The 56,338-nt window shown below is 73.1% G+C and carries 55 protein-coding genes and 4 tRNA genes (1 of these 59 running past the window's edge); 18 read left to right on the forward strand and 41 right to left on the reverse strand.

Annotated features, from left to right (window positions below; genetic code table 11):
* Positions 1–191: 191 nt before the first annotated feature.
* The 23 genes from rpsQ to B9L22_RS01380 all read right to left on the reverse strand — a co-directional run bounded on the left by rpsQ (position 192) and on the right by B9L22_RS01380 (position 25,917).
* The gene (rpsQ, locus tag B9L22_RS01270) at positions 192–482 is read right to left on the reverse strand and encodes a 30S ribosomal protein S17 (RefSeq protein WP_021480430.1); all 291 of its coding nucleotides are present in this window, start codon (positions 480–482) and stop codon (positions 192–194) included.
* A gap of 11 nt (positions 483–493) precedes the next feature.
* Positions 494–730: a 50S ribosomal protein L29 gene (gene rpmC / locus B9L22_RS01275; RefSeq protein WP_021480429.1), complete on the reverse strand. Its 237-nt coding sequence runs from the start codon at positions 728–730 to the stop codon at positions 494–496.
* The gene (gene rplP, locus B9L22_RS01280; RefSeq protein WP_021480428.1) at positions 730–1,149 is read right to left on the reverse strand and encodes a 50S ribosomal protein L16; all 420 of its coding nucleotides are present in this window, start codon (positions 1,147–1,149) and stop codon (positions 730–732) included. The genes rpmC and rplP overlap by 1 nt, the downstream gene beginning before the upstream one ends.
* Positions 1,150–1,152: 3 nt before the next feature.
* The gene (gene rpsC / locus B9L22_RS01285; RefSeq protein WP_034654910.1) at positions 1,153–1,998 is read right to left on the reverse strand and encodes a 30S ribosomal protein S3; all 846 of its coding nucleotides are present in this window, start codon (positions 1,996–1,998) and stop codon (positions 1,153–1,155) included.
* The gene (rplV, locus tag B9L22_RS01290; RefSeq protein WP_021479879.1) at positions 1,998–2,369 is read right to left on the reverse strand and encodes a 50S ribosomal protein L22; all 372 of its coding nucleotides are present in this window, start codon (positions 2,367–2,369) and stop codon (positions 1,998–2,000) included. The genes rpsC and rplV overlap by 1 nt, the downstream gene beginning before the upstream one ends.
* A 58-nt stretch (positions 2,370–2,427) precedes the next feature.
* On the reverse strand, positions 2,428–2,709 hold the full coding sequence (rpsS, locus tag B9L22_RS01295; RefSeq protein WP_021479878.1) for a 30S ribosomal protein S19: 282 nt from the start codon (positions 2,707–2,709) through the stop codon (positions 2,428–2,430).
* Between the two features lie 15 nt (positions 2,710–2,724).
* Complete coding sequence (rplB, locus tag B9L22_RS01300) at positions 2,725–3,561, reverse strand: 50S ribosomal protein L2 (RefSeq protein WP_021479877.1); 837 nt, start codon at positions 3,559–3,561, stop codon at positions 2,725–2,727.
* A gap of 31 nt (positions 3,562–3,592) precedes the next feature.
* The gene (gene rplW / locus B9L22_RS01305) at positions 3,593–3,883 is read right to left on the reverse strand and encodes a 50S ribosomal protein L23 (RefSeq protein WP_021479876.1); all 291 of its coding nucleotides are present in this window, start codon (positions 3,881–3,883) and stop codon (positions 3,593–3,595) included.
* On the reverse strand, positions 3,880–4,584 hold the full coding sequence (gene rplD / locus B9L22_RS01310) for a 50S ribosomal protein L4 (RefSeq protein WP_021479875.1): 705 nt from the start codon (positions 4,582–4,584) through the stop codon (positions 3,880–3,882). The genes rplW and rplD overlap by 4 nt, the downstream gene beginning before the upstream one ends.
* 5 nt (positions 4,585–4,589) lie before the next feature.
* Positions 4,590–5,252: a 50S ribosomal protein L3 gene (gene rplC / locus B9L22_RS01315; protein ID WP_021479874.1), complete on the reverse strand. Its 663-nt coding sequence runs from the start codon at positions 5,250–5,252 to the stop codon at positions 4,590–4,592.
* 14 nt (positions 5,253–5,266) lie between these two features.
* Entirely contained in the window at positions 5,267–5,575 is a 309-nt protein-coding gene (gene rpsJ, locus B9L22_RS01320; RefSeq protein WP_012867945.1) for a 30S ribosomal protein S10, read from the reverse strand.
* Positions 5,576–6,054: 479 nt separating this feature from the next.
* Complete coding sequence (gene tuf, locus B9L22_RS01325) at positions 6,055–7,251, reverse strand: elongation factor Tu (protein WP_021479872.1); 1,197 nt, start codon at positions 7,249–7,251, stop codon at positions 6,055–6,057.
* 127 nt (positions 7,252–7,378) lie between these two features.
* Entirely contained in the window at positions 7,379–9,481 is a 2,103-nt protein-coding gene (fusA, locus tag B9L22_RS01330; protein ID WP_021479871.1) for an elongation factor G, read from the reverse strand.
* A gap of 117 nt (positions 9,482–9,598) precedes the next feature.
* Complete coding sequence (gene rpsG, locus B9L22_RS01335) at positions 9,599–10,069, reverse strand: 30S ribosomal protein S7 (protein WP_021479870.1); 471 nt, start codon at positions 10,067–10,069, stop codon at positions 9,599–9,601.
* Positions 10,069–10,443: a 30S ribosomal protein S12 gene (gene rpsL, locus B9L22_RS01340; RefSeq protein WP_021479869.1), complete on the reverse strand. Its 375-nt coding sequence runs from the start codon at positions 10,441–10,443 to the stop codon at positions 10,069–10,071. The genes rpsG and rpsL overlap by 1 nt, the downstream gene beginning before the upstream one ends.
* A gap of 456 nt (positions 10,444–10,899) precedes the next feature.
* Positions 10,900–14,781 carry a DNA-directed RNA polymerase subunit beta' gene (locus B9L22_RS01345; RefSeq protein WP_021479868.1) on the reverse strand — a complete coding sequence of 1,294 codons (3,882 nt, stop codon included), beginning with the start codon at positions 14,779–14,781 and terminating at the stop codon, positions 10,900–10,902.
* A 116-nt stretch (positions 14,782–14,897) separates the two neighbouring features.
* Positions 14,898–18,410: a DNA-directed RNA polymerase subunit beta gene (rpoB, locus tag B9L22_RS01350; RefSeq protein WP_021479867.1), complete on the reverse strand. Its 3,513-nt coding sequence runs from the start codon at positions 18,408–18,410 to the stop codon at positions 14,898–14,900.
* 556 nt (positions 18,411–18,966) lie between these two features.
* A complete protein-coding gene (gene rplL, locus B9L22_RS01355; protein ID WP_024840305.1) occupies positions 18,967–19,359 on the reverse strand; it encodes a 50S ribosomal protein L7/L12 in 393 nt (130 codons plus the stop codon).
* Positions 19,360–19,472: 113 nt separating this feature from the next.
* The gene (gene rplJ / locus B9L22_RS01360; RefSeq protein ID WP_024840304.1) at positions 19,473–20,003 is read right to left on the reverse strand and encodes a 50S ribosomal protein L10; all 531 of its coding nucleotides are present in this window, start codon (positions 20,001–20,003) and stop codon (positions 19,473–19,475) included.
* 269 nt (positions 20,004–20,272) lie between these two features.
* A complete protein-coding gene (locus B9L22_RS01365; RefSeq protein ID WP_158097129.1) occupies positions 20,273–22,840 on the reverse strand; it encodes a CHAT domain-containing protein in 2,568 nt (855 codons plus the stop codon).
* Positions 22,841–22,854: 14 nt separating this feature from the next.
* On the reverse strand, positions 22,855–24,642 hold the full coding sequence (locus tag B9L22_RS01370) for a S8/S53 family peptidase (protein ID WP_086148961.1): 1,788 nt from the start codon (positions 24,640–24,642) through the stop codon (positions 22,855–22,857).
* 145 nt (positions 24,643–24,787) lie between these two features.
* The gene (locus B9L22_RS01375) at positions 24,788–25,285 is read right to left on the reverse strand and encodes a hypothetical protein (RefSeq protein WP_034653625.1); all 498 of its coding nucleotides are present in this window, start codon (positions 25,283–25,285) and stop codon (positions 24,788–24,790) included.
* Positions 25,282–25,917 (reverse strand): RNA polymerase sigma factor, encoded by a 636-nt coding sequence (locus B9L22_RS01380; protein ID WP_034653623.1) that lies wholly within the window; start codon positions 25,915–25,917, stop codon positions 25,282–25,284. Before B9L22_RS01380 ends, B9L22_RS01375 begins: the two co-directional genes overlap by 4 nt.
* A 354-nt stretch (positions 25,918–26,271) precedes the next feature.
* Between B9L22_RS01380 and B9L22_RS01390 the strand changes: the two genes are divergently transcribed.
* The 3 genes from B9L22_RS01390 to B9L22_RS01400 all read left to right on the forward strand — a co-directional run bounded on the left by B9L22_RS01390 (position 26,272) and on the right by B9L22_RS01400 (position 28,736).
* On the forward strand, positions 26,272–26,679 hold the full coding sequence (locus B9L22_RS01390; protein WP_021483202.1) for a DUF4383 domain-containing protein: 408 nt from the start codon (positions 26,272–26,274) through the stop codon (positions 26,677–26,679).
* Positions 26,676–27,230 (forward strand): hypothetical protein, encoded by a 555-nt coding sequence (locus tag B9L22_RS01395; RefSeq protein WP_086148963.1) that lies wholly within the window; start codon positions 26,676–26,678, stop codon positions 27,228–27,230. Before B9L22_RS01390 ends, B9L22_RS01395 begins: the two co-directional genes overlap by 4 nt.
* A gap of 210 nt (positions 27,231–27,440) precedes the next feature.
* The gene (locus B9L22_RS01400; RefSeq protein WP_198947175.1) at positions 27,441–28,736 is read left to right on the forward strand and encodes a glycosyl hydrolase family 18 protein; all 1,296 of its coding nucleotides are present in this window, start codon (positions 27,441–27,443) and stop codon (positions 28,734–28,736) included.
* Positions 28,737–28,852: 116 nt separating this feature from the next.
* Here the strand turns inward: B9L22_RS01400 and rplA are convergent, their stop codons facing one another.
* From rplA to B9L22_RS01425, 5 genes are all read right to left on the reverse strand, one after another.
* Entirely contained in the window at positions 28,853–29,569 is a 717-nt protein-coding gene (gene rplA / locus B9L22_RS01405; RefSeq protein ID WP_074808882.1) for a 50S ribosomal protein L1, read from the reverse strand.
* A 119-nt stretch (positions 29,570–29,688) separates the two neighbouring features.
* Complete coding sequence (rplK, locus tag B9L22_RS01410) at positions 29,689–30,120, reverse strand: 50S ribosomal protein L11 (protein WP_021482529.1); 432 nt, start codon at positions 30,118–30,120, stop codon at positions 29,689–29,691.
* 96 nt (positions 30,121–30,216) lie between these two features.
* Positions 30,217–31,074 (reverse strand): transcription termination/antitermination protein NusG, encoded by an 858-nt coding sequence (gene nusG, locus B9L22_RS01415; RefSeq protein ID WP_085388402.1) that lies wholly within the window; start codon positions 31,072–31,074, stop codon positions 30,217–30,219.
* A 114-nt stretch (positions 31,075–31,188) separates the two neighbouring features.
* On the reverse strand, positions 31,189–31,470 hold the full coding sequence (secE, locus tag B9L22_RS01420; RefSeq protein WP_031316181.1) for a preprotein translocase subunit SecE: 282 nt from the start codon (positions 31,468–31,470) through the stop codon (positions 31,189–31,191).
* Positions 31,471–31,576: 106 nt separating this feature from the next.
* Positions 31,577–31,649 (reverse strand) — tRNA-Trp (locus B9L22_RS01425).
* Positions 31,650–31,854: 205 nt separating this feature from the next.
* Here B9L22_RS01425 and B9L22_RS01430 point away from each other — a divergent pair.
* From B9L22_RS01430 to B9L22_RS01450, 5 genes are all read left to right on the forward strand, one after another.
* Positions 31,855–32,865 (forward strand): ABC transporter ATP-binding protein, encoded by a 1,011-nt coding sequence (locus tag B9L22_RS01430; protein WP_086148964.1) that lies wholly within the window; start codon positions 31,855–31,857, stop codon positions 32,863–32,865.
* Positions 32,862–33,719 carry an ABC transporter permease gene (locus B9L22_RS01435; RefSeq protein ID WP_086148965.1) on the forward strand — a complete coding sequence of 286 codons (858 nt, stop codon included), beginning with the start codon at positions 32,862–32,864 and terminating at the stop codon, positions 33,717–33,719. The genes B9L22_RS01430 and B9L22_RS01435 overlap by 4 nt, the downstream gene beginning before the upstream one ends.
* Positions 33,706–35,028 carry a sensor histidine kinase gene (locus tag B9L22_RS01440; RefSeq protein ID WP_086148966.1) on the forward strand — a complete coding sequence of 441 codons (1,323 nt, stop codon included), beginning with the start codon at positions 33,706–33,708 and terminating at the stop codon, positions 35,026–35,028. The genes B9L22_RS01435 and B9L22_RS01440 overlap by 14 nt, the downstream gene beginning before the upstream one ends.
* Positions 35,025–35,690 carry a response regulator transcription factor gene (locus B9L22_RS01445; RefSeq protein WP_255376867.1) on the forward strand — a complete coding sequence of 222 codons (666 nt, stop codon included), beginning with the start codon at positions 35,025–35,027 and terminating at the stop codon, positions 35,688–35,690. The genes B9L22_RS01440 and B9L22_RS01445 overlap by 4 nt, the downstream gene beginning before the upstream one ends.
* 101 nt (positions 35,691–35,791) lie before the next feature.
* Positions 35,792–36,811, forward strand: coding sequence for an adenosine deaminase (locus B9L22_RS01450; RefSeq protein ID WP_086148967.1), 1,020 nt, complete (start codon positions 35,792–35,794; stop codon positions 36,809–36,811).
* Positions 36,812–36,859: 48 nt separating this feature from the next.
* Here B9L22_RS01450 and B9L22_RS01455 read toward each other — a convergent pair whose 3' ends face one another.
* The gene (locus B9L22_RS01455; RefSeq protein ID WP_086148968.1) at positions 36,860–37,630 is read right to left on the reverse strand and encodes a methyltransferase domain-containing protein; all 771 of its coding nucleotides are present in this window, start codon (positions 37,628–37,630) and stop codon (positions 36,860–36,862) included.
* Between the two features lie 122 nt (positions 37,631–37,752).
* Here B9L22_RS01455 and B9L22_RS01460 point away from each other — a divergent pair, with 122 nt between their 5' ends.
* From B9L22_RS01460 to B9L22_RS01470, 3 genes are read left to right on the forward strand one after another with little or no spacing between them, the layout of a single operon-like run.
* Positions 37,753–38,094, forward strand: coding sequence for a hypothetical protein (locus tag B9L22_RS01460; RefSeq protein WP_086148969.1), 342 nt, complete (start codon positions 37,753–37,755; stop codon positions 38,092–38,094).
* Positions 38,095–38,135: 41 nt separating this feature from the next.
* Entirely contained in the window at positions 38,136–39,776 is a 1,641-nt protein-coding gene (locus B9L22_RS01465; RefSeq protein WP_198947176.1) for a cell wall metabolism sensor histidine kinase WalK, read from the forward strand.
* Positions 39,773–40,447 (forward strand): response regulator transcription factor, encoded by a 675-nt coding sequence (locus B9L22_RS01470; protein WP_034654727.1) that lies wholly within the window; start codon positions 39,773–39,775, stop codon positions 40,445–40,447. The genes B9L22_RS01465 and B9L22_RS01470 overlap by 4 nt, the downstream gene beginning before the upstream one ends.
* 72 nt (positions 40,448–40,519) lie before the next feature.
* Here B9L22_RS01470 and B9L22_RS01475 read toward each other — a convergent pair whose 3' ends face one another.
* Positions 40,520–40,912 (reverse strand): hypothetical protein, encoded by a 393-nt coding sequence (locus B9L22_RS01475; protein ID WP_086148970.1) that lies wholly within the window; start codon positions 40,910–40,912, stop codon positions 40,520–40,522.
* 64 nt (positions 40,913–40,976) lie between these two features.
* On the reverse strand, positions 40,977–42,305 hold the full coding sequence (locus B9L22_RS01480) for a hypothetical protein (protein WP_086148971.1): 1,329 nt from the start codon (positions 42,303–42,305) through the stop codon (positions 40,977–40,979).
* Positions 42,306–42,429: 124 nt separating this feature from the next.
* On the opposite strand from B9L22_RS01480, the gene B9L22_RS01485 reads away from it, so the two are divergent.
* The 3 genes from B9L22_RS01485 (at position 42,430) to B9L22_RS01495 (ending at position 44,922) form a co-directional block, all read left to right on the forward strand.
* Entirely contained in the window at positions 42,430–43,398 is a 969-nt protein-coding gene (locus B9L22_RS01485; RefSeq protein WP_143317003.1) for a hypothetical protein, read from the forward strand.
* On the forward strand, positions 43,391–43,786 hold the full coding sequence (locus B9L22_RS01490; protein WP_086148973.1) for a GntR family transcriptional regulator: 396 nt from the start codon (positions 43,391–43,393) through the stop codon (positions 43,784–43,786). The genes B9L22_RS01485 and B9L22_RS01490 overlap by 8 nt, the downstream gene beginning before the upstream one ends.
* Before the next feature lie 155 nt (positions 43,787–43,941).
* The gene (locus B9L22_RS01495) at positions 43,942–44,922 is read left to right on the forward strand and encodes a L,D-transpeptidase family protein (RefSeq protein ID WP_233139576.1); all 981 of its coding nucleotides are present in this window, start codon (positions 43,942–43,944) and stop codon (positions 44,920–44,922) included.
* 19 nt (positions 44,923–44,941) lie between these two features.
* Here the strand turns inward: B9L22_RS01495 and B9L22_RS01500 are convergent, their stop codons facing one another.
* From B9L22_RS01500 to B9L22_RS01510, 3 genes are all read right to left on the reverse strand, one after another.
* Positions 44,942–46,159 carry a UDP-N-acetylmuramate dehydrogenase gene (locus B9L22_RS01500; RefSeq protein WP_369824804.1) on the reverse strand — a complete coding sequence of 406 codons (1,218 nt, stop codon included), beginning with the start codon at positions 46,157–46,159 and terminating at the stop codon, positions 44,942–44,944.
* Positions 46,160–46,221: 62 nt separating this feature from the next.
* A complete protein-coding gene (locus B9L22_RS01505) occupies positions 46,222–47,535 on the reverse strand; it encodes an MFS transporter (protein ID WP_085388844.1) in 1,314 nt (437 codons plus the stop codon).
* The gene (locus B9L22_RS01510; RefSeq protein WP_233139578.1) at positions 47,532–49,016 is read right to left on the reverse strand and encodes an MFS transporter; all 1,485 of its coding nucleotides are present in this window, start codon (positions 49,014–49,016) and stop codon (positions 47,532–47,534) included. Before B9L22_RS01510 ends, B9L22_RS01505 begins: the two co-directional genes overlap by 4 nt.
* Before the next feature lie 192 nt (positions 49,017–49,208).
* Here B9L22_RS01510 and B9L22_RS01515 point away from each other — a divergent pair, with 192 nt between their 5' ends.
* Entirely contained in the window at positions 49,209–50,351 is a 1,143-nt protein-coding gene (locus tag B9L22_RS01515; RefSeq protein ID WP_085388412.1) for a LacI family DNA-binding transcriptional regulator, read from the forward strand.
* A 9-nt stretch (positions 50,352–50,360) separates the two neighbouring features.
* On the opposite strand, the gene B9L22_RS01520 is transcribed toward B9L22_RS01515, so the two are convergent.
* The 7 genes from B9L22_RS01520 to B9L22_RS01550 all read right to left on the reverse strand — a co-directional run bounded on the left by B9L22_RS01520 (position 50,361) and on the right by B9L22_RS01550 (position 53,780).
* On the reverse strand, positions 50,361–51,890 hold the full coding sequence (locus tag B9L22_RS01520; RefSeq protein ID WP_086148974.1) for a Tat pathway signal sequence domain protein: 1,530 nt from the start codon (positions 51,888–51,890) through the stop codon (positions 50,361–50,363).
* Between the two features lie 256 nt (positions 51,891–52,146).
* The gene (locus B9L22_RS01525; protein WP_086148975.1) at positions 52,147–52,581 is read right to left on the reverse strand and encodes a MaoC family dehydratase; all 435 of its coding nucleotides are present in this window, start codon (positions 52,579–52,581) and stop codon (positions 52,147–52,149) included.
* Complete coding sequence (locus B9L22_RS01530) at positions 52,578–53,036, reverse strand: MaoC family dehydratase N-terminal domain-containing protein (RefSeq protein WP_086148976.1); 459 nt, start codon at positions 53,034–53,036, stop codon at positions 52,578–52,580. The genes B9L22_RS01525 and B9L22_RS01530 overlap by 4 nt, the downstream gene beginning before the upstream one ends.
* 28 nt (positions 53,037–53,064) lie before the next feature.
* Positions 53,065–53,235, reverse strand: a complete 171-nt coding sequence (rpmG, locus tag B9L22_RS19880) for a 50S ribosomal protein L33 (protein ID WP_021482899.1) — start codon at positions 53,233–53,235, stop codon at positions 53,065–53,067.
* 86 nt (positions 53,236–53,321) lie between these two features.
* Positions 53,322–53,398, reverse strand: a tRNA-Met gene (locus tag B9L22_RS01540).
* Between the two features lie 61 nt (positions 53,399–53,459).
* Positions 53,460–53,532 (reverse strand) — tRNA-Thr (locus tag B9L22_RS01545).
* 166 nt (positions 53,533–53,698) lie between these two features.
* Positions 53,699–53,780: transfer RNA gene (locus B9L22_RS01550), tRNA-Tyr, on the reverse strand.
* A 130-nt stretch (positions 53,781–53,910) separates the two neighbouring features.
* Here B9L22_RS01550 and rarD point away from each other — a divergent pair.
* The 3 genes in view from rarD to B9L22_RS01565 are tightly spaced (at most 56 nt apart) and all read left to right on the forward strand, a layout consistent with a single transcriptional unit that may run on beyond the window.
* Positions 53,911–54,948, forward strand: a complete 1,038-nt coding sequence (gene rarD, locus B9L22_RS01555; RefSeq protein ID WP_086148977.1) for an EamA family transporter RarD — start codon at positions 53,911–53,913, stop codon at positions 54,946–54,948.
* Between the two features lie 56 nt (positions 54,949–55,004).
* Positions 55,005–55,499 (forward strand): YajQ family cyclic di-GMP-binding protein, encoded by a 495-nt coding sequence (locus tag B9L22_RS01560; protein WP_086148978.1) that lies wholly within the window; start codon positions 55,005–55,007, stop codon positions 55,497–55,499.
* 6 nt (positions 55,500–55,505) lie between these two features.
* A protein-coding gene (locus tag B9L22_RS01565) for an HAD family hydrolase (protein ID WP_086148979.1) crosses the window boundary here: on the forward strand, positions 55,506–56,338 show its 5' portion. Its footprint extends 142 nt past the window's final position; only the first 833 of its 975 coding nucleotides appear in the window; its start codon is at positions 55,506–55,508; its stop codon lies off the right edge, out of view.

Consider the following 56,338-nt stretch of genomic DNA (forward strand, 5'->3'; position numbering starts at 1 on the left):
TCGTCGAGCCGGTTCTCGCCGGGGCGAGCCTTGCCGAACGGATAGCTGTCAGTGCCGGGTCCCTCGCGGGTGAACCGGCCAGGACCGGGCGGTGGACCCGCCCGACCTGTCCTCACTGGTTGCCGCACCGCGGTGCGGCACGAGAGCGGTCGTGACGAGCGAGCCGGGGCCCGCCCGTCACGACCGGTGGATCACTTGGCCTTCTCGAGGATCTCCGCGAGGCGCCACCGCTTGGTCGCGGACAGCGGGCGGGTCTCCATGATGAGCACCAGGTCGCCCACGCCGGCAGAGTTCTGCTCGTCGTGCGCCTTGACCTTGCTCGTGCGGCGGATGACCTTGCCGTAGAGCGGGTGCTTGACCCGGTCCTCGACCTCGACCACCACGGTCTTGTCCATCTTGTCGCTCACGACGTAGCCGCGGCGCGTCTTGCGGTGCGCGCGCTCCTCGGCCGCCTCGGGCGCGTTCGTTGCGTTCTCGCTCATTCCAGCCTCACTCACTCGGCGCTCGGCGCGGTTCGGATGCCGAGCTCGCGCTCACGCAGGATCGTGTAGATCCGCGCGATGTCGCGGCGGACGGCCTTGAGGCGCCCGTGGCTCTCCAGCTGGCCGGTGGCCGACTGGAAGCGGAGGTTGAAGAGCTCCTCCTTGACCTTCTTGAGCTCGGCGACGAGCGTCTCGTCGTCCATGGCGTCGAGGTCGACGGGGGCGAGCCCCTTCGTTCCGATTGCCATCAGTTGCCACCACCCTCGCGCACCACGAAACGGCACTTCATCGGGAGCTTGTGGATCGCGCGGCGCATGGCCTCGCGAGCCAGGTCCTCCGGGACACCCGCCAGCTCGAAGACGATCCGGCCGGGCTTGACATTGGCGACCCACCACTCGGGCGAACCCTTACCGGAACCCATGCGGGTCTCGGCAGGCTTCTTGGTCAGGGGACGGTCCGGGTAGATGTTGATCCAGACCTTGCCGCCACGCTTGATGTGGCGGGTCATCGCGATACGAGCAGCCTCGATCTGGCGGTTCGTCACGTACGCCGGCTCGAGAGCCTGGATGCCGTACTCGCCGAACGAGATCTGGGTGCCACCCTTCGCCGCGCCGGAGCGCGACGGGTGGTGCTGCTTGCGGTGCTTGAGCCTGCGCGGGATCAGCATGACTCAGGCCTCCGTTCCGGTCTCAGGGGCCTTCGCCTCTGCGGCGGGAGCAGCCTGCTCGGGCGCCGCCGGCGACTCGGACGCGGGGGTCCGCTCGGCCGAACGCTCGGGACGACGGCCGCCACCACGACGGTCGCCGCCGCGCTCACCGCGCGGGCCGCCACGGCCCTGGCGCGGAGCGGCCGTGGCCTGCTGCGCGGCGAACTCCTTCTCGGTGACGTCGCCCTTGTAGATCCACACCTTCACGCCGATGCGGCCGAACGTGGTGCGGGCCTCGAAGAAGCCGTAGTCGATGTACGCGCGCAGCGTGTGCAGCGGCACACGACCCTCGCGGTAGAACTCCGACCGGCTCATCTCCGCGCCACCGAGGCGGCCGGAGACCTGCACGCGGATGCCCTTCGCGCCGGCGCGCTGCGCGGACTGGATGCCCTTGCGCATGGCACGACGGAACGAGACGCGGCTCGCGAGCTGCTCGGCGATGCCCTGCGCGACGAGCTGCGCGTCCGTCTCGGCGTTCTTCACCTCGAGGATGTTGAGCTGCACCTGCTTGCCGGTGAGCTTCTCGAGCTCGCCGCGGATGCGGTCCGCCTCGGCGCCGCGGCGACCGATGACGATGCCCGGGCGCGCAGTGTGGATGTCCACGCGGACGCGGTCACGGGTGCGCTCGATCTCGACCTTGGAGATGCCGGCACGCTCGAGACCCGTGCTCATGAGCTTGCGGATCTGGACGTCCTCGCGGACGTAGTCGCGGTACCGCTGGCCGGGCTTGGTGCTGTCGGCGAACCAGCGCGACCGGTGGTCGGTGGTGATGCCGAGGCGGTACCCGTGCGGGTGAACCTTCTGTCCCACTATCGGGCACTTCCCTTCGTGTTCTCACGCGGAGCGACGACCACGGTGATGTGGCTGGTGCGCTTGAGGATGCGGTTCGCACGGCCCTGGGCCCGGGGGCGGAAACGCTTGAGGGTCGGGCCCTCGTCGACGAACGCCTCACGCACGACGAGCTCCTGCTCCTCGAACGCTTCGCTCGCGCGGTCCGCCTTCACCCGGGCGTTGGCGATGGCGCTCTCCACGACCTTGCGGACGGGCTCGCTCGCCGCCTGCGGTGCGAACTTCAGCACCGCGACGGCCTCGGAGGCCTGCTTGCCACGGATGAGGTCCACGACGCGCCGGGCCTTCTGGGGCGTGACACGGACGAACCGCGCCTGCGCCTTGGCTTCCATTGCTGTCCTGCCTTCTTGTCTCTTGACCGTCCAGGTCGTCACCAGACTGACCCGGGGGTCAGCGGCGACGACCCTTCTTGTCGTCCTTCACGTGGCCGCGGAAGGTCCGCGTGGGAGCGAACTCGCCGAGCTTGTGGCCGACCATCGACTCGGTGACGAACACCGGCGTGTGCTTGCGACCGTCGTGCACGGCGAACGTGTGACCGAGGAAGTCGGGCGTGATGACCGACCGACGGGACCAGGTCTTGATGACGTTCTTGGTCCCCTTCTCGTTCTGAGCGTCCACCTTCTTCTGCAGGTGGTCGTCGACGAAGGGGCCCTTCTTCAGGCTACGAGGCATGTCTCCAGGCTCCTATCAGCGCTTCTTGCCGGTACGGCGACGACGCACGATCAGCTTGTCGCTCGGCTTGTTGGGACGGCGGGTACGACCCTCCGGCTGGCCCCACGGGCTCACCGGGTGGCGACCACCGGAGGTCTTGCCCTCACCACCACCGTGCGGGTGGTCGATCGGGTTCATGGCGACACCGCGGACGGTCGGGCGCTTGCCCTTCCAGCGCATGCGGCCGGCCTTGCCCCAGTTGATGTTCGACTGCTCGGCGTTGCCGACCTCGCCGACCGTCGCGCGGCAGCGCAGGTCGACGTTGCGGATCTCGCCGGAGGGCATGCGCAGCTGCGCGTACGGCCCGTCCTTGGCGACGAGCTGCACGGACGCACCGGCCGAGCGGGCGATCTTCGCGCCGCCACCGGGCTTGAGCTCGATGGCGTGGATGACCGTACCGGTCGGGATGTTGCGCAGCGGCAGGTTGTTGCCGGGCTTGATGTCCGCGCCCGCGCCCGCCTCGACGACGTCGCCCTGCTTGAGCTTGGCCGGCGCGACGATGTAGCGCTTCTCGCCGTCCGCGTAGTGCAGGAGCGCGATGCGCGCGGTGCGGTTGGGGTCGTACTCGATGTGCGCGACCTTCGCCGGCACGCCGTCCTTGTCGTGACGACGGAAGTCGATCACGCGGTACGCACGCTTGTGGCCACCACCCTTGTGACGGGTGGTGATACGACCGGAGCTGTTGCGGCCGCCGCTCTTGGAGAGCGGGCGGACCAGAGACTTCTCCGGCTGCGAGCGCGTGATCTCGGCGAAGTCGGCGACGCTCGAGCCGCGGCGGCCGGGCGTCGTCGGCTTGTACTTACGGATTCCCATGGGGATCTGTCCTCAATCTGCTCTCGTCGGCTCAGCCGAAGATGTCGATCGTGCCCTCGCGGAGGGTGACGATCGCACGCTTGGTGTCCTTGCGCTTGCCCAGGCCGAAACGCGTGCGACGCGTCTTGCCCTTGCGGTTGATCGTGTTCACCGAGGCGACCTTGACCGAGAAGATCTGCTCGACGGCGATCTTGATCTCGGTCTTGTTGGCCCGCGGGTCGACGACGAACGTGTACTTGCCCTCGTCGAGCAGGCCGTAGCTCTTCTCGGAGACGACCGGCGCGAGGATCACGTCACGGGGGTCCTTGGTCACGGTGGTCACTTCGCGGCCTCCTCGGCAGCAGTCTCGTCCGCCTCGGTGGAGGTGGCGACGGCCTTCGCGGAGCGACCCGTGGCCGGGCCCGTCAGGAACGCGTCGAGCGCGCCCTGCGTGAAGACGACGTCGTCGGAGACGAGCACGTCGTAGGTGTTGAGCTGGTCGGCCACCAGGAGGTGAACCTGCTCGACGTTCCGCAGCGACTTGATCGTCAGCTCGTCGCCACGCTCGGTGACGACGAGGACGTGCTTGCGCCCGGAGAGCTTGGCGAGCGTCGTGACGGCGGTCTTGGTCGACGGCAGGCCGTCGACGCCGAAGCCGGTCACCACGTGGACGCGGCCGTTGCGGGCGCGGTCCGAGAGGGCACCGCGGAGCGCGGCGGCCTTCATCTTCTTGGGCGTCCGCTGGTCGTACGAGCGCGGCGTCGGGCCGTGGACGACGCCACCGCCGGCGAACTGCGGCGCACGGGTCGAACCCTGGCGGGCGCGGCCGGTGCCCTTCTGCTTGTACGGCTTGCGACCACCACCGCGGACCTCGCCGCGGGACTTGGTGTCGTGGGTGCCCTGGCGTGCGGCAGCACGCTGGGCGACGACGACCTGGTGGATCAGCGGGACGTTGAGCTCGACGTCGAACACCTCGGCGGGGAGCTCGGCGGTGCCGGCCTTCTTGCCCTTGGGGTCCAGCACGTCAACGGTCAGAGCGGACATGGGGTTCACGCTCCCTTCGCGGCGCTGCGCACGAGGACGACGCCGCCCTTGGGGCCGGGAACCGCGCCCTTGACGAGCAGCAGACCCTTCTCGGCGTCGACCGCGTGGACGGTCAGGTTCTGGGTGGTCTGACGGACGTTGCCCATCCGACCGGCCATGCGCAGGCCCTTGAAGACTCGCGACGGGGTCGAGGCCCCACCGATCGAGCCGGGCTTGCGGTGGTTGCGGTGCGAGCCGTGGGAGGCACCCACGCCGGAGAAGCCGTGACGCTTCATGACACCGGCGGTGCCCTTGCCCTTGGTCGTGCCCACGACGTCGACCACGGCGCCGGCCTCGAAGGCCTCCGCGGTGATCTCCTGGCCGAGCGAGTACTCGGTGGCGTCGGTGGTGCGGACCTCGGCGACGTGACGACGCGGCGTGACGCCGGCCTTCTCGAAGTGGCCCTTGAGCGGCTTCGTGACCTTGCGCGGGTCGATCTGGCCGTAGGCGAGCTGCACGGCGGCGTAGCCGTCGGCGTCCGACGTGCGCACCTGCGTCACGACGTTCGTGCCGACCGCGACGACGGTGACGGGCACGAGGCGCCCGGCCTCGTCCCAGAGCTGCGTCATCCCGAGCTTCGTGCCGAGCACCGCGGTGACCGGGCGCGCGTTCTGCTGGGGGGTAGTCATGATGTCCTCCAGCCTCAGAGCTTGATCTCGATGTTCACGTCAGCCGGCAGGTCGAGACGCATGAGCGAGTCGACCGCCTTCGGCGTGGGATCGATGATGTCGATCAGCCGCTTGTGCGTGCGCATCTCGAAGTGCTCGCGGCTGTCCTTGTACTTGTGAGGCGACCGGATGACGCAGAAGACGTTCTTCTCCGTCGGCAGCGGCACCGGACCCACGACCGTTGCACCAGCGCGCGTCACCGTGTCGACGATCTTGCGCGCCGAGCTGTCGATGACCTCGTGGTCGTAGGACTTGAGCCGGATGCGGATCTTCTGTCCCGCCATGGCGTCGTCTGACTCTCTCTCTCGAACCGCTAGCTGTCCGACCCCCGCGCTCGGGCGTGTCGCGTAGTCGCGACGCACCTGGGCGCACACGCCGAGAGGCGCAGGGCCGTTGGATATGTGGACTCCCGCCGGGCTCCGTGCTGACGCACGGCTCCGCGAACCGGACCACAACGTTTGTGCGAGCCTGTCGGAACGTGTGTTCCGCGGGGTACTCGATCCATGGCGACACAGAGAGCTCAACCCGCAGACCCGGGAGAAGTCCCGGGGTCCTGGCCCTCGGCGAGAGGACCGGTTCAACACACTGTTCGACACGTGAAAGAGCGCACCCGTAACAGGCAACCTGAACAGTCTGCCACACGAAGCCGCCGTCGTCCAAGTCGGGACGACGCGACGCCGGTGTGACGGTGACCGCAGGCCGAAGGCCCGGTCCCGCGGACGGGACCGGGCCTTCGACGAGGTGCTGCGGAGGCAGCGTCAGATCACTTGAGGATCTTGGTGACGCGGCCCGAGCCGACGGTCCGGCCACCCTCACGGATGGCGAAGCCGAGGCCCTCCTCCATGGCGATCGGCTGGATCAGCTCGACCGTCATCTCGGTGTTGTCGCCGGGCATGACCATCTCGGTGCCCTCGGGCAGCGTGATGACGCCGGTGACGTCCGTCGTGCGGAAGTAGAACTGCGGACGGTAGTTCGAGTAGAACGGGTTGTGACGGCCGCCCTCGTCCTTGCCCAGGATGTAGACCTGCGCCTCGAACTGCGTGTGCGGGGTGATCGAACCCGGCTTCACGACGACCTGGCCGCGCTCGACGTCCTCGCGCTTGATGCCGCGCAGGAGCAGACCGGTGTTGTCGCCGGCCTGAGCCTGGTCCATCTGCTTGTGGAACGTCTCGATGCCCGTGACCGTGGTCTTCTGGGGCGAGCGGATGCCGACGATCTCGACGTCCGAGTTGAGGTCGAGCGTGCCACGCTCCACCTTGCCGGTGACGACGGTGCCACGACCGGTGATCGTGAAGACGTCCTCGACGGGCATGAGGAACGGCTTGTCGAGCTCGCGGACGGGCTCGGGCACGTTCTCGTCCACGGCCTCCATGAGCTCGAGGATCTTCGCGGTCCACTCGGGGTCGCCCTCGAGCGCCTTGAGACCGGAGACGCGCACGACCGGCGCGTTGTCACCGTCGAACTCCTGCGAGGAGAGGAGCTCGCGCACCTCCATCTCGACGAGCTCGAGGATCTCCTCGTCGTCGACCATGTCGGACTTGTTGAGCGCCACGAGCAGGTACGGCACGCCGACCTGGCGGGCGAGCAGGACGTGCTCGCGCGTCTGGGCCATCGGGCCGTCGGTCGCGGCGACCACCAGGATCGCGCCGTCCATCTGGGCGGCACCGGTGATCATGTTCTTGATGTAGTCGGCGTGACCCGGGGCGTCGACGTGCGCGTAGTGGCGCTTCGGCGTCTCGTACTCGATGTGCGCGATGTTGATCGTGATACCGCGCTGCTTCTCCTCGGGAGCCGCGTCGATCTCGTCGAAGTTGCGCTGCGTGTTCGCCGGCAGGTCCGGGTACGTGTCCGCGAGCGTCTTCGAGATCGCCGCCGTGAGCGTCGTCTTACCGTGGTCGACGTGACCGATGGTGCCGACGTTGACGTGCGGCTTGGTCCGCTCGAACTTGGCCTTAGCCACTGGGGTCCTCCTGGGACTTGGGTAGATGTGCCGAACGTTGCGAATGTCGACCGAGAGATCCTACATCCGCGGGGCGTTGCGGTTTCCTACAGGTTGATGGTTGTGCGGGTCTTCGACCTGTGGGGACTCACTCGCCCCGGGTCTTCTTGATGATCTCTTCGGCAACGTTCCGAGGAACCTCGGCGTAGTTGTCGAACTGCATCGAGTACACCGCACGACCCTGGGTCTTGGACCGGAGGTCACCGATGTACCCGAACATCTCTGACAACGGTACGTGGGCCCGGACGACCTTCACACCCGTCGCGTCCTCCATGGACTGGATCATTCCACGACGTGAGTTCAGGTCACCGATGACGTCGCCCATGTACTCCTCGGGCGTACGCACCTCGACCGCCATCACCGGCTCCAGCAGAACCGGGTCCGCCCGCTTGACGCCCTCCTTGAGGACCATCGAGCCGGCGATCTTGAACGCCATCTCCGAGGAGTCGACCTCGTGGTAGGCGCCGTCGAGCAGGATCGCCTTCACCCCGACCAGCGGGAAGCCGGCGAGCACGCCGAGCTCCATCGCGGACTGGATGCCGGCGTCGACGCTGGGGATGTACTCGCGCGGGATGCGACCACCGGTGACGGCGTTGGAGAACTCGTAGAGCTCGCCCTCGGACGTGTCGAGCGGCTCGAAGGTCACCTGGACCTTCGCGAACTGCCCGGACCCACCGGTCTGCTTCTTGTGCGTGTACTCGATCTTCTCGGCCTTGCGGCGGATCGTCTCGCGGTACGCGACCTGCGGCTTGCCGACGTTCGCCTCGACCTTGAACTCGCGACGCATGCGGTCGACGAGGATGTCGAGGTGGAGCTCGCCCATGCCGCCGATGACGGTCTGGCCGGTCTCGTCGTCCAGCTTCACGCGGAAGGTCGGGTCCTCCTCGGCGAGCTTCTGGATCGCCGTGGAGAGCTTCTCCTGGTCGGCCTTCGTCTTCGGCTCGATCGCCACGTCGATGACGGGCTCGGGGAAGCTCATCGACTCGAGGATGACCGGGTTCGCCATGTCGCTCAGCGTGTCACCGGTCGTGGTGTCCTTGAGGCCGATGACCGCGTAGATGTGACCGGCGCTCGCCTCGTCGACCGGGTTCTCCTTGTTGGAGTGCATCTGGAAGATCTTGCCGACGCGCTCCTTCTTGCCCTTGGTCGAGTTCGCGACCTGCTGGCCGGGCTCGACACGACCGGAGTACACGCGGACGTAGGTGAGCTTGCCGAAGAACGGGTGCGCCGCGACCTTGAAGGCGAGCGCGGAGAACGGCTCCGAGGCGTCGGGGTGACGCTGGATGACCTTCTCCTCGTCCTTCGGGTCGTGACCGTCGATGGCCGGCACGTCGAGGGGCGACGGGAGGTAGTCGATGACCGCGTCGAGCATGGGCTGGACGCCCTTGTTCTTGAACGCGGAGCCGCACAGGACCGGGAACGCCTCGCCCGCGATGACGAGCTTGCGGATGCCGGCCTTGAGCTCGGCGATCGTCAGCTCCTCGCCACCGAGGTACTTCTCGAGCAGCTCCTCGTCGGCCTCCGCGACGGCCTCGACGAGCTCGCTGCGGTACTGCTGGGCCTTCTCGACCAGGTCCGCGGGGATCTCCTCGGTGTCGTACGCCTCGCCGAGCTGGGTCTCCCCGTGCCAGACGAGCGCCTTCATCTCGAGCAGGTCCACGACACCGGTGAAGTCGCTCTCGGCACCGATCGGGAGCTGGATGACCAGCGGCTTCGCCTTGAGGCGGTTGATGATCGTGTCGACGGTGAAGTAGAAGTCCGCGCCGAGCTTGTCCATCTTGTTGACGAAGCAGATGCGCGGGACGTTGTACTTGTCCGCCTGGCGCCACACCGTCTCCGACTGCGGCTCGACACCCTCCTTGCCGTCGAAGACGGCGACGGCGCCGTCGAGCACGCGCAGGGAGCGCTCGACCTCGACCGTGAAGTCGACGTGGCCGGGCGTGTCGATGATGTTGATCTGGTTCTTGTTCCAGTAGCACGAGACGGCGGCGGACGTGATCGTGATGCCGCGCTCCTTCTCCTGCTCCATCCAGTCGGTCGTGGACGCGCCGTCGTGCGTCTCGCCGAGCTTGTAGTTCACACCCGTGTAGAACAGGATGCGCTCGGTGGTCGTGGTCTTCCCGGCATCGATGTGGGCCATGATGCCGATGTTGCGGACCTTGCTCAGGTCGGTCAGCACGTCAAGTGCCACGGTCTGCTTCCCTCGTTAGATGGGTTGAGTCGGGGGCGCTGCTCGGACCGGGGTGACCGGCCTCGACCCGCCGACGGCCCCGGGGACCGCTCCGGTCCCCGGGGCCCGTCGTGCGGACTACCAGCGGTAGTGGGCGAAGGCCTTGTTGGACTCCGCCATCTTGTGCATGTCCTCACGGCGCTTGACCGCGGCGCCGAGGCCGTTGCTCGCGTCGAGGATCTCGTTCATGAGGCGCTCCGTCATGGTCTTCTCGCGACGAGCGCGCGAGTAGTCCGTGAGCCAGCGCAGCGCGAGGGTCGTCGCACGCGCCGGGCGCACCTCGACCGGGACCTGGTAGGTCGCACCACCGACGCGGCGCGAGCGGACCTCGAGCGCCGGGCGGACGTTCTCGAGCGCGCGCTTGAGCACGACGACCGGGTCGCCGTCCGTCTTCGCCCGGACGCCCTCGAGGGCGCCGTAGACGATCGACTCGGCGGTGGACTTCTTGCCGTCGAGCAGCACCTTGTTGATGAGCTGCGTGACGACGGGAGACCCGTAGACCGGGTCGACGATGAGCGGCCGCTTCGGGGCCGGGCCCTTGCGAGGCATCAGCTCTTCTCCTTCTTGGCGCCGTAGCGGCTGCGGGCCTGCTTGCGGTTCTTCACGCCCTGCGTGTCGAGCGCGCCGCGCACGATCTTGTAGCGCACACCCGGGAGGTCCTTCACACGACCGCCGCGCACGAGCACGATGGAGTGCTCCTGGAGGTTGTGGCCGACGCCGGGGATGTAGGCCGTGACCTCGACCTGGGAGGAGAGCTTCACGCGAGCGACCTTGCGCAGCGCGGAGTTCGGCTTCTTCGGGGTGGTGGTGTACACGCGCGTGCACACACCGCGCCGCTGCGGGGAGCCCTTGAGGGCGGGAGTCTTGGACTTCCCCACCTTCGAGGTCCGCCCCTTGCGGACGAGCTGCTGGATCGTAGGCACTACGTCTCCGTGTCTTCTCGAGCTACCGGGGCTATCCCCGATGGTGGTCGTGCGGGCTGCTGGAGCCGATCGCACGAGGCACCCGCAGCGCGAGAGACGCTGCAGCAGCCACCTACCACCGGCTCGATGGTCCGGCTCCGGACCGTGGGCGCGAGGGCGCCACCAGGACCGGGATCCGGAGTGCCCGGGCACTCACATCGACCCGTCCGGAGACCGCCACGCGGCGGTGTGCGACGATCGCTCGCCCGCACCGTCCCGCCAGGGACATCACGGAGGGCCCGACGGCGCGGGCACGGTTTACCAGGCTACCTGCCACCCGGCAAGGAGTCAAAGGAGCAGGTCGCGAGGACGGCCGCTCCCCCGGGCTCGTCGTCGTCCCGCAGGAAGGACGACGACGGGTGCCCGCCGGCCACCGCGCACGAGGCGCGGCAGCCGACGGGCACCCGTCGTGGGACGTCAGCGGTAGTCGCCGAAGTCCAGGTCCTCGAGCGGGATCGCCTCGCCGGAGCCCATGCCGAGCGCCGGGAAGTCGATCTCGTCGTAGCCGAAGCTCGGGTAGAGCTCCGTCTTGGCCTGCTCGGTCGGCTCGACCTGGACCTTGGTGTACCGGGGAAGACCGGTACCGGCCGGGATGAGCTTACCGATGATGACGTTCTCCTTGAGGCCGAGGAGCGGGTCACGACGACCGCTCATCGACGCCTCGGTGAGCACGCGCGTCGTCTCCTGGAACGACGCGGCCGAGAGCCACGAGTCCGTCGCGAGCGACGCCTTCGTGATGCCCATCAGCTCCGGACGGCCGGAGGCCGGCTGGCCACCCTCCGCCACCGCGCGACGGTTCGCGTCCTCGAAGCGGCCGCGCTCGGCGAGCTCGCCCGGCAGGAGGTGCGAGTCGCCCGAGTCGAGCACGGTCACGCGACGCAGCATCTGCCGCACGATGACCTCGATGTGCTTGTCGTGGATGTCCACGCCCTGCGAGCGGTAGACCTCCTGGACCTCGTCCACCAGGTGCTTCTGCGTGGCGCGCGGGCCGAGGATGCGCAGGACCTTCTTCGGGTCCACCGCACCCTGGACGAGCTGCGTGCCGACGTTGACGTGGTCGCCGTCCTGCACGAGCAGGCGGGCACGCTTCGTCACCGGGTAGGCGATCTCCTCCGAGCCGTCGTCCGGCGTGAGCACCAGACGGCGCGAGCGCTCCGAGTCGTCGATCGCGATGCGGCCCGAGAACTCCGCGATGGGCGCCTCACCCTTGGGGGTGCGGGCCTCGAAGAGCTCCGTGACACGCGGCAGACCCTGCGTGATGTCGTCCGCGGAGGCGACACCACCGGTGTGGAAGGTACGCATCGTCAGCTGCGTGCCCGGCTCACCGATCGACTGGGCGGCGATGATGCCGACCGCCTCGCCGATGTCGACGAGCTTGCCCGTGGCGAGCGAGCGCCCGTAGCACTTGGCGCACGTGCCGACGCGCGACTCGCACGTGAGGACCGAGCGGACCTTGGCCTCGCGGACGCCCGCGGTGACCGCGGCGTCGATGAGGACGTCGCCCGCGTCGTCGCCGGCCTTGCCGACGACGTTCCCGTCGGGGTCGACCAGGTCGGCCGCGAGGGTGCGCGAGTAGACGCTCGTCTCCACCTTCGGGTGGCGCACGAGCTTGCCCGCGAGCTCCTCGGCGATCGGCAGGGTCAGGCCGCGCTCGGTGCCGCAGTCCTCCTCGCGGACGATGACGTCCTGCGACACGTCCACGAGACGACGCGTGAGGTAGCCCGAGTCGGCGGTCCGCAGCGCGGTGTCCGCCAGACCCTTGCGGGCACCGTGCGTCGCGATGAAGTACTCGAGGACGGACAGGCCCTCGCGGTAGTTGGACTTGATCGGGCGCGGGATGATCTCGCCCTTCGGGTTCGCCACGAGACCGCGCATACCGGCGATCTGACGGACCTGCATCCAGTTACCACGCGCACCCGAACCGACCATGCGGTACACGGTGTTGCGGTCGTTCGCCTCGAGGTTCTCGCGCATGACCGACGCGACCTTGTCCGTCGCCTGGGTCCAGATCTCGATGAGCTCCTGACGGCGCTCGTCGTCCGTGATGAGACCACGGTCGTACTGCTGCTGGACCTTGAGCGCGCGCTCCTCGTGCTGCTCGAGGATGACGGCCTTCTCCTTGGGCGTCGCCACGTCGGAGATCGCGATCGTGACGCCCGAGCGGGTCGCCCAGCGGAAGCCGGCGGCCTTCAGCGCGTCGAGCGACGCCGCGACCTCGACCTTCGGGTAGCGCTCCGCGAGCTCGTTGACGATCGCCGAGAGGCGCTTCTTGTCGACGACCGAGTTCACGTACGGGTAGTCGACGGGGAGCGTCTCGTTGAACAGCGCGCGACCGAGCGTGGTGTCGAAGAGGATCGGCTGACCCTCCTCCCAGCCCTCGGGAGCCTCGAAGCCGGAGACCGGCGGGACGAGGTCCGTCGTGCGGATCTTCACCCGGGCGTTGAGGTCCAGGGTGCCCTGGTCGAACGCCATGATGGCCTCGGCCACCGAGCCGAACGCACGACCCTCGCCCTCGGCGCCCTCGCGGTCGCTCGTCAGGTGGTACAGACCGATGATCATGTCCTGCGAGGGCATGGTCACCGGACGGCCGTCCGACGGCTTGAGGATGTTGTTGCTCGAGAGCATGAGGATGCGGGCCTCGGCCTGCGCCTCGGCGCTCAGGGGCAGGTGGACGGCCATCTGGTCACCGTCGAAGTCCGCGTTGAACGCGGCGCAGACGAGCGGGTGCAGGTGGATCGCCTTGCCCTCGACGAGCTGCGGCTCGAACGCCTGGATGCCCAGGCGGTGCAGCGTCGGTGCACGGTTGAGCAGCACGGGGTGCTCGGTGATGACCTCTTCGAGCACGTCCCACACGACCGGGCGGGCACGCTCGACCATGCGCTTCGCGCTCTTGATGTTCTGCGCGTGGTTGAGGTCCACGAGGCGCTTCATGACGAACGGCTTGAACAGCTCGAGCGCCATCTGCTTCGGCAGGCCGCACTGGTGCAGCTTGAGCTGCGGGCCGACGACGATGACCGAACGGCCCGAGTAGTCGACGCGCTTGCCGAGCAGGTTCTGACGGAAACGACCCTGCTTGCCCTTGAGCATGTCCGAGATGGACTTGAGCGGGCGGTTGCCCGGGCCGGTGACCGGACGACCACGGCGGCCGTTGTCGAACAGCGAGTCCACGGCCTCCTGGAGCATCCGCTTCTCGTTGTTGACGATGATCTCCGGCGCGCCCAGGTCGAGGAGACGCTTGAGGCGGTTGTTCCGGTTGATCACGCGGCGGTACAGATCGTTGAGGTCGCTCGTCGCGAAGCGGCCACCGTCGAGCTGCACCATCGGGCGCAGGTCCGGCGGGATGACCGGGACGGCGTCGAGCACCATGCCCGTGGGCGAGTTCGTCGTGGTGAGGAACGCGTTGACGACCTTGAGGCGCTTGAGGGCACGCGTCTTGCGCTGGCCCTTGCCCGAGCGGATGGTCTCGCGCAGGGACTCGGCCTCCGCCTCCAGGTCGAAGTCCTGGAGACGCTTCTGGATCGCCGCGGCGCCCATCGAGCCCTCGAAGTAGGTGCCGTAGCGGTCCTGGAGGGCGCGGTACAGCATCTCGTCGCCCTCGAGGTCGGCGACCTTGAGGTTCTTGAAGCGGTCCCACACCTGCTCGAGACGGTCGAGCTGGGCGTCGGCGCGCTTGCGGATCTGCGCCATCTCGCGCTCGGCCGAGTCGCGGACCTTGCGGCGCGCGTCGGCCTTGGCACCCTCGGCCTCGAGCTCGGCCAGGTCGGCCTCGAGCTTCTGGGCGCGGGAGTTGATGTCGTTGTCGCGGGCGTCCGCGATCTCCTTCTTCTCCAGGTCGATCTCGTTCTGGAGGTTCGGGAGGTCCTCCTGGCGACCCTCCTCGTCGACCGAGGTGATCATGTACGCCGCGAAGTAGATGACCTTCTCGAGGTCCTTCGGGGCGAGGTCGAGCAGGTAGCCGAGGCGCGAGGGCACGCCCTTGAAGAACCAGATGTGCGTGACCGGCGCGGCGAGCTCGATGTGGCCCATGCGCTCACGACGCACCTTCGAGCGCGTCACCTCGACGCCGCAGCGCTCGCAGATGATGCCCTTGAAGCGCACGCGCTTGTACTTGCCGCAGTAGCACTCCCAGTCCCGGGTGGGGCCGAAGATCTTCTCGCAGAAGAGTCCGTCCTTCTCGGGCTTGAGGGTGCGGTAGTTGATGGTCTCGGGCTTCTTCACCTCACCGTGCGACCACGCACGGATGTCGTCGGCCGTGGCCAGGCCGATACGCAGCTCGTCGAAGACGTTGACGTCGAGCAAGTTGTCCTACTTCCTTCGCCTGCCGGGACCGGCCGTGGCCGGCCCCGACGCCAAAAAGACGGTTGGTGTGGGGGTCGTCGGTGGGAGCGGGGTGACCCGCTCCCACCTGCCCGAGATCAGATCTCGTCGACGCTGGACGCCGCGTTGGGGCGGCGCGACAGGTCGATGCCGAGCTCTTCGGCTGCGCGGTACACGTCGTCGTCCGACTCCCGCATCTCGATGGACACGCCGTCGCTCGAGAGCACCTCGACGTTCAGGCACAGCGACTGCATCTCCTTGAGGAGGACCTTGAAGGACTCCGGGATGCCCGAGTCGGGGATGTTCTCGCCCTTGACGATCGCCTCGTAGACCTTGACGCGACCGGGCACGTCGTCCGACTTGATCGTGAGGAGCTCCTGGAGCGTGTAGGCCGCGCCGTACGCCTCGAGGGCCCACACCTCCATCTCGCCGAAGCGCTGACCGCCGAACTGCGCCTTACCACCGAGCGGCTGCTGGGTGATCATCGAGTACGGGCCGGTCGAGCGCGCGTGGATCTTGTCGTCGACCAGGTGGTGGAGCTTGAGGATGTACATGTAGCCCACCGACACGGCCTCGGGGAACGGCTCGCCGGAGCGGCCGTCGAAGAGGCGCGCCTTGCCGTCGGCGCCGACCATGCGGTCGCCGTCGCGGTTCGGGATCGTCGTCGAGAGCAGGCCCGTGAGCGCGTCCTCGTGGACGCCGTCGAACACCGGGGTGGCGACGGGACGGCCCGGCTCGGACGTCGCGGCGATCTCCGGGACGTTCTCCCGCCAGGAGAGGTCCTTGCCGTCGGCGAGCGAGATGTCCCAGCCCTGCTTCGCGACCCACCCGAGGTGCGTCTCGAGGACCTGGCCCACGTTCATACGACCGGGGACGCCCAGCGGGTTGAGGACGACGTCGACCGGCGTCCCGTCCTCGAGGAACGGCATGTCCTCGACGGGCAGGATCTTGGAGATGACGCCCTTGTTGCCGTGACGGCCGGCGAGCTTGTCGCCGTCCGTGATCTTGCGGCGCTGCGCGATGTAGACGCGCACGAGCTGGTTCACGCCCGCGGGCAGCTCGTCGCCGTCCTCGCGGTTGAACTCGCGCACACCGATGACCGTGCCGGACTCGCCGTGAGGCACCTTGAGCGACGTGTCGCGCACCTCGCGCGCCTTCTCGCCGAAGATCGCGCGCAGGAGGCGCTCCTCCGGGGTCAGCTCGGTCTCGCCCTTCGGCGTGACCTTGCCGACCAGGACGTCGCCCGCGCCGACCTCGGCACCGATGCGGATGATGCCGCGCTCGTCGAGGTCCGCCAGGACGTCCTCGGAGACGTTCGGGATGTCCCGCGTGATCTCCTCGGGGCCGAGCTTGGTGTCGCGCGCGTCGACCTCGTGCTCCTCGATGTGGATCGAGGAGAGCACGTCGTCCTGCACGAGACGCTGGCTGAGGATGATCGCGTCCTCGTAGTTGTGGCCCTCCCACGACATGAACGCCACGAGGAGGTTGCGGCCGAGCGCGAGCTCGCCCTCGTCGGTCGCCGGGCCGTCCGCGAGGACGGAGCCGGGCTCGACGCGCTGGCCCTCGTCGACGAGCACGCGCTGGTTGTAGCTCGTGCCCTGGTTCGAGCGGCGGAACTTCGCGATCCGGTAGCTGCCGGTCGTGCCGTCGTCGTTCGCGACGAGCACGAGGTCGGCCGAGACCTCGGTGACGACACCGGGCTTCGTCGCGACGACGACGTCGCCCGCGTCGACGGCCGCGCGCCACTCCATGCCGGTCCCGACGAGCGGGGCCTCGGAGCGGACCAGCGGCACGGCCTGGCGCTGCATGTTCGCACCCATGAGGGCGCGGTTCGCGTCGTCGTGCTCGAGGAACGGGATGAGCGCCGTCGCGACCGAGACCATCTGGCGCGGCGAGACGTCCATGTAGTCGACCTGCGCGCCGGGGACGATCTCGACCTCGCCGCCCTTGGTGCGCACGAGCACGCGCTCGTCCGCGAAGGAGCCGTCGGCGTTGAGCGTCTGGTTCGCCTGCGCGATGACGTGGCGGTCCTCGTCGTCGGCCGTGAGGTAGACGACCTCGTCGGTCACCTTGCCCGCCGTCACCTTGCGGTACGGCGTCTCGATGAAGCCGAACGGGTTGATGCGCCCGTACGACGCGAGCGAGCCGATCAGACCGATGTTCGGACCCTCAGGGGTCTCGATCGGGCACATGCGGCCGTAGTGCGACGGGTGGACGTCACGGACCTCCATGCCGGCGCGGTCGCGCGACAGACCACCCGGGCCGAGGGCCGAGAGACGACGCTTGTGCGTCAGGCCCGCGAGCGGGTTGTTCTGGTCCATGAACTGCGAGAGCTGCGACGTGCCGAAGAACTCGCGGATGGACGCCACGACCGGGCGGATGTTGATGAGCGTCTGCGGCGTGATCGCCTCGACGTCCTGCGTCGTCATGCGCTCGCGCACGACGCGCTCCATCCGCGACAGGCCCGTGCGGACCTGGTTCTGGATGAGCTCGCCGACGGCGCGGATGCGGCGGTTGCCGAAGTGGTCGATGTCGTCCGTCTCGACGCGCACCTCGACGGCCTCGCCGTTGCGCGTGCCCGGGATGCTCGCGTGGTCCGCGTGCAGCGCCGCGAGGTACTTGATCGTCGCGACGACGTCCGAGACCGACAGCGTGGAGTCGCTGAGCGGCGCGTCGATGCCGAGCTTCTTGTTCGCCTTGTAGCGGCCGACCTTCGCGAGGTCGTAGCGCTTCGGGTTGAAGTAGAAGTTCTCGAGGAGCGCGCGGCCGGCCTCGACCGTCGGCGGCTCGCCCGGGCGGATCTTGCGGTAGAGGTCGACGAGCGCCTCGTCCTGCGTGTGGACGTGGTCCTTCTCGAGCGTGTCGAGCACGGACGGGAAGTCCGCGAACTGCTCGCGGATCTCGGACTCCGTGAGGCCGAGCGCCTTGAGCAGCACGGTCACGGACTGCTTGCGCTTGCGGTCGACGCGCACGCCGACGGCGTCGCGCTTGTCGATCTCGAACTCGAGCCAGGCACCGCGCGACGGGATGATCTTCGCGGAGAAGATGTCCTTGTCGCTCGTCTTGTCGGCGGCGCGCTCGAAGTAGACACCGGGCGAGCGGACGAGCTGCGAGACGACGACGCGCTCGGTGCCGTTGATGATGAACGTGCCACGCTCGGTCATGAGCGGGAAGTCGCCCATGAAGACCGTCTGGCTCTTGATCTCACCGGTGTTGTAGTTGACGAACTCCGCGGTGACGAACAGCGGCGCGGCGTACGTGAAGTCCTTCTCCTTGCACTCGTCGGCCGTGTACTTCGGCGGCTCGAAGCGGTGGTTGGAGAACGACAGCGACATCGAGGACCCGAAGTCCTCGATCGGGGAGATCTCCTCGAAGATCTCCTCGAGACCCGACGTCGAGGGCACGTCCTGGCGCCCGGCCTCGGCCGCGGCGGCGACGCGCGCCTGCCACGCCTCGTTGCCGAGCAGCCAGTCGAAGCTCTCGGTCTGGAGGCCCAGCAGGTCGGGGACCTCGAGCGGCTCGAAGATCTTGGCGAAGGAGAGGCGACGCGATGCGGTGCGGTTCGCGATGGCGTCGGCGGACGGAGCAGAAGGGGTGCGCGAGGCAGCCAAGAGGGGTCCTTCCCTGCAGATCGAAAGAACGCTGCACCGGCCGGGCTGGACACGATCACCGCCGCCACGACACCTCGCGGACGCGCACGTACGTCGTCGAGGGGGTCGGGGGTATATGAGATCGGGGGCACAGGACAGCGCAAAGCGTGAGCATACCCCAAGAAGGCGTCGCCACACAACCTCGGGGCACACTCCCCCGCCCGGCCCCGGGCGCTGCGCGCCTCGCCGGTACTCGCACGGGCCTCGTCGCCCGTCCTCCGGCCCGCCGTGCGGGCCCTCAACCTGCTGCTGTCGACCTCGCTGTCCTGCGTCGTCGACCCGCACATGGTGGCACACTCGTGGCCGTTCCGTGAAGCCGGTGCGGCGACGCCGTCGGATCCCGGTCGCCCCGGGACGCCGCGCGACGTCGCGCGACGCCGCGCGACGCCGCGGTGCCGCCCCCGGGCCCTCCTGCCCGCCCGGCGCCGCCGCCGGGGAACGACGAGGCCCGCACCCCGGGCGGGGTGCGGGCCTCGTGCGGCGTGCGACCGGTCCCGTCAGGACGGGACCGGTGCGATCACTTGAGGGTGACCGTGGCGCCGGCGCCCTCGAGGGCAGCCTTGGCCTTCTCGGCCGTCTCCTTGTTCGCGCCCTCCAGGACCGGCTTCGGGGCACCGTCCACGAGGTCCTTGGCCTCCTTCAGGCCGAGGGACGTGAGCGCGCGCACCTCCTTGATGACCTGGATCTTCTTGTCGCCGGCAGCCTCGAGGATGACGTCGAACTCGTCCTTCTCCTCCTCGGCCGGGGCGTCGCCACCGGCGCCACCCGCGGGGGCGGCGACCGCGACGGCGGCGGGGGCGGCGGCGGTGACCTCGAAGGTCTCCTCGAAGGCCTTCACGAACTCGTTGAGCTCGATGAGGGTGAGGCCCTTGAACTGCTCGATGAGCTCGTCGGTGCTGAGCTTCGCCATGATGGCGTTCCTTTCGGTCGGTGCTCGGCAGCGGCCCGGGGCGGGCCTGCCAGAAGCGGGGTGTTGTGCTTGCGCTGCGTCGATCGCGGGACCGGGCGAGCCCGGTCACGGGATCAGGCGGCAGCGCCCTCCGATTCCTGCTTCTGACGCAGGGCATCGATGACGCGGGCGGCCTGGGCGGTGTTCGCGGTGAAGACGTAGGCAGCCTGGAAGAGCTTGGCCTTCATCGCGCCGGCCGCCTTGGCCAGCAGGACCTCGCGGGACTCGAGGTCCGCGAGCTTCGTGACCTCCGCGGCGGTCAGGGGGCGCCCGTCGAGGACACCGCCCTTGATGACCAGCGCGGGGTTCGCCTTGGCGAAGTCACGCAGACCCTTGGCTGCCTCGACCGGGTCCCCGGTGACGAAGGCGATGGCCGAAGGACCCTGCAGGTCGGCGTCGAGTCCCTCGACACCGGCCTCCTTGGCCGCGATGGCGGTCAGCGTGTTCTTCACCACGGCGTAGGTTGCGTTGCCGCTGAGCGACCGACGCAGCTGCTTGAGCTGCGCGACGGTGAGCCCGCGGTACTCGGTCAGCACGGCAGCGTTCGAGTCGCGGAACTTCTCCGAGATCTCGGCGACTGCGGCTGCCTTGTCCGGCCTCGCCATGGCAATCCTTCCGGTGGTGGTACCACCGGCGTCCGTCCCCGGAACGAGAAAGAGCCCCGCGCAGGCGCGGGGCTCGCAGTCGCACGCGCGGCGGGGCCGGGCGGACGTCGTCGATTCGCTACCTGCGCTGGCCTCCACCTCGTGGGCGGGACTTCGGTCCGTCACGTCCTGCAGACGGAGTCTGCGGGCAGCGTCGGACGACCGGCGGTCTTGGGTACACGTTCATCGTACGGGACGACGGCGCGTGCTCCAAACCGCGGCCCGTGCCGTCAGAGCACCAGCGGGCCGAAGCAGACCAGCGGTACCGGCTCGGGCTCGTCGGCGACCGCCCGGGCGAGCGCCGTCCCCGGCATGGCGCCGTCGCGCAGCTCGGCGTGGAGCGACGGCATGACGCGCGCCGCGACGTCGTCGCGCAGCGGGGCCACGCTCGCGATCACCGCGCGGGCGCCGAGCCGCAGCAGGACGCTCGTCAGGCCGAGCGACTCGCCGCCGATGCGCGGCGTCGAGAGCCCCACCTCGCACGCCGACAGCACGACGACCACGCCGTGCAGGTCGGTCCCGTCGAGCTCGTGCGCGAACAGCGGCCCGTCGGCGAGCCGCAGCGACGAGAACAACGGGTTGTCGGTCTCGTGCGTGCCGTGCGCGGCCAGGTGCACGACCCCCGCGGTGCGCAGCCCGTCGACGACGGCCTCGCACGTCGCCGCCTCCCCCGCGAGCGCCTCGGCTCCTTCCCAGACGGACGCGACGAGCTTCGCCTCGGCGCCCGAGAAGCGCAGGCCCGGTCCGGCGACGACGAGCGCCTCGTCCGCCCGGCGCACCGGCTCGCCGACGCGCAGGTCCACCCACGAGTTCGCCCACGTGCGCAGCCCGCGCCGGGACGGCAGCGAGGCCCACGGCAGCGCGAGCAGCAGGTCGCGCGCGGCGACGTGGAGGTCGCCGTCCGCCTCGAGCGGGACGACGAGCGCGTCGTCGAGCGCGGCCAGCGTCCGGGACAGCGAGCCGACGGCGGCCTCGCGCATGGGGACCGGGATGAGCACGTTCGACAGGACCGCGAAGTCCGCGCGCGCACGGCGCACCTGCTCGGCGACCGCCGCGCGCGACGCGAGGCGCACGAGCCGGGAGCCCCGGGCGCTGACGCGGACGGCGAGCACGTCGTCGCCGTCCAGCATGAGGTCGGCCACGACCGCGTCGGACCCGGCGTCGGCCAGCGTGGCGCGCAGCCGCCGCTCCGACGCGGGGACCGGGGCCGCGGCCCCTCCCCCGTGCTGCCAGGAGCGTCGTCGTGCGTCGTCCTGGAGGCGCCGCGCCGCCTGGAGGTGGTCCTGCCGCCGCGCGAGGCTGGCCGCGTCCGAGGGCGCCCCCAGCGCGCGGGCCGCCTCGACCTCGCGCCGGGCGGCGGCGAGGAGGTCCGCGAGGACCGGGTCCGCGGGCGGGCGCACGCGGCCCGTCCCGGCGAACGCCGCCCGGCCACGCTCGACGGCGTCGAAGATCGTCCCGGGGCGCCGGGTGCGCAGCGCCGCCTCGACGTCGACGTTGCCGAGCCGCACGCCGTGCACCGCGGACGCCGTCACCGCGTCCACGGACCCCAGCCGCGCGCGGTGGTCCGCGAGCGCCGCCTGGCCGCGCCGCACGGCGCGGACGCCGGCACGCCGGTCGCCCGCCACGAACGCGAGCTGCGCGAGGACCGCCTCGTGCTGGAGCCGGACGGGGAGCGGCGCGCGGCCGAGCCGCGGAGGCACGGCCCGCAGGACCTCCTGCGCCCCGCGCACGTCGCCCGCGGACACGAGCCACTCGACGGCGAGGAGCTGCGCGGGGACCTTGATCCCGAGACCCGAGACGCTGCCCAGGGTCTCGCCGTCGTGCGCGAGGTCGAGCGCCCACGTCGCGTGCCGGCGGGCACGCGCCGGGCCCACGGGTGTCGCGCGGTGCTCGGTGAGCGCCGCCTGGAGCTCCGCGACACGGGCGCGCAGCATCCACGGCCTGTTGCCGAGGCGGTCGAACCGGCGCGACGCCGAGCGGGCGAGCCGCCGCGCCTCGGCGTACCGCCGCAGGCCGAGCACGACGCGCGACCGGACCAGCTCGACCTCCGCGAGGTCGCGCAGCATGCGGTAGCGGGAGAGGTGCTCGCGCGCCTCGCTCAGCGCCTCGTCCGCCTCCGTGAGCAGTCCGGCGTCGAGCAGCACCTGCGCGCGGTCGATGAGCCCGACGGCGGCGTGCCGGTCCGGCGCCTGTGCCGCGGCCTCGTCCATGGCGCGCAGGGCGACCGGCAGGTCGCCGCGCAGGTACTCCGCGTACCCGAGGTTGTGCCGGGCCTTGGACACCAGGAGCTCGTCCCCGAGCGCGGTGGCCCGGTGGACGGCGTCGTCCAGGTCGCGGCTCGCCCCCTCGGCGTCTCCGAGCTCGAGGCGCAGGGAGCCGAGGTTGAGCAGCAGGACGGCCGCGTCGAGGGGGCGCGCGTCGTCGATGACCTCGGCCGCCGTCTCCATCTCGTCCAGCGCGGCGGAGACGTCGCCGGTCCGCAGCCGCAGGAGCCCGCGCTGCGACCGTACGACGAGAGCCAGGTCGCGCCTGGCCAGCGCGGCGCCGCGCGCCTCGACCTCGGCGAGCCGTTCGTAGGCGCCGTCGACGTCGCCCGTCAGCTCGAACTCGGCGAGCGCGAGCCCCAGCAGGGCGCGCGCGGCCAGGTAGGCGTCGTCCCGGCTCGCGCCCTCGCCCGCGGCGTCGACGTCCTGGACGATCTGCGCGAACGCGCGGCTCGCGCGCCGGTGCTGGCCGCGCGCGTTCACGGCCTGCGCAGCGGCCAGCCGGACCTCGAGCACCTCCCGGCCGCTGCGCACCACCGCTCATCACCTCATGCGTCGTCACCCGGGGTCGGGACCAGACCCGTCGCCAGGGTAATGGACGGCCACAGCCAGGCGCAGCGGTCCGGCGCGCCCTGGCCGGGCTCCAGGACGCCCGGGTCCGTCGGGTCGTCGGCGATCCGCTCGAGCAGGGACGCCGCGAGCTCGCCCGCGAGGACGGGCGCCGCGAACGACGTTCCGCTCCACGTCGCGAACCCGCCCTGGAACCCCTCGGGGTCGATCGTGGCGCGGAACCCCGGGCCCCAGAGCTCGGGGACGTGGCGCGAGGGCGCGACGGCGCCGTCGATCGTGCGCGGGATCGTGGACACGAGGGCCGCGCCCGGGCGGGTGCACGTGATCCAGGGGCCGTCGTTGCTGAAGAGCGAGACCGTCCCGTCGGGGTTCTCCGCGCCGACCGTGAGGACCGGCGGCTCGTCGAGGAGCAGCGTCACCCCCTCGAGCGGCACGGGCGGCTCCGCCTTCCGGTTGATCCGCGGGGCGAACGCCGCGGGGTAGGTCGGGCGGGTCTGGCCGTCGTTGCCCGACGACACCACGACGACGACGCCGTACCGGCGCAGCGCGCGGATGAGCGCCCCGAACGGGGCGTCGAAGTCCGCGTCCTCCGGGCGCTCGTGGTAGTACCCGAGCGAGAGCACGAGGACGTCGATCGGCGCGTAGCCGTCGTGACCGGACAGGCCGAGCACGTGCCACAGGAGCACGCGGCGCAGCGTCCGCAGCAGGTCACGCTCCGGCACGATGCCCGACCCGCCGTAGAGGCGCGGGGCGAGGATGACGGCGTCCGGGCAGAGCTGGTGCACGAGGCCCGCGATGAAGGTCCCGTGGCCTGCGACCGGGTCGAGCGGACCGGTCAGGGGCGAGACGGACACGCCGCCGATCTCCGGGTCCTCGTACGGGTACTCCGTCGGCGGCAGGGTCGACAGCGGCTGACCGAGCAGCTCGGGGTCGCGCACGACGATCGTGCCGCGCGTCTCGAGGTCGTCGTCGAACCACGGGTGCTTGCCGACGCCGGTGTCGAGCACGGCGACGACAGGACGGCGGACGCCGTCGCCCGCGACCCACGGCGTGTCGCCCGCGGGCAGCGCGCGGCGCGGCACGGGCCCGATCCAGCTCACGGGCGTACGGCCGCCCGAGCCCGGCAGGGAGTACTCCGCGGTGCCCGCGAAGGGGTGCGGCTGCGTGTAGGGGTGGGGCTGGGTGTACGGGTGCGGCTGCGTGTAGGGGTGGGGCTGGGTGTACGGGTGCGGCTGCGTGTACGGGAACGGCTGGGTGTACGGCTGGCCGCCGATGAACGGGGTCGGCGCGACCATGTGGTCGAGCGCGAGCCGCGGGCTGTGCCGGTCGTCGGGGCACAGCCGTCCGCGCAGCTCCTCGACGAGGTGCCAGGCGTCCGGGAGCTGTCCCTGGGCGTCGTCGCGGTAGCGCAGGCGCACGGAGTAGCCGAACGTGCGGAGCAGGTCGGTCGTCGTCTCCGGGTCGAGGCCCGCCTCACGGACGAGCTCGGCGTCGTCGATGCTCTCCTGCTGCACCTCCACGCGGAGGCCGAGCCGCTCGGCCGCGCGCTCGAGCCACCGCAGCGAGCGGTTCCCCTCGCGGTCGAACGGCGACTCGGGGATGAGGATGCGGTCGCCCACGTACCAGGTCGGGTGCGGGGACTGCTGCCCGGCGCGACGCTGCGCGGCGACCGGGTCGATCGTGCGGGTGCGCCACTGGAGCCGGCTCGGCCGGTCGCCGAAGAAGCCGGGGTCCGCCGCGGCGGGGGGTTCAGGGGTCTCGCTCACGTGCTCCTCCTCGGGAGATGACGTTCGTCCGGTGCCGCGCGCGTCGTCGTCGACGGGCGGCCGCCCGCGCACCGCTGCGCGGGGAAGGGTTGCTGGTGGTGGTGCGGTCGGTGGGCCGCGGGCGTCGCCCGCGGCCCACCGGGTGCTAGAGCTCGACGACCGGCGTGCTCACGGCACCGCCGGCGCCGTCGGCGCGGCGGACCACGAGGCTCGCCGGGCCGCGGTCGACGGCCTCGAAGACGAAGCGGCCGTCGTCGTCGCTCGTCGTCTCGCTCACCACGCCGGGGCGGTGCAGCTCGACGCGCAGCGCCGTCGCGGGGGCGGCCCAGCCGTCGATGCGGATGCGGCCGTCGTCCGTCGGGGACAGCGAGATCATCACCGTGACGGACTCGGACGTGAACGTGATCGTGCGCGCCTCGACGGGCGGCGCGTCGCCGCGCACGGACGTCGCGGGGGCCTGGACGTACTCCAGCTCCATGACCTCGGCCTCGAGCCCGGCGAGCGTGATCGCGAAGAGCGACCGCTCGACGAGGCCGTCCGGGACGGGGTCGATCTCCTCGGCGATCCGCGCGAGGTCGGCCAGGAGGGCGAGGTCGACGGCGTCGAGCGGCTCGTCGGGGCTGTGCGTCGGCTCGGTGCTCATGATGCTTCCCACGGTTCCCCCTGGTCGTCGATGATGTCGCGCAGCTTGGCGAGGCAGCGGCCCCGCGTGGAGCCGATGCTCCCGACGGGCATGCCGATGGCGGCCGAGATGGCCTTGTAGTCCGGACGGTCGGCGAGCGACACGAGGTGCAGGAGCTGGCGGCAGCGTTCCGGCAGCCGGTCGAGCGCGGCCCAGAGGGAGCGGTCGCGCTCGTTGCGGAGCACCTCGACGTCCGGCGTCGGGTCGCCCGACGGGAGCTCGGGGACGCCCTCGTCGGTGTCGTCCGGGAGCTCGGTGCGCCGTCGGGCCTCGTCGCGGTGCTTGCGCACGGCCTCCCAGGCCGCGCGCTTGGCCGTGATGAGCAGCCACTTGAGGACGGCGTGCGGCTCCTTGATGGTCATCGCGTTGCGCACGAGCGCGACCCACACCGTCTGGACGAGGTCGTCGGCCTGCTCGCGCTCGACTCCCTGCGCGCGCACCGTGTGCCACAGGAGGGGGGACGCCTCGCGGACGAAGTCCCCGAGCGCCTCCGGGCGGCCGTCGCGGTACTCCAGGAGCGCGAACGCGCCCCGGTCGCCCAGGCTGAGGCCCGGTTCGCCGGTGTCGGCCACCTCGTCGGTCGTTCTGGTCATGGGGCGCACTGTCCTCGGCACGCTCGTCCGGTCAGGCATCAGCGGGGGGTCCCCGGAAGCGCCTGATTCTACGGCCGGGCCGGTGGGGTCGACAACCATCGTCACTGGTCACACCCCTCCCGGCTCGTGCGGTTGCGTCGCATCTCGTCCCTCCGGCACACGGGCGGGAGCGTCTGGTCGGCGCTCCTCCACCCGGACGAGAGGGGCGGACCGCCCGTCTGATACATCGCGGTCGGTTCCGTCCGGAGCGATCCCGGTCCGAGACCCGCACCGGCGGACCCGTCCGGATCGCGCACCGCTCCGAACCCGGGGCGACGCGCGGAGAGGCCGCGCGACCACCGAGCGGAGACCACCATGACCTCGTCCCCGAACCGCCTGCTCGCAGCCGTCTTCGGCACCGTCTACCTGCTGGTCGGCCTCGCCGGCTTCGTCGTGACGTCGGGGGTCGGCTTCGCCGCCACCGAGGGCCGCAACCTCCTGCTGTTCGAGGTGAACCCCCTGCACAACATCGTCCACCTCGGCATCGGGGCGGCGCTGCTGCTCGCGTCGCGCAGCGTCCGGGCCGCGCGCGGCACGAACGTCGCGATCGGCGCGGTGTACCTCCTCGTCGGCGTGGTGGGGCTGTTCCTCGTCGACACCGGCGCCAACATCATCGCGCTCAACGGCGCCGACAACGTGCTGCACCTCGCCAGCGCGCTGCTGCTCCTCGGCGTCGGGCTCGCCGCGGACCGCGAGGACGCGGGCCGCGCCGTCACGGCATGACGACGCCCGTCCCGACCCGCCGCGTCGGCGCCGCGCTCGCGCTGCTCGGCGCCGGGATCGTCGACCTCGGGCTCGTCCGGGGCGCGTTCCCGGCGCCGTCCGGCCTGCTCGCGCTGGCCACCGGGGCCGGGGAGCTCGTCGTCGCGCTCGTGCTCCTCGCCCGCGGACCGCGGCCCGGGCGCCCGACGGCGGTCCCGCGCGCCGGGATCGCCCTGCTCCTCGTCGCGACCGTCGCCGGGGTGGCCGTGCCCGTCGCGTCCGGCGTGCCGCTCTCCGCGGGTGCGGCCGCCGCGGCCGCCCTGCGGGTCGCGACGGCGTGCGTCCTCGCCCGCCCGGCGCGCGTCCCCGCCGACGGCCCGCCGCCGCGCGCCGGGGCGCGGCTCGTCGCGCTGTTCTCGGTGTCCGTCGTGGTCGCCGCCGTCGCGACGTTCGGTCTCGGCGGGACCGACGCCGCGCGGCACGCCGTCCCGCACGGGTCCCACCTGCCCGCCCTGGGGCACCTGCCGGGGCACGGCGCGGGCCACGACGGCGGGCCCGGCACCGCGCCGTGAGGGCGCGACGGCGGCTGCGCCCGGAGCGGCGCCACGCCTCCCGGAGGGTACGAGTTCTCCCGTAACCGCGGGGCCCGAAGTTCGGGGGAATCCCTCATGCCGCGCGGCGGGCACCGGGCCTAGCGTCGGGAGCGACCCCTGCACCCACACCGCGGGTGCGGACCGGCGAGGCGCGACGACGCGCCCCGCCCGAGCACGAGGAGCACCTCCGTGAGAACAGTCCTCCCCGGCCGCACGCGCGGCCTCACCGGGCGCGCGCTGCGCGCCCTCGCCTCCGTCGTCGCCGCGGCGACCGTCGTCGCGGGCGGCGCGCTCGCCGCCGCGCCCGCGACCGCCGCGGCGCCGTCCGCCGCCCCCGCCGCTCCCGTGAGCGCCGCCGCGCCGTCGGGCAGCACGCAGTGGCTCACCGGCTACTGGCACAACTTCGACAACGGCTCCGTGACGATGCGCCTGTCCGAGGTCCCCCAGGCGTACAACCTCGTGGCGATCGCGTTCGCGGACAACCTCGCCGGGACCCCCGGCGGCATCACCTTCAACCTCGCGAGCGCGGAGCTCGGCGGCTACACCGAGGCCCAGTTCAAGGCCGACGTCGCGGCCATCCGGGCGCAGGGCCGCAAGGTCGTGATCTCCGTGGGCGGCGAGAAGGGGAACGTCATCGTCTCGAACGCGACCGAGGCGAAGAACTTCGCCGACACCACGTACGCGCTCATGCAGAAGTACGGGTTCGACGGCGTCGACATCGACCTCGAGCACGGCATCAACGCCACGTACATGTCGAGCGCCCTCCACCAGCTCGCGGCGAAGGTCGGTCCGAGCCTGATCCTCACCATGGCGCCGCAGACGATCGACTACCAGGCGACGAGCATGGGGTACTACCAGCTCACGCTCGCGATCAAGGACATCCTCACGATCGTCAACACCCAGTACTACAACTCCGGCTCGATGATGGGCTGCAACCAGCAGGTCTACTCGCAGGGCACGGTCGACTTCCTCACCGCGCTCACCTGCATCCAGCTCGAGATGGGCCTGCGCCCCGACCAGGTGGGCATCGGCGTCCCGGCCGTGCCGCGCGCCGCGGGCGGCGGCTACCAGCCGCTCGCGAACGTCGTCAAGGCCGTCGACTGCCTCGAGGTCGGCACCGGCTGCGGCACCTTCAAGCCCGCGAAGCCGTACGGCAAGATCGGCGGCGTCATGACCTGGTCGATCAACTGGGACAAGACCAACGGCTACCAGGTCGCGTCCGTGATCGGCGGCCGCCTCGCGAGCGGTCCGACCACGCCCACGGAGCCGACCAACCCCACCGAGCCGACCAACCCCACCAACCCGACGAACCCCACCAACCCCGGAACGTGCACCGCGACCGCGTGGTCGGCCTCCGCCGTCTACACCGGGGGCGCCCGCGTCTCCCACCAGGGCCGCACCTACGAGGCCAAGTGGTGGACCACCAACGAGAACCCCGCGCAGAGCGGGCAGTGGGGCGTCTGGAAGGACCTCGGCGCCTGCTGACCCGGCCGGCACGCCCTCGGGCGACCTGCTGAGACGACGACGGCGCGGCACCCTGGTCGGGTGCCGCGCCGTCGTGCGTGGTGCGGACGGAGGACCGTCCGCGGGGAGGACTGCCGTCAGGCGGCGTCGTCCTCGAGCAGCTTCGTCGTCTTGGACTGGTCCAGCGGGATGCCGGGGCCCATCGTCGTCGCCAGCGTGGCCTTGGTGATGTACCGGCCCTTCGAGGACGACGGCTTGAGACGCAGGACCTCTTCGAGGGCCGCCGCGTAGTTCTCCACGAGCGCCTTCTCGTCGAACGAGACCTTGCCGATGATGAAGTGCAGGTTGCCGTGCTTGTCGACACGGAACTCGATCTTGCCGCCCTTGATGTCCGACACAGCCTTCGCCACGTCCATCGTCACGGTGCCGGTCTTCGGGTTCGGCATGAGACCACGGGGGCCCAGCACCTTGCCCAGACGACCGACCTTGCCCATGAGGTCCGGCGTCGCCACGGCGGCGTCGAAGTCGGTGTACCCACCGGCGACCTTCTCGATCAGGTCGTCGCCGCCGACCTCGTCGGCACCGGCCGCACGGGCCTCCTCCGCCTTCGCCGCGTTCGCGAAGACGATGACGCGGGCGGTCTTGCCCGTGCCGTGGGGGAGGTTGACCGTGCCACGGACCATCTGGTCCGCCTTGCGCGGGTCGACACCGAGGCGGAACGCGACCTCGACGGTCGCGTCGTACTTCACGGTCGACGTCTCCTTGGCGAGACGGATCGCCTCGAGCGGCGCGTAGAGACGCTCGCGGTCGATCTTCTCCTCGGCGTTGCGGTACGCCTTGCTGCGCGTTGCCATCTGCTTCTCCTTCTGCAGTCGTGGTCAGCGGGTCCGCGCGGACCCTGCCACCGTCGCCCGCGGGGTGCGGAGCGACGTCGTGCACGAGGCCGGCACACAGGTCCGGCCTCGGTCCTTCGTCAGCCCTCGACCGTGATACCCATCGAGCGGGCCGTGCCGGCGATGATCTTCGACGCGGCGTCGAGGTCGTTCGCGTTGAGGTCCTCGAGCTTGGTCTGGGCGATCTCGCGCACCTGGTCCGCGGTGATCTTCGCGACCTTGGTGGTGTGCGGCGTCGCCGAGCCCTTCTGCACGCCCGCGGCCTTCTTGATGAGCTCCGCCGCCGGCGGGGTCTTCGTCACGAAGGTGAACGAGCGGTCCTCGTAGACCGTGATCTCGACGGGGATGACGTTGCCGCGCTGCGACTCGGTCGCCGCGTTGTAGGCCTTGCAGAACTCCATGATGTTCACACCGTGCTGACCGAGCGCGGGGCCGATCGGCGGCGCGGGCGTCGCCGCACCGGCCTGGATCTGGAGCTTGATGAGGCCGGAGACCTTCTTCTTGGGAGGCATGACTCTTCCCTGGCTTTCTTCTCGTGGGCCGACGCCGTGGGCGATGACCCGGTTGCAGTACTGCGCTCACGCGGGGCGGCTCGGGCCGCCCGCGCGTCAGATCTTGGCGACCTGGTTGAACGACAGCTCGACCGGGGTCTCCCGGCCGAAGATGGAGACGAGGACCTTGAGCTTCTGGTTCTCGACGTTGATCTCGGAGATCGTGGCGGGCAGCGTGTCGAACGGGCCGTCCGTGACGGTGACCGACTCGCCGACCGTGAAGTCGACCTCGACGGGAGCCTTCGCCGCGGCCTGCGCGGGCTTGCCGGCCTCCGGGGCGGGGGTGAGCATCGGCGCGAGCATCGAGAAGACCTCGTCGAGCGTCAGCGGCACCGGCTGGTGGGTGTGGCCGACGAAGCCGGTGACACCGGGCGTGTGGCGCACGGCGCCCCACGACTCGTCGGTGAGGTCCATGCGGACGAGGACGTAGCCGGGGATGCGCACGCGTCGGACGATCTTCTTCTGCGCGTTCTTGATCTCGGCCACCTCCTCCATGGGGACCTCGATCTGGAAGATGTAGTCCTCCATGTTCAGGCTCTGGATGCGGTTCTCCAGGTTGGCCTTCACACGGTTCTCGTAGCCCGCGTAGGAGTGGATGACGTACCAGTCGCCCGGCTGCGAGCGCAGCGTGCGCTTGAACTCCGCGACCGGGTCCTCGATGACGTCGCCGTCCTCGTCGGCCGGGCGGACCTCGTCGGCCTCGTCGTCGTCCGACGGCTCGTCGTCGTCCGACGCGTCGTCGGTCTCGTCAGCGGCGTCGTCCGTCGCGTCGTCGTCGGCCTCGTCAGCGGCGTCGAGGGCCTCGTCGGCTCCGTCGACCGCCGGGACGTCCGTGGTCTCGTCGACGTCGTCCTGGGCACCCTCGGGCTGCGTCGGGTCGACGTTCTCCGTCTGGTCCAGCGACTCCTGGGACACGAACGAACCTGCTTTCTCAACGAACTGCTCGAAGACTTCTTCTGGAAGCGCCGACGGCGCCCCGAGAGGCGCCGGCTGCCGTGCTGACCCGGCCTGGCCGGGGAAGGTCGTGCGCTAGCCGAAGACCCACCGGACGGCCTGGCCGATCCCCAGGTCGAGGACGGTCACGAACGCCATGACCACGACCACGAAGACGAGGACCACCGTCGTGTAGGTGATGAGCTCGGACCGCGTCGGCGTGACGACCTTGCGGAGCTCGGCGACCACCTGGCGCACGAACAGGGCGATGCGCGCGAAGACGTTGGGCTTCTTGTCCGCGGACGGACCGCCCTTCTTCTTCACCTCGTCGGCGCGTGCACCGCCTGCGCCCACGGCCTCTGACGGCGATTCGCTCACTCGATCTTCCCCATCGCTCACGTACGGGACCTGCTCGAACCCTCGGTGCGACCCGGTGCCGGGCCGCGCGCGGATCCCGGGAAGGTCCCGCGAGAGCCACGCCGTGCAGGGTAGACAGGACTCGAACCTGCAACCTGCGGTTTTGGAGACCGCTGCGCTACCAATTGCGCCACTACCCTTCGTGCCGACGGCGCCTCGCACGGCCTCGCTCCCCGGACGAAAGTCGTCTCACGGGCGCGGACCAGCGTGGCGGGCGTCAACCACCGAGGGATCACTGTACGCGACGCGGCGCCCCTGGTCGAACCACCGTCCACCGATCGGTGGACGCGAGGTCCGGACGAACGGGCGTCGCGGGCCGGGGCCCCGCGCCGACACGCTGGTCCCATGACGACGACACCCCTCCCCACCGGCCCCCGCGGCGCCGGCTCCGGCCCCGGCGCCGGGCAGAGCGGACCGGCCGTGGACGTGCGCGGCCTGCGCAAGCGCTACGGCCCCAAGCAGGCCGTGGACGGCATCGACCTGCGCGTCGAGCGCGGCGAGATCTTCGCGGTCCTCGGCCCCAACGGGGCCGGGAAGACCACCACGGTCGAGATCCTCGAGGGCTTCCGCCGCCGGGACGCGGGCGAGGTCCACGTGCTCGGCGAGGACCCCCAGACCGCGGGCCGCACCTGGCGCTCGCGCCTCGGCGTCGTCCTCCAGGACTCGCGCGACCAGGCCGAGCTCACGGTCGCCGAGCTCGTCCGGCACTTCGCGACGTTCTACCCGACGCCGCGGGACCCCGACGAGGTGATCGACGCCGTCGGGCTGCGGGAGAAGGCCCGCACGCGCACGCGCCAGCTCTCCGGCGGGCAGCGCCGACGGCTCGACGTCGCGCTGGGGATCGTCGGCCGGCCGGAGCTGCTGTTCCTCGACGAGCCCACGACGGGGTTCGACCCTCAGGCCCGCCGCGCGTTCTGGGCGCTCGTCCGGTCGTTGCGCGAGGACGGCACGACGATCCTGCTCACCACGCACTACCTCGACGAGGCGGCCTACCTGGCCGACCGCGCGGCCGTCGTGCGGTCGGGGCGGGTCGTCGCGCTCGACGCGCCCGACCGCCTCGGGGGCGCGGAGGCGCGCCGTCCCGTCGTGCGGTGGCTCGACGGCGGCACCCGGCGCTCCGAGCGCACGGACTCCCCCACCGCGGTCGTCGCGGCGCTCGCCGCGCGGTACCCCGACGGCGAGGTCCCCGGGCTCGAGGTGACGCGCCCGAGCCTCGAGGACGTCTACCTCGAGCTCATCGGCGAGCCGGCCGCGCCGAGCGACCCGGCGCCCGCCCCCGACCGGCCCGGCGCACCCGCCGCGGCCCGCACGCCCGACGACGCGACCGTCGTCGTCCCCGAGGAGGCCCGACCGTGACCGTCGCCCCGACCACGCGCGCCCTGCGCGCCGCCCTGCCCGGGGCCGCCCGCCTCGGCATCGAGCGCACGCGCGCCGAGCTGCGCGGGTTCTTCCGCGAGCGCGACGCGGTCGTCTTCATCTTCACGTACCCGCTCATCATGCTCGCGATCTTCGCGACCGTGTTCGACGGCCAGGACCAGGGCGACGCGGGCTACTCCGTGCCCTTCGCGCAGTACTTCCTGCCGGGCATGATCGCGACGGGCGTCATGCTCACGAGCTTCCAGTCGCTCGCGATCTCGATCGCGGTCGAGCGCGACGACGGCGCGCTCAAGCGCCTGCGCGCGACCCCGCTGCCCGCGTCGGCGTACTTCTACGGCAAGGTGGGCCTGGTCCTCGCGACCTCGATCGTGCAGACGGCGCTCCTGCTGCTCCTCGCCGCCGTCGTGTACGACGTCCCGATGCCCTGGGACATGCCCGACGCCGCGACCCGGCTCACGACGTTCGCGTGGGTGTTCGTGCTCGGGTGCGCCGCGGGCGCCGTGTGCGGGGTCGCGTTCTCGTCGCTGCCGCGCTCGGGCCGGTCCGCGACGGCGGTCGTCACGCCCGTCGTGCTCGTGCTGCAGTTCATCTCCGGGGTGTTCTTCGCGTTCTTCGCGCTGCCCACGTGGATGCAGACCGTCGCCTCGGTGTTCCCGCTCAAGTGGATGGCGCAGGGCATGCGCTCGGTCTTCCTCCCCGAGCAGGCCGCGGCGCTCGAGCCGTCCGGGTCGTGGCAGCACGGCGCGACCGCTGCTGTACTGGTCGCATGGCTGGTCCTGGGGCTTGTGGTGGGCGCGCGGTCGTTCCGGTGGCGGCGCCGTGACGACGGCTGACCCGCCGTCGCCCGCGGGCGGGCTCCCGGCGGCCGGGGACCGGGCCGGGGGCGAGGACGGGGCCGGGGGCGGTGCGGCCACGGCCCAGCTCGACGGCACGTGGGCGCGCGACGTGCGCTGGTGGGACGTGGCGTTCTACGTCATCGTCGTGCTCAGCGCGCTCGCGCTGCTCACCGCGGGCGTCGCCGGCACGGCCCTGCTCGTGTCGCTCGCCGCGCTCGGGACGATCCTCCTGGCCTACCTCGCGTGGGGGCGGCGCGCGGCCCGCACGCGCGCCCAGGTGCCGGCGCACCTGTACCTCGTCGTCGCGATCGCGGGCACGCTCGTCGTCGTCGGGCAGGACGCGCTCGGCACGCTGCTGCTGTTCGCCGTCTTCACGCAGATCTGGATGCTCTCGGAGCACCTCTGGGCGCAGGTCGTGCTGTGCGTCGCGCTCGCGGCCGGCACCGCGCTCGCGCTCGCGTTCGACCCGGCGACGGGGCGCGTCGAGCCCGACGAGCTCGCGAGCGCCGCGCCGCAGATGGGCGTCGCGCTCGCGTTCGCGCTGAGCCTCGGGCTGTGGACGGCGCACACGATGCGGCAGTCGGAGCGGCACGCGCGCCTCGTCGACGCGCTGCGCGCGACGCAGGCCGAGCTCGCGCGCTCGCACCACGAGGCGGGCGTGCTCGCGGAGCGCGAGCGGGTCGCCCAGGAGATCCACGACACGCTCGCCCAGGGGTTCACGAGCGTCGTCATGCTGGCGCAGGCCGCGGGCGCCGACCTGGACCGGGGCGCCCCGGACGCGGCGCGCGAGCGCCTCGCGCTCGTCGAGTCGACGGCGCGCGACAACCTCGCCGAGGCCCGCGCGCTGGTCGCGGCCTCCGCGCCGGCCCCGCTGCAGGGCAGCACGCTCGGGGAGGCGCTGCGCCGTCTCGCGACGCGGTTCACCGAGGAGACGGGGACGCGCGCGGAGCTCGCGGCCGACGACGTCCCCGGGCTGTCGAGCGCCGAGGAGGTGGTCCTGCTGCGCTCGGCCCAGGAGGCGCTGACGAACGTGCGCCGCCACGCCGGGGCGGGCGCGGTGCGGGTCGTGCTGCGCCACGACGCCGACGGGACCCTCCTGGAGGTGCGCGACGACGGTCGCGGGCTGCCCGACGACGCGGCCGAGGGCTACGGTCTGCGAGGCATGCGCGAGCGCGTCGCCGCGGAGGGCGGCAGCCTCGAGGTCGGGCCCGCGCCGGGCGGGGGCACGCGCGTCGCGGTGCGGCTGCCCGCGACGGGCGTGGGCACGGGCCGGACGGCCCCGACGAGGCGAGGAGCGGTGCGGTGACGAGGACGACGGGCCGGGACGGCGCGGTGCGGGTGCTCGTGGTCGACGACCACCCGGTCGTGCGCTCGGGCATCGTGGGGATGCTGGCCGCCGAGCCCGACCTCGCGGTGGTCGGGGAGGCGGGCGACGGCGCGCAGGCGGTGGAGCTCGCGCGCGAGCTGGCGCCCGACGTCGTGCTCATGGACCTGCGGATGCCCGTGCTCGACGGCGTGGGCGCGACCGCGGCGATCGTCGGCGCACCGGTCCGCGGGCGCGGGGCGGCGGGGCCGCGCGTCGTCGTGCTCACGACGTACGAGACGGATGCCGACATCCTGCGGGCCGTCGAGGCGGGCGCCACCGGCTACCTGCTCAAGGACACGCCACGCGAGGAGCTCGTCGCAGGCGTGCGCGCCGCTGCGCGGGGACAGACGGTGCTAGCACCGAGCGTCGCGACGCGGCTCGTGACGTCGGTGCGCGGGACGGAGCGGCTCACGGACCGGGAGGTCGAGGTGCTGCGGCTCGTGGCCCGCGGGCTGTCGAACGCGGCCGTCGGTCGCGAGCTGTTCATCGCCGAGGCGACCGTGAAGACGCACCTGCTGCGGGCCTTCGCCAAGCTCGGCGTGGACGACCGCACGGCCGCCGTGACGGTCGCCATGCAGCGCGGGTTCCTCCCCGGGGCGTGACGCGCGCGGGCGGCGTCGGCACCTCGACCTGCGGCGGGACCTGCGCCGCGGTCGGCCGGCGCCCGACGGCGGGCGCCGGGCGCCCGTGACAGACTCCCGCTGTGCGAGACCTGGCGACGCTCCCGAAGGCCCACCTGCACCTGCACTTCACGGGGTCCATGCGGCCCGACACGTTGCGCGACCTCGCCGCGCAGTACGGCGTGCGGCTCCCCCACGCGCTCGTCGACGGCGACCCGCTGCGCCTGCCGCCCACCGAGCGCGGCTGGTTCCGGTTCCAGCGCCTGTACGACGCGGCGCGCGCGTGCGTGCGGTCCGAGGCCGACATGCGGCGCATCGTGCTCGAGGCGGCGCAGGACGACGCCGCGGAGGGGTCGGGTCGGCTCGAGATCCAGGTGGACCCGACGTCGTACGCGCCGTTCGTCGGGGGCATCACCCCGGCCGTGGAGATCGTGCTCGACGCCGCCCGGTCCGCGAGCGCCGCGACGGGGACGGAGGTCGCGGTGGTCGTCGCGGCGTCGCGCACGCGGCACCCGCTCGACGCGCGGACCCTCGCGCGGCTCGCGGCGCAGTACGCGGGCGAGGGCGCGGGCGAGGTCGTGGGGTTCGGCCTGAGCAACGACGAGCGGCGCGGCGACACGGCCGAGTTCGCGCGCGCGTTCGCGATCGCGCGACGGGCGGGGCTCGCGTCGGTGCCCCACGGCGGCGAGCTCCTGGGCCCGGGCCACGTGCACGAGGTCGTGCGCGAGCTGGTCCCGGACCGCCTGGGCCACGGGGTGCGGTCGGCGGAGGATCGGCGCGTCCTCGACGACGTCGTGGACCGGGGGATCGCGCTCGAGGTGTGCCCGGCGTCGAACGTCTCGCTCGGCGTCTACGAGGAGGCGGGGCAGGTCCCGCTCGGCGCGCTCGTCGACGCGGGCGCGCAGGTCGCGCTCGGCGCGGACGACCCGCTGCTGTTCGGGTCCCGGCTCGTCGGGCAGTACGAGACGGCGCGGCGCGAGCACGGGTTCTCCGACGCGGAGCTCGCCGACCTCGCGCGGTCGTCGATCCGGGCGAGCCGCGCGTCGTCGGGCACCAAGCGACGGCTGCTCGCGGGCGTGGACGACTGGCTCGCGGCGGGCTGACGCCCGCGTGCGCGCGGGCCGCCGGGATCGGCGGGCTGACGCGAGCGGTCACGCGCGCGTCGCGACGACGAAGACGCGGCGGAACGGCAGGAGCGTGCCCGCGCCGCGCTCCGGGTACGCGTCCCGCAGCGCGGCGGCGTACTGCGCGACGAACGCGTCGCGCAGGTCGTCGGGGAGGGCCTGGAGAACGGGACGGGCGCCCGTCGCGGAGACCCAGCGCAGCACGGGGTCCGGGCCGTGGAGCACGTGGACGTACGTCGTCTCCCAGGCGTCGACGGTCCAGCCGAGGGTGGTGAGCGCGTCGAGGTACACCTCGGGGTCGTGCGCCGCGGGGCGCTCGACGCCCGCGGCGTGCGCCGCGTACGGGGGTCGGGCGGCGAGCTCGCGCAGGAGCCGGTGGCTCGGCGCGTCGTGGTTGCCGGGGACGGAGAACGCGAGCGCGCCGTCCAGGGCGACATGGTCGGCGAGCCGGGGAAGCAGGTCGAGGTGACCGGGCACCCACTGGAGCGTCGCGTTGCTCACGACGACGTCGGCGGGCGCGGGCGGCGCCCACGAGCGCACGTCCGCGAGCTCGTACCGCGCCCAGGGGGCGGACGCGTCGCGCCGGGCGGTGGCCACCATGGCCGGCGACGCGTCGATGCCGGTGATCGCGGCGTCGGGCCAGCGCGCGTGCAGGAGCGGGGTCAGGTGGCCGGGGCCGGACCCGAGGTCGACGACCGTGCGCGCGTCGACGGGGACGCGTGCCACGAGGTCGGCCATCGGGCGCGTGCGCTCGTCGGCGTGGCGGAGGTAGAGGGCAGGGTCCCAGTCGCGTGGCATGACGGCTCCGTCCTGTCGCAGTATCTAGACGTCAACAATCTTGACATCAAGATACACACGTCCTCCCGGCTCGTCGCGCGGACTCTCATGTGCGTCTCATCCGGCTCTCCGATACTGGGTCCATGACTCGCCGGACCGTCGCGTGGCTCGTGGGGGCGCTCGTGCTCGTCCTCGCCGGCGCCGCCGCGGCGGGCGCGCTCGCCGCGCGGCCGCAGGACCGCGACGTCGGCGTGGCCGTCGTCGTGACGCCCGCTCCCCCGGCCGCGACCCCGACGACCCCGGCCCCCACGCCCAGCCCGTCCGACGACGACGGCGACGACGACGACACGGACGACGACCGCGTCACGCCCGCCCCACCGTCGAGCGACGACGACCAGGACGACGACTCGGGGGACGACTCGGACGACGACGCGACCGACGACCAGGACGACGACCGCGACGGCCCCGACCGGGGCGACGGGTGAGGCGCCGGGCGCGTGGCGCGGGGCTCACGGTCCGCACCCGGATGCTCGCGGCGTTCCTCGGCCTGTCCGCCCTCGCGCTCCTCCTCGCGGGCGGCGCGGCGTGGTTCCTGCAGCGCGGCCAGCTCGACGCGCGCATCGACGAGAGCCTCGTGCGGAGCGCGAACGAGCTCCGGCGGATCGCGGGCTCCGGCGTGAACCCCGTGACGGGCGAGCCGTTCCGGTCCGCCGAGGACGTCGTCGTCGCGTCGATCCAGCTCACCGTGCCCGCCCAGAACGAGGGCGTGCTCGGGCTCCGCGAGGGCCGCACGCCGCTCGTGTCGCAGCAGGACGTGCGCCTGCGCCTCGAGGAGGACGCCGAGCTCGTCGCCGCGCTGTCGCCGCTCGTGGCGGGCGACCACGTGGTGCTGCGCTCGGTCCGGACGGCGACCGCGGACTACCGCGCGCTCGTCGCACCTGTGCGCGCGACCGGGGCGGACGGCGCCGGGCCGCCCGCGGCGCTCGTCCTCGCCTACGACCGCTCGGCGGAGCACGCCGAGTTCGCCCAGGTCTTCCGCACGTACGCCGTCGTCGCGCTCGGCGCGCTCGTGCTCATCGGCGTCGTCGGCTGGGTCGTGGCCGGCCGGCTCCTGCTCCCGATCCGCACGCTCTCGCGCACCGCGCAGCGCATCGGCGAGACCGACCTCTCCGCACGGATCCCGGTCACCGGCAACGACGACCTCTCCGACCTGTCCCGCACCGTGAACGGCATGCTCGACCGGCTCGAGGGCGCGTTCGACTCGCAGCGTCGGCTCATCGACGACGTCGGGCACGAGCTGCGCACGCCCCTCACCGTGGTGCGGGGTCACCTCGAGCTCATGGACCCGCACGACGCGACCGACGCGACCGAGACGCGCGACCTCGCGCTCGACGAGCTCGACCGCATGAACCGCCTCGTGGACGACCTCGTGACGCTCGCGACCGCCGGACGACCGGACTTCGTGCGCCCCCTCGACACGGACCTCGGGCGCCTGCTCGACGACGTCCACGACAAGGTCCGCACGCTCGGCGACCGGCGGTGGCTCGTCGACGCGCGCGCGGACGTCGCGGTGCGGGCCGACGCGCAGCGCCTCACGCAGGCGCTCCTCCAGCTCGCGGCCAACGCGGTGAAGTTCTCGGCGCCCGGGTCGGCCGTCGCGCTCGGCTCGGCCGTGTCCGACGACGGCGCGCGCGTGCGCGTCTGGGTCCGCGACGAGGGCGTCGGGATCGCCCCCGAGCAGCAAGAACGGGTCTTCGAGCGGTTCGCGCAGGCCACCACGCCCGGCGCGGCGCACCCCGAGGGCGCCGGGCTGGGGCTCGCGATCGTCGCCGCGATCGCCGACGGCCACGGCGGCCACGTGCACGTCGCCTCGACGCCCGGCGTCGGGTCGACCTTCACGCTCGACCTGCCGCTCGTGCCGGTCCCAGGGGCCGCCCCCGCGACGGCCGACGCCGCGACCCCGTACGGGGCGACCGCGCCGACCGCACCCACGGCGCCGTCCGCCGCGACCCCCGAGCTGCCTCCGGACACCCCGGGCGCGCCGCCGACCAGCCCGGGTGCGGGCTCCGCGGCCGGCACCCCGACCGACACCCGGACCGGCACCGACAACGGCGCCCAGAGCAGCACCGAGACCGGCACCGACCCCGACGGAAGGACCACCCGGTGAGCCAGATCCTCGTCGCCGAGGACGAGACCCGCATCGCGTCGTTCGTGGCCAAGGGGCTGCGCGCCGCGGGCTACGCGAGCACCACGGTCGCGACGGGCCGCGAGGCGTTCGACCTCGCGAGCAGCGGCGACTTCGCGCTCCTCGTGCTCGACCTCGGCCTGCCGGACCAGGACGGCTTCACCGTGCTGCGCCGGCTGCGGGAGACCGGGAACGCGATCCCCGTCATCATCCTCACGGCGCGCACGTCGGTCACGGACACCGTCGCCGGGCTCGAGGGCGGCGCCGACGACTACATGGCCAAGCCGTTCCGCTTCGAGGAGCTCCTCGCGCGCATCCGGCTCCGGCTGCGCAGCGAGCCCGCGGGCGAGGTCACGGTGCTCACGCACGGCGCGCTGAGCCTGGACCTGCGCACGCGGCGGGCCCGGACGTCCGACCGCGAGGTCGACCTCTCCGCGCGCGAGTTCGCGCTCGCCGAGGCGTTCCTGCGCAACCCCGGGCAGGTGCTCTCCCGCGAGCAGCTCCTGTCGCGCGTGTGGGGGTACGACTTCGACCCCGGCTCCAACGTCGTCGACGTGTACGTGCGGTACCTGCGCAACAAGCTCGGCGCGGAGCACTTCGTCACCGTGCGCGGGATGGGCTACCGCCTCGCGGACGCGCCGCGGCGCTCCTGAGCCGACGACGACGCCCGCCCCGGAGGCCGGGGCGGGCGTCGTGCGAGCGCGGGCGGCGAGGCCCGGGCCCGGTCAGGTCGCGGACTGCGGCGACGGCGGGGTCACCGGGCTGGCCGGCGAGCTCGCCGTCTGCGCGGTGCCCGCGGTGTCGGCCGTCGGGGCGGTGCTCGCGGTGTTCGCCGTCTGGCTCGTCACGGCGGAGGCCGCCGTCGTGGGCGACGCGGACGTGTTCGCCGAGCCCGCGGTGACCGTCGTGATCGACGTCCCGTTCTGGACGTCCGTCGGGCTCCGGGTGGCCGACGCGGTCGCCACGGCCGTCGCGGCGTCGGACGTCGTCACCTCGACCGACGGGGAGACGACCGCCTCGTCGGGGGCGTCGAGCGCGCCCTGGGCGGCGGCCATCGTGGCCCCGAGACCGACCGCGCCGAGCGCCCCGGTGACGATCCATGCGCTGCGTGCCTTCATGGTGCTTCTCCTTCGTCCGATGGTGCGCACGACCCCTCGGCCGTGCAGGTCTCGAGCCTCCCGCTCACGCGTGAGAGGCCGAGGAGGTCGTCATGAGAGTGCTCTCAGGAACCGGCAGCAGCCCGTCGGCGACGGCGAGCCAGGCCTCCGCGAGCTCGCGCGAACCCGCGCCCGGGACGAGGGACAACACGACGCCCGCGGCTCGGGCACGCAGACCCACCGGGTCGACGGCGGTCCCGAACACCGCGAGGCACCGCTCGACGAGCCCGCCCACGCCCCCGTAAACGGTCGGCGCGAGCGCGGGCAGGACGGCGAGGTGCCCGACGAGGCACGCGAGGTCGTCCACGCGGTGGCCCGGCCCGAGCGTGTCCACGTCGAGCAGCGCGGCCACGCGCGGCCGGGCCGTCGCCCCCGGGAGGTCGTCGGCGTCCGGGCCCGGGGCGAGCAGGACGTTCGCCTCGTAGAAGTCGCCGTGCGTCGCGACCACGGGGCCCGGGTCGCGCGTCGCGACCGCGTCCCCGACCGCGCGCGCCACGCGCCGCACCCGCCCGGCGTCGAGCCCGTGGACCGCGAGCGCCGACGTCGCGTAGTGCTCCACGCGCTCCGCCCACGCGGGTCGACGGCGCAGCGTCGTCGCGCGCTCCGGCAGCGCGTCGAGCGCACGGAGCAGCTCGTGCGGGTCGATCGCGTCGGGCTGCGCGGCCGGCCCCGACGCCGCGAGGTGCTGCGCGAGCGACGGGCCGCGCGCCTCCTCGAGGACCACGAGGCCGTCGTCGTCCCGGGCGAGGCACCGCGGGGCGCGCACGGCCCCGTCCTGGAGGAGGTCGTGGCGGCGCGCGAGCGCGCGCGCCCGGCCGGGCCGGACGACCTTGACGTAGAGCGTGCGGGAGGGCGTCCGGGCGCGGAGCACCGCGCGCCGCAGCGGCCGGTAGGCGACCATCGCCACGGACTCGACGGCCTCGCCCGGGGCGAGCACGCCCGCGTCGTCCAGGCGGCGCGTGAGCCCGGGCGCGTCGCACGCCGCGGCGAGCGCGGGCAGCGCAGGGTCGGCCGGGTGCCGCCACACGTGCACGACGCGCGGCCCGTCCTCCAGGCGCGCGACGCCCGGCCCGACGGCGTCGGGCGGCAGGAGCGCCGTCGTGGCGAGCAGGTACGCGGCCGCGTCGACGGTCGCGACCGCCCCGCCGGGCCGCGCCGGGAGCGTGCGGCGCGCGACGACGTCGTACCCGACGGTGACCTCCGCGCCGGGGCGCGCGTGCACCTGGTGCACGCGCCACGTGCCGAGCGCGGCGCCGTCGGCCCCGAGCGCCGCGTCGAGGAGGCCGCCCGCGTCGGGACCGGTGAGCAGGTCGAGCCAGGCGCGCTGGTCGGGGACGGCGGGGGCGATCGTCATGCGCCCAGGGCACCGTGCGCGCGTGGAACGGGGGTGAGAGCGCGATGAGAGTCCTCTCATCGAGTCCGCACCAGGCCGCCCGGCCACCCTTGACCCGCGGGCGGGTCCGTGGGAATGTATCGATGTGTTGATACAAAGTGTCTCCGAGGAGCCGGGCGGGGTCGAGCTGTTCCTCCCCGCCGGGTACGACCTGCTGTGGAGCGTCGTCGCCCTCGCCGTGCTCGCGGGCGTCGGCGCCCTCGTGGTGCTCGTCGTGCGCGCGCTGACGCGCGAGCCGGCTCCCGCCCTGCACGGGCTCGCGGACGGGGACCCGGTGCGCCGCGCCGCCCGACGGCACGCGACGACCGTCAGCGTCGCCGCGGCGACCGCCGCCGCGCTCGTGGGCGCCGTCCTCGTGCAGGCCGTGACGACCGCCGTCGGCGGCCTCGCGGAGGGCGTGCTCGTGGGGCTCTCCCCCGCGCTCGTCGGCCTGGCGTTCCTCGGGGCGCACGCCGTCGGAGAGCGCACCTGGCCGCGCCAGCGCACGGCGGTCCGGGCGGCCACGCTGCGCCCGCGCACGGTATCCGACGTCGCGCCGCGCGGCCTGCGCCGCCTCACCTGGGCCCTCGGCGCCCTCGTGCTCGTGCTCACCGTCGTCGGTGGCCTCACCGCCGGGGCGGACGGGCGGTCCGTGACGCGCGTGCTGGGCGACGTCACGTCCACAGCCGGCCCCTACCCCGGGTGGTTCTACGGCGCGTGGCTCGCCGCCGGCGGGGTGCTGCTCGTGGCCGGCGCGGAAGGCGTGCTCCGGCTGGTCGCGCGCCGGCCCGCCGTCCCGCGCGTCGAGCCCGGGTGGGACCTCGCGCTGCGTCGCGCGTCCGCGCACCGCGTCCTGCGCGGCACCCAGCTCGCGCTCGGGCTCACCGCGGCCGGCACGCTCGCCTACGGTGCGAACGCCGCCGCCCGAGCGGGCTACCCCGGGGCGGTCGTGCTCGTGGTCGTCGCCGTCGGGATCGCCCTCGTGGCGGTGGCTGTCGGCGTACGTCCCGCCCCCGACCCCGACGCGGAGGTCGCCGCCCCGGCGTCCGCGTTGCACGGGCGTCGCGGTGGGTGAGCTGCGCGTCGAGATCGACCTGCGCACCGGCCTCGCCCCGTACGAGCAGATCCGGAGCCAGGTCGTCGCGCACGTCGCGGCCGGGCGGCTGCGCGTCGGGGACCGCCTCCCCACGATCCGCGCGCTCGCGACCGACCTGGGTCTCGCCCCCGGGACGGTGGCCCGCGCGTACCGGGAGCTCGAGGCGGCCGGGGTCGTCACGACGCGTCGTCGGGCCGGGACGGTCGTCGCCGACGGCGTCTCCCCCACGGACGTCGCCGCGCGCCACGCCGCGCACGAGCTCGTGCGCACCGGCCGCGAGGCCGGGCTGTCGGACGACGCGATCGTCGACGTCCTGCGCGGCGCGCTGCTCGACGCGCACCGCCCGGACCGGGGCGCGCCGCGCTGACCACCGGCACCGGCCGGGCACGGACCACCGGCACAGACCGTGCGTCACGACCGGGTCACGATCCGCCGAGAACCGGCGCCGTCGTCCGACCGGGCGCGGCGGACGGCGCATGATGGACCATCGCGGCGTCGCCGCGGCAGACGAAGGGGGACCAGGTGGAGCAGGGAACCGTCCGCTCGACCGTGACCGCACCCGCGCGAGGCGCGCGACCGACGGCGGCACCGCGCCGCCACGGGCCCGTCCGGCGGGCGGTCGCGCGCGCCGTCGTGCCCGCGCTCGCCGCCGCGCTGGCGCTCGCGGGCTGCCAGGCGGGCCTGCCGGACATGGAGCCCGGGCGGACGCCGTCGGCCTCCGAGAGCCCGGCCTCGCCGGAGCCGACGAGCCCGAGCCCGTCCGCGCCCACCACGGCCCCGGAGCCCACCCCCACCGAGACGCCCGAGCCCGAGCCGACGCCCACCGAGACGCCTGAGCCCAGCACGCCGCCGCCCGCCGCCGAGCCCACGCCGGAGCCGACGCCCGAGGCCCCGCCCGAGCCGGTCGAGCTCGCGCGCGGGGCGACCGGCGAGCGGGTGGTCGCCCTCCAGCAGCGCCTCGCCGACCTCGGCTACTTCATCGGCGCTCCCGACGGCGACTTCGGCGGCGGAACGCAGCAGGCCGTGTGGGCCCTGCAGAAGGCGGCGGGCCTCTCGCGCGACGGCGTCGTCGGGCCCGCGACCCAGGCCGCGCTCGACGAGGGCGTCACGCCGCAGCCGCGCAGCGGGTCGGGCAAGGTCGTCGAGATCGACCTGGACCGTCAGCTCCTGCTCGCCGTCGAGGACGGTCGCGTCGTCACGGTGGTCAACGCGTCGTCCGGGAACGGCGAGTCGTACGAGGCGAAGGGGCGCACCTACCGCGCGAGCACGCCGCGCGGCACGTTCCAGGTGGGCCGGCAGGTCGACGGGAACCACTCGTCCAGCCTCGAGCTCGGCGACATGTGGCGCCCCAAGTTCTTCACCGGCGGGATCGCGGTGCACGGCTCGGGGTCGATCCCGCCGTGGCCCGCGTCGCACGGGTGCGTCCGTGTCGCGAACTCGGCGATGAACTGGCTCTGGGACACCTGGCGCGCCGACCCCGGCACCACCGTCCTCGTCTACTGAGCCCCGCGCGTCGGACGGGTCAGAGCGCGACGCCGACGAGCACCGGCTCCGGCACGAGCTCGACGCCGAACGCCTCGACGACGCCGTCGCGCACCGCGCGGGCGAGCTCGACGACGTCCTCCGCGCTCGCCCCGCCGCGGTTCGTCAGCGCGAGCGTGTGCTTCGTCGACAGCCGCGCGAGGCTCGACGGGCCGTGCACGCCGAACCCCTTGGTGAAGCCCGCGTGCTCGATGAGCCACGCGGCCGACGTCTTCACGAGCGTCGGGTCGATCCCGCCGAGGCTCGGGCCGGTGGTCCGGGTCGGGGTCGCCGTGCGGACCGGGTACCGCGGGGCCTCGGCCGGGAGCAGGTCCGCCTGCTCCGCCGGGACGACGGGGTTCGTGAAGAACGACCCGGCGCTCCAACGGTCGTGGTCGGGCCCCGCCGCGGGGTCGACGTCGGGGCCGGCGCCGTCGAGCAGCATGCCCTTGCGCGCGCGCAGGGCGAGCACGGCGGCGCGCACGTCCGCGCTCGGCGCGCGGTCCCCGACCTGGACGCCGAGCGTGCGTGCCAGCTCGGGGTACGCGACCGGCGCCGACAACGACCCGAGCCGCGCCTGGAAGCCCACGTCGAGCACGACGTAGCGGGGCGACGGGTACCAGGGACCGTCGTCGTCGGACCCGGCGCCGGCGTCCACGTGCATGCTGCGCTTGAGCAGCGACGTCCGGTAGCCGAACGCGAGCTCGCCCAGGGCGAGCGTGCGCACGCGCGAGCGCTCGCGGTCCCAGACCCGCACGGTCGAGACCACGCCCGCGACGTCCTGCCCGTACGCGCCGATGTTCTGGACCGGCGCCGCGCCCACGGTGCCCGGGATGCCCGACAGCGCCTCGACCCCGACCCACTCCTCCGCGACCGCGCGCGCCACGAGCTCGTCCCAGTCCTGGCCCGCCGGGGCGTGGAAGCTCGCGCCCCCGCACGAGTCCTCCGCGTCGACGGTGATCCCGCGCCGCAGGTCGCGCACGACGACGCCGCCGAAACCCTCGTCGCCCACGAGCAGGTTGGAGCCTCCGCCGATCACGAGGAGCGGCTCCCCCGCCTCGTCGGCGGCCCGGACGATCTCCAGCAGCTCGGCCTCGCTGTGCGCCTCGACGTACCGGTCCGCCGGCCCGCCCACGCGCAGCGTCGTCAGCTCGGCGAGCGACGGCGTCCCGACGGCCTCGGGACGCAGCCCCGGGGCGGTCCCGACGATCTCGGGCAGGTCACGGTCCACGGGGGCGGCAGGTTCGCAGGTCACCCGTCCAGCGTAGTTCGGGTTCCCCGTCAGTCGGCGCGCCCCGCGCGGTCCGCGCCCTGGGCGGCCTGCTGGCCCGCGGCACCAGCGGCCGTGGGGAGCGGGCGCGTCGCGCCGACGACCAGCAGGCCGACGACGACGGGCACGGCGATCACGAGGAGCGCCCCGCGGTAGCCGACGTGCTCGGCGAGGAAGCCGATGAGCGGCGGCCCCATGAAGAACGCGGAGTACCCGATCGTCGCGACGACGCTCACGCGCACGGCGGCGCGCGCCGGGTCGTCGGACGCGGCGCTCATCCCCACGGGGAACCCGAGCGCCGCACCCATGCCCCACGCGACGACCCCGACGAGCGCGACCCAGAGGTTCGGGGAGAGCGTGAACACGAGCAGGCCGAGCAGCGCGAGCGCGGCGCCCAGGCGCAGGACGGCGACGCGGCCGTAGCGGTCGAGCAGGCCCGTCCCGAGCAGGCGCATCCCGGTCATGGCGGTGAGGAACACGGCGAGGCCGACGGCGCCCATCGCGTCGGACGTGCCGAACCCGTCGACGACGGCGAGGCTCACCCAGTCGTTCGCGGCGCCCTCGGTGAGCGCGGCCGCGAGCACGACGAGGCCGATGAGGAGGGTGCGCGGCTCGGTCCACGCGCTGAGGGCCCCGCGCGCGTCCTTGCCCGTCCCGTGCGACGCGCCGCTCCCGGCTGCGGCGGCGGGGTCGGCACCCGCGGCGTCCTCGACGGCGTCGGCGACCGCGTGGTCCACCTGGCCCGCGGGGAGGAAGAACCGCACGGACCACAGGACGCCGACGAGGCTCAGCACGACGGCGGCCGTGAGGTGCGCCTGGACCGGCACGTGGAGCGCGGCCATGAGCGCACCGACGCCGGCGCCGGCCATGGTGCCGAACGAGAACCCGGCGTGGAAGCGCGGCATGATCGCCTTGCCGAGCCGCTGCTCGACGGCGGCGCCCTCGAGGTTCATCGCGGCGTCCCACACGCCGGTGCCGATCCCGGCGAGGAACAGCCCGACGCGCACGACGACGTCCTCCCCCGTCGCGACGCCCGTGACCGCGGTGACGAGCCCGACGACGTTGGTCACGGCGAAGACCGTCACGGCCTTCGACGCACCGAGCCGCTGGACGACCATCCCGGACAGCGGCAGCGCGAGGAGCGACCCCACCGCCATGAAGAGCAGCAGGAGGCCCATCTGCGCCTCGGTGAAGCCGAGCGAGTCCCGCACCGCGGGCAGGCGCGAGGCCCACGTCGCGAAGTTGAACCCGTTGAGGAAGAAGACCGCGAAGACGGACCAGGTAGCGAGGGCGACGACGCGGCGGTCGGGACGGGCGGTGGTCATGCGGAGGTCTCCTCGCGGCGGTGCGACGGGCGGGTGCGGGGGCGGCGGGACGCAGCCCGGTGGGCGGTGGCGGAAGCCCCCGCGCGGACGCTGCGCCACGGGCGGCGACGACGGGCGCCGTCGGCCGGGGCGGGGCCGCCCACGGCGTCCGGGGCGTGCGCGCCGGAGGTCAGGACGTCCACCGGACCATCCTGCACCGCGACGGGTGCGGCGTCGTCGGTGCCGCGCGCCGGGCGCGCCGCACGGGCGGCGGCGGTGCCCAGGGGCGCGACCTGGCGCGCGAGGAGGACGCTGAGGACCATCGCGGCGACGATGAGGACGAGCGCGTGGCGCGCGCCCATCGCCTCGGCGGCGAGGCCGAGGAGCGGCGGTGCGGCGAGCGACGCCATCGAGGAGAACGCCGACACGACCGAGACGCGGCTCGCGGCCCGCAGGGGCTCGTCGGACGCCGCGGCGATCCCGACGGGCACCGCGAGCGCGGCGCCGAAGCCCCACAGGACGACCCCGACGGCCGCGAGCGGGAGCGTCGGCGCGAACCCGAACAGCACGAGACCGGCGATCGACGCCACGCCCGACGCGCGGAGCACGGTGACGCGGCCGAACCGGTCGATGAGGCGGGTGCCCGCGAGGCGCATGACGGTCATGGCGGCGACGAACGTGCCGAACACGACCGCGCCGACGGCCTCGGTCTGCGCGAACCCGTCCACGACGGCGAGGGACAGCCAGTCGTTGGCGGAGCCCTCGGAGAGCGCGGCCGAGAGGATGACGAGCCCGATGAGCAGCGTGCGGGGCTCGCGCCATGCCGACAGCGCGGCGCCGAGCCGGGCACCGCGCCGGGCGAGGCGCGCGCGCAGGCCCGCCGTCTCGACGTCGACGACGGCGTCGCCGAGCGCGTCGACCGGGGCCGGCGACGTGGTGCCGGGCGCGGGGGTCCGCGTCGGGAGGGTGTCGTGCACCGTGGCGGGGATCGCGGCGAGCCGCCACACCGTGGCGACGACCCCGGTCGCGACGAACTGCACGACGACGGGCACCTCGGCGTGCGCGCACGCCGCGCCGACCAGCGAGCCCACGACGGCGCCGACGGAGAACGCGGCGTGGAACTGGGGCAGGATGGTGCGCCCAACGCGCCGCTCGATGCCCGCGCTCTCCACGTTCATCGGCACGTTGCCGAGCGAGAACGCCATGCCGTTGACGAAGATGCCCGCGGCGAGGAGCGCGACCGACCCGGTCGCAGGGCCGAGCCCGAGCAGGAGGAACGCGACGCCGAACAGGCCCGCCGAGACGGCGAACGCGACCCGGCCGCCGAACCGCGTGACGAAGGGTCCGGCCGCGGTGACCGTGAGGAGCGCCCCGACGGCGCCCGCGAGGAGCACGACGCCCAGGTCTGCGGGGCCGAGGCCGAGCGCGTCGCGCACGGAGGGGAGGCGCGCGAGCCAGCTCGACATCATGACGCCGTTGAGCGCGAACACCCCGAGGAGCACCCAGCGGGCCCTGGCCAGGGCGCGGGCGTCGGACTCGGGGCCGGACGGGAACTGCGCAGCACCTCCTCGAATCGATTCGATCCGACGGAGGAGAGTGCGCTTCGAATCGATTCGAGGCATGGTCACCAGTGTGCGGGTACGCTGGCCGCGCGTCAATCGAGAATCCCGCGCCCGCGGGAGGCAGGGAGCGTGATGAGCGACACCCCCGGGAACCGGGAGCCCGCGGCGCCCGCCGCGCCGGCTCACCGGCCCACGCTCGCCAAGGTCGCCGAGCTCGCGGGGGTCTCCGTCTCGACGGCCTCCCTCGCGTTCTCCGGCGCCGGGCCGATCACCCCGGAGACCCGCGCGCGCGTGCTCGACGCCGCGAAGGAGCTCGGGTACACCGGACCGAACCCGTTGGGCCGCCAGCTCCGCTCGGGCCGGTCGGGCGTCGTGGGGGTCGTCGTCGGCGACCAGCTCCGCCGCGCGTTCCGCGACCCGGTCGCCGTCCAGGTGCTCGACGGCCTCGTCTCGACGCTGGGCGAGAACGGCCTCGGCGTGCTGCTCATCCCCGGCATCCCGTCCGACGACCCCGCGCGCGCCGTCGACCCGCTCGTCGAGAGCGCGGCCATGGACGTCGCGGTGCTCGTGTGGGGCGTCGGCACGGACGACGCGACGCTCGCCGCGCTCCAGCGGCGCGGCGTGCCCGTCGTCGTCGGCGAGGGCCGCCCCGTCGAGGGCGCCCCGCTCGTCCTCATCCACGACCGCGCGGGCACCGCGGACGCCGTGCGGCACCTGGTCGAGCTCGGGCACACGCGCATCGCCGAGGTCTCGCTCCCCCTCGACACGTCCGACCGCAGCGGACCGCTCGACGCCGCGCGGCTCGCGCAGGTGGACCGCACCCCGACGGCCAACCGCCTCGCGGGCGTGCGCGACGTCGTCGAGCCGGTCGCGAGCTGGGAGACCGAGGCCTCGCTCGTCGAGCACGGCCGCTCCGCCACGCTCGCCCTGCTCGGCCGCACCGCGGCCGACGGGACGACCGAGCCGGCCGACCCCGCGACCCGGCCGACCGCCGTCATCGCCCACTCCGATCTCCTCGCGGCGGGCGCGCTGCTCGCCGCGCGCGAGCTCGGGCTGCGCGTGCCCGACGACGTCTCGGTCGCGGGGTTCGACGGGCTCGACCTCCCGTGGCTGGCCCCCGACGTGCTGACGAGCGTGCACCAGCCGCTCGCGCGCAAGGGCGCCGAGCTCGGGCTGGCCGTCATCCGCCAGCTCGCGGGCGAGGCGCCCACCACGGTCGAGCTCGACGTCGAGCTCGTGGTGGGGACGACGACGGGCGCCGCCCCCACCACTTGAGCGCCCGCGTCAGCCCAGCCGGCCCGGCTGGAGCGGGTTCGCGCGCGCCGCGGCGAGCAGGTACCACGACGTCGCGCCGACGTGCTGGACCTGGAAGTACCCGAACCCGAACCCCGAGTCGAGCAGGCTCGACGCCGCGACGACGCCCGCGCGCTCGGGCAGCGGCGCGCCCCCGATCGTCTGACCGGCGCCGACGCCCTCCTGCACGCCCTGGACCTCGCGCAGCAGGCCCTCGGCGCGGACCCGGTCGTCGTGCCGCTCGCAGCCCCGGCGTCCTCGCCGCCGGTCGTGGCGACTCCCCCGCCCGCGCGCCCCGCGGTCCGCCAGCGCCGACGCGAGCTGCGCCGCCCCCTCCAGCCACACGCCCTGCGGGTGCACCGGCAGGTCGTTGTACGAGGCCGTCGACGTGAGGCTCGCGCTCGAGAACGTCACGCCCTCGACGACCGTGCCCGCAGGGAGCTGCGACGCGCCCTCGCCCGCGACGTCGCGCGCCGCCAGCGCGTCGTCCGCCCAGTCCAGGGCACGGGCGTAGCGCCGCTCGCGCAGCGCGAGCCACCCCCACGTCTGCGGGTCGAGCGGGAGCGGGTCCCGGTTGATCTCGGTGCCGTCGTTCGTGCCGGTGTAGAGGTAGCCGCCGTCGGGCTCCCACATGCGGTCGACGAACGCGCGCGCGTGCTCGGCGGCACGGCTCCAGCGCCGGTCGCGCGTCACGGACCCGAGCTGGCGGAAGAAGGCGACGCAGTCGACGTTGTGCTCGGTCGAGCCGTTGGGGATCGGGGCGTTGCCGCCGTCCACGCCGAACGAGAACCCGCCGAGGGGCGCCTGCGACCACGTGTTCGCGACGATCCACTCGCCGATCCGCCGGGCGGCGTCGAGGTGGCGCCGCTCGCGCGTCACGGCGTGCAGGTGCAGCAGGGCGATGCCCGGCCAGGCCATGTCCCCGACCGCCGTCCCGAGGAAGCCGAACTGCCACCCGACGTTCGCCGTCCCGTCGGGGAGCACGAGCCCGTGCTCCTGCGGCGTGCCGTCGTAGAACGTGTAGGGCCCGACGTTGTACGCCTGCCGGAGCCGGCCGTCGTCGTGGTCGGGGTCGTGCTCGAGCGCGAAGACGAGCCCGTCGCCGAGCGCCCGCGCGCGGTCGAGGTGGCGTCGCCCCGCGGTGAGCGTCGCGAGGATCGCGAGAGCGTTGTCGTAGACGAACGCCGTGGAGAACAGCCCGAGCTGGTCCGCGTAGGACTGCGCGAGCCGCGGGCCGGGGTTCACCTCCGGGTAGGCGTCGGTCGCCGCGGCGAGGAAGCCGTGGGCGCGCTGGACCGACGCCGCGCGGCCCCGCGCCGGGACGCCGGCCGTCTGCCCGACGGCGCCCGTCGCCGCAGGCAGGGTCGCACCCGAGCGGGCCGCCGCCGGGGTCGCGGTCAGCCCCGCGAGCGCGAGCGCGCCGCCGAGGGCGAGGACGGTGCGTCGGTCGACGCCGCGAGCGGGACCGCGGTCGTGCACAGGGAGGTCGGGCCGTGCGGAGCGGCCGTCGAGCTGGGTCATGAGCGTCTCCTTCGACGTCGTGAGTGGCGCGACCCACCATAGTGGGAGCGCTCTCACGGCGAAAGGGGTCGCGCGCGAGTCGGGAGCGGGCGCCAGTCCTGCGTCCCTGGCTGCGGTTCATGCCGGGACGAGAGGTGGTCGATGTGGTTCGCCCGGTGCAGGTGGGGACGCGGAACGACGACGAGGGCGCCGCACCCGGCCGGGTGCGGCGCCCTCGTGGCGTCAGGGGCGCGTGGTCGCCCAGGGCGACCGCGCGTTAGAGGCGGACGACGGCCTGCGTCTTGCCGAGCACGCGCGCACCCTCGAACGTCACCGTGAGGTCGACACGGACGGTGCCCGCCTCGGCGTCGATCGCGCCGACGGTGCCCGTCACCTCGAGCGTCGCGACGCCCGGGTTCGGCACGGGCACGGGGCGCGTGAACCGGGTCTGGTAGTCGACGACCGCGCCCGGGTCGCCGGCCCAGTCCTCCACCAGCGCGACGGCGGCACCCATGGTGAACATGCCGTGCGCGATGACGCCCGGCAGGCCGACCTCGGCCGCGAACGCGTCGTTCCAGTGGATGGGGTTGAAGTCGCCGCTCGCGCCGGCGTACCGCACGAGGCGGGCGCGGTCGACCTCGACCGTGCGCGTGCCGATCACGTCGCCGACGGAGAGGTCGGCGAGGACGGGGCGGGTGACGTCGGTGCTCATGCGCCCTCCCCGCGGACGGCGAGGGTCGAGGTGACGGTCGCGACCGGCTCGGTGCCGCCGTCGGACAGGGCCGCGATCTCGCAGCGCGTGGTGACCATCGCGAGGCCGGCTCGCTCGACGATCGAGTCCACGTGCAGCACGGTCACGAGCTCGTCGCCCGCGACGATCGGCCGGTGGTGCGTGAAGCGCTCGTCCGCGTGGACGACGCGCGAGAAGTCGATGCCCGCCTCCGGGTCCTCGACGAGCTGCCCCTCCGCCCGCTGGGCGACGACGACCGCGAAGGTCGGAGGTGCGACGAGGTCCGGATAGCCAGCACCCCGCGCCGCCACGAGGTCGTGGTGCACGGGGTGGGTGGCGCCGACGGCGCCCGCGAACTCGCGCAGCTTCTCGCGCCCCACCGAGTACGGCGCGTTGGCGGGGTACGCGCGGCCGACGTAGGCCAGGTTGACGCTCACTGCGGGTCGCGGGTGCGGAGCCGGAGGCTCAGCGGGTCTCGCGGTGCGCGGTGTGCTTGCCGCAGCGCGGGCAGAACTTCGCGAGCTCCAGGCGGTCCGGGTCGTTGCGACGGTTCTTCTTCGTGATGTAGTTGCGCTCCTTGCAGTCCACGCAGGCCAGCGTGATCTTGGGGCGAACGTCAGCGCTCTTGCTTGCCACGGTAGTGAGCCACCTCTCGCGCCTCCGGAGGGCGCATGTGCTGTGCAGGTCGCACGACGCCGGCCGCCGTACGAGGTTGTCGAAAGTGGTAGCGGAGGCGGGGATCGAACCCGCGACCTCACGATTATGAGTCGTGCGCTCTAACCATCTGAGCTACCCCGCCGCGTGACTGAACGCGAGGTCGCCTTGCAGTATTCCAGCAAGACGACCCCGCGTCACCACAGAGCCCCGAAAGGGAATCGAACCCTTGACCTTCTCCTTACCATGGAGACGCTCTGCCGACTGAGCTATCGGGGCAGCGCGGAAAACTCTACACGGAACATGGCGCCGAGAGAAATCGGCGTCGTTCCGCCGTTTCCGGGCCGTCGGACCGTGCCCGGCGACGCGCTCGCGGGGCACGCCCCACGCACCGGACCGGCACGACGACGGGGCGCCACCCGTGGGTGACGCCCCGTCGCTCCGGTGGCAGGTGAGGGATTCGAACCCCCGAAGGCTGAGCCGTCTGATTTACAGTCAGATCCCTTTGGCCGCTCGGGCAACCTGCCGTGTGGAGTTGTCGCTCGCCGGTGGTCGCTGCACCAGGTGCAGCCCCTGCCGTGCGGGCGAGCCAACGATACAGCCCGAGCGGACCAGGTGCGAAATCCGCGTGTGGGCGCCCCTCCGTACAGTGGTGCGGTGACCCACCCCTCCCCCGCGCCGGACCACCTCCCCGGCACCGGGACGCCCGCGCCCCCCGACGCCCCGTCCGTCCCCGCCGCACCGTCCGACGCCGCGGCACCCGCGCCGTCGGGCACGGGCCGCGGCGCACCCGCCCCGACGGACCGCTGGGGCTTGCTGCTCGGTGCCGGCGCGTTCTTCCTCTGGGGCGCGATGCCCCTGTACTTCCCGCTCCTGGAGCCGGCCGCACCGCTCGAGATCATCGCCCACCGCGTCGTGTGGAGCCTGCTCTTCTGCCTCGTGCTGCTCGCCGCGACGCGCCAGCTCGGGGGCTTCGTCACCGCCCTCCGGTCGCCCCGCACGCTCGGGACGCTCGCCGTCGCCGCCGTCCTCATCGTGACGAACTGGACGGTCTACGTGTACGGCGTCCTCTCCGGCCACGTGCTGGACGCCGCGCTCGGGTACTTCATCAACCCGCTCGTCACCGTGCTCCTCGCCGTGGCCGTCCTGCGCGAGCGGCTGCGGCCGGCGCAGTGGGTCGCGGTCGGCGTCGGCGCGGCCGCCGTCGTCGTCATCAGCACCGGTGCCGGCGGCCTGCCGTGGATCGCGCTCGTCCTCGCCGGCTCGTTCGGCCTCTACGGCCTGGTGAAGAACCGTGTGGGCCGCACCGTCGAGGCGCTCCCGGGGCTCGCCGTCGAGACGGCGGTGCTCACGCCCGTCGCGCTCGTCTACCTCGGGTGGCTGGGCGCCACGGGCGCCGGCACGTTCGGCACCGAGGGCGTCGGGCACGCGCTGCTGCTCGCCTCCGCGGGGATCGTCACGGCCCTGCCGCTGCTGCTGTTCAGCGCGGCAGCCCGGCGGCTGCCGCTGAGCGTCGTCGGCCTCCTGCAGTACCTGGGCCCGGCGCTGCAGTTCCTGTTCGGCCTGCTCGTGTTCCACGAGCCCATGTCGCCGACCCGGTGGGCGGGCTTCGGGCTCGTCTGGCTCGCGCTCGTCGTGCTGTCGGTCGACGGTCTGCGCACCGCCCGGGCGACGCGCCTCGCGGCCCGTCGCTGAGCACGCTCGACTACGGTGGGACCCAGCACCGTTCCCGGCCCGAGAGAGGACCACCCATGGCCGACTCGTCGTTCGACATCGTCAGCAAGGTCGACCGCCAGGAGGTCGACAACGCGCTGAACCAGGCCGCCAAGGAGGTCTCGCAGCGCTACGACTTCCGCAACATCGGCGCGTCGATCGCCTGGAGCGGCGAGACCATCGTCATGGTCGCCAACTCGGCCGAGCGCGTGCTCGCGATCCTCGACGTGTTCGAGACCAAGCTCATCAAGCGCGGCATCTCGCTCAAGTCCCTCGACACGGGCGACAAGGAGCCCAAGGCGTCGGGCAAGGAGTACCGCCTCGTCGCGACCCTCAAGGAGGGCCTGTCGAGCGAGAACGCGAAGAAGATCACCAAGATCATCCGCGACGAGGGCCCCAAGGCCGTGAAGACCCAGATCACGGGCGACGAGGTGCGCGTGACGAGCAAGTCGCGCGACGACCTCCAGACCGTCATCGCGCTGCTCAAGGGCGCCGACCTCGACGTCGCGCTGCAGTTCGTCAACTACCGGTAGCTCGCCATGACCCTGCCCGACGGCGGCCCGCGCCCGGTCGCGCCGGGCCGTCCCGACGCGTCGTCGAGCGGGCTCCCGCGCGTCGTCGCGACGGACCTCGACGGCACGCTCCTGCGCTCCGACGGCACCGTCTCGGAGCGCACCCGCTCCGCCCTGCGCGCGGCCGAGCACGCGGGCGTCGAGGTGGTGTTCGTCACCGCCCGGCCGCCGCGCTGGCTCGGCGCGCTGGCCGACGTCGTGGGCGGGCACGGGCACGTCATCTGCCTCGGCGGGGCCGCCGTCTGGGACCTCGCGACCGCGAGCCCGCTCGACGTGGTCGGGTTCGCGGACGACGACGCGGCAGCGCTCGTCGCGGACCTGCGCACCGCCGTCCCGGGTATCGCCCTCGCGTTCGAGCGCGTCGACGGCCCCACGTTCGACCCGGGCTTCCGCTCCACGCCGGACGACGACGCCGACGTCGTCGCCGTGGTCGAGACGACGCTCGACCACGGCGCCGCGCCGGGCGGCGCGACGCGGCAGCCCGTCGGCAAGATCCTCGCGCGCGACCCCGCCGTGCCCGTCGAGGACTCCCCCGCGACGCAGCCGGTCGTCGTCGCGGACGGCCAGACGACGGCGCAGGAGACGTTCTTCGCGCGCGTGCGCGCCGCCGTCGGGGACCGCGCCCACCTCGCCTACTCCGGCGCGGCGGGGCTCGCCGAGCTGCTCGCCCCCACGGTCACCAAGGACGCCGCGCTCGCGCGCTGGTGCGCGCGCCTCGGCGTCGAGCCGCGCGACGTCTGGGCGTGCGGCGACATGCCGAACGACCTGCCGATGCTGCGCTGGGCGGGGCGCTCGTTCGC

It is taken from the genome of Cellulosimicrobium sp. KWT-B, from assembly GCF_002127155.1.
Lineage (GTDB): Bacteria > Actinomycetota > Actinomycetes > Actinomycetales > Cellulomonadaceae > Cellulosimicrobium > Cellulosimicrobium funkei.

Coding starts and splice junctions, on each gene's coding strand:
- B9L22_RS01395 (WP_086148963.1), top strand. CDS start 26,676: ATGACGACGCCCGTCCCGACCCGCCGCGTCGGCGCCGCGCTCGCGCTG.
- B9L22_RS01515 (WP_085388412.1), top strand. CDS start 49,209: ATGAGCGACACCCCCGGGAACCGGGAGCCCGCGGCGCCCGCCGCGCCG.
- B9L22_RS01390 (WP_021483202.1), top strand. CDS start 26,272: ATGACCTCGTCCCCGAACCGCCTGCTCGCAGCCGTCTTCGGCACCGTC.
- rplK (WP_021482529.1), bottom strand. CDS start 30,120: ATGCCTCCCAAGAAGAAGGTCTCCGGCCTCATCAAGCTCCAGATCCAG.
- B9L22_RS01560 (WP_086148978.1), top strand. CDS start 55,005: ATGGCCGACTCGTCGTTCGACATCGTCAGCAAGGTCGACCGCCAGGAG.
- rpsS (WP_021479878.1), bottom strand. CDS start 2,709: ATGCCTCGTAGCCTGAAGAAGGGCCCCTTCGTCGACGACCACCTGCAG.
- B9L22_RS01505 (WP_085388844.1), bottom strand. CDS start 47,535: ATGACCACCGCCCGTCCCGACCGCCGCGTCGTCGCCCTCGCTACCTGG.
- B9L22_RS01380 (WP_034653623.1), bottom strand. CDS start 25,917: ATGACCAGAACGACCGACGAGGTGGCCGACACCGGCGAACCGGGCCTC.
- rpsQ (WP_021480430.1), bottom strand. CDS start 482: ATGAGCGAGAACGCAACGAACGCGCCCGAGGCGGCCGAGGAGCGCGCG.
- rpsG (WP_021479870.1), bottom strand. CDS start 10,069: ATGCCTCGCAAGGGCCCGGCCCCGAAGCGGCCGCTCATCGTCGACCCG.
- B9L22_RS01480 (WP_086148971.1), bottom strand. CDS start 42,305: ATGACGATCGCCCCCGCCGTCCCCGACCAGCGCGCCTGGCTCGACCTG.
- rpsJ (WP_012867945.1), bottom strand. CDS start 5,575: ATGGCGGGACAGAAGATCCGCATCCGGCTCAAGTCCTACGACCACGAG.
- rpmC (WP_021480429.1), bottom strand. CDS start 730: ATGGCAATCGGAACGAAGGGGCTCGCCCCCGTCGACCTCGACGCCATG.
- rplB (WP_021479877.1), bottom strand. CDS start 3,561: ATGGGAATCCGTAAGTACAAGCCGACGACGCCCGGCCGCCGCGGCTCG.
- B9L22_RS01465 (WP_198947176.1), top strand. CDS start 38,136: ATGCTCGCGGCGTTCCTCGGCCTGTCCGCCCTCGCGCTCCTCCTCGCG.
- rplD (WP_021479875.1), bottom strand. CDS start 4,584: ATGTCCGCTCTGACCGTTGACGTGCTGGACCCCAAGGGCAAGAAGGCC.
- B9L22_RS01460 (WP_086148969.1), top strand. CDS start 37,753: ATGACTCGCCGGACCGTCGCGTGGCTCGTGGGGGCGCTCGTGCTCGTC.
- B9L22_RS01430 (WP_086148964.1), top strand. CDS start 31,855: ATGACGACGACACCCCTCCCCACCGGCCCCCGCGGCGCCGGCTCCGGC.
- rplL (WP_024840305.1), bottom strand. CDS start 19,359: ATGGCGAAGCTCAGCACCGACGAGCTCATCGAGCAGTTCAAGGGCCTC.
- B9L22_RS01455 (WP_086148968.1), bottom strand. CDS start 37,630: ATGCCACGCGACTGGGACCCTGCCCTCTACCTCCGCCACGCCGACGAG.
- B9L22_RS01475 (WP_086148970.1), bottom strand. CDS start 40,912: ATGAAGGCACGCAGCGCATGGATCGTCACCGGGGCGCTCGGCGCGGTC.
- rplV (WP_021479879.1), bottom strand. CDS start 2,369: ATGGAAGCCAAGGCGCAGGCGCGGTTCGTCCGTGTCACGCCCCAGAAG.
- B9L22_RS01520 (WP_086148974.1), bottom strand. CDS start 51,890: ATGACCCAGCTCGACGGCCGCTCCGCACGGCCCGACCTCCCTGTGCAC.
- rplA (WP_074808882.1), bottom strand. CDS start 29,569: ATGGCAACGCGCAGCAAGGCGTACCGCAACGCCGAGGAGAAGATCGAC.
- rplJ (WP_024840304.1), bottom strand. CDS start 20,003: ATGGCGAGGCCGGACAAGGCAGCCGCAGTCGCCGAGATCTCGGAGAAG.
- B9L22_RS01525 (WP_086148975.1), bottom strand. CDS start 52,581: ATGAGCACCGACGTCACCCGCCCCGTCCTCGCCGACCTCTCCGTCGGC.
- rplC (WP_021479874.1), bottom strand. CDS start 5,252: ATGACTACCCCCCAGCAGAACGCGCGCCCGGTCACCGCGGTGCTCGGC.
- B9L22_RS01375 (WP_034653625.1), bottom strand. CDS start 25,285: ATGAGCACCGAGCCGACGCACAGCCCCGACGAGCCGCTCGACGCCGTC.
- rplP (WP_021480428.1), bottom strand. CDS start 1,149: ATGCTGATCCCGCGCAGGCTCAAGCACCGCAAGCAGCACCACCCGTCG.